The sequence below is a fragment of the Streptococcus sp. HMSC061D10 genome (assembly GCF_001808865.1).
In the GTDB taxonomy this organism is placed as follows: domain Bacteria; phylum Bacillota; class Bacilli; order Lactobacillales; family Streptococcaceae; genus Streptococcus.
The window spans coordinates 25,280-70,763 of sequence record NZ_KV795030.1; the positions used below are offsets into that span (position 1 = coordinate 25,280).

41 protein-coding genes are annotated in these 45,484 nt (G+C 41.1%); 36 read left to right on the forward strand and 5 right to left on the reverse strand.

Annotated elements, in window-relative coordinates; translation table 11 throughout:
- The coding region (locus tag HMPREF2728_RS09670; RefSeq protein ID WP_186822208.1) for a ZmpA/ZmpB/ZmpC family metallo-endopeptidase at positions 1 to 3,061 on the forward strand (3,061 nt) is incomplete at its 5' end.
- 130 nt (positions 3,062 to 3,191) lie between these two features.
- Here the strand turns inward: HMPREF2728_RS09670 and HMPREF2728_RS09675 are convergent.
- On the reverse strand, positions 3,192 to 4,166 hold the full coding sequence (locus tag HMPREF2728_RS09675; RefSeq protein ID WP_075227794.1) for an aromatic acid exporter family protein: 975 nt from the start codon (positions 4,164 to 4,166) through the stop codon (positions 3,192 to 3,194).
- Positions 4,167 to 4,230: 64 nt separating this feature from the next.
- Positions 4,231 to 5,436, reverse strand: a complete 1,206-nt coding sequence (gene sstT / locus HMPREF2728_RS09680; RefSeq protein WP_075227795.1) for a serine/threonine transporter SstT — start codon at positions 5,434 to 5,436, stop codon at positions 4,231 to 4,233.
- 150 nt (positions 5,437 to 5,586) lie between these two features.
- Here sstT and HMPREF2728_RS09685 point away from each other — a divergent pair, with 150 nt between their 5' ends.
- From HMPREF2728_RS09685 to HMPREF2728_RS09795, 23 genes are all read left to right on the forward strand, one after another.
- The gene (locus HMPREF2728_RS09685; RefSeq protein ID WP_049529950.1) at positions 5,587 to 6,153 is read left to right on the forward strand and encodes a mechanosensitive ion channel family protein; all 567 of its coding nucleotides are present in this window, start codon (positions 5,587 to 5,589) and stop codon (positions 6,151 to 6,153) included.
- 51 nt (positions 6,154 to 6,204) lie between these two features.
- On the forward strand, positions 6,205 to 7,110 hold the full coding sequence (locus tag HMPREF2728_RS09690) for a magnesium transporter CorA family protein (protein WP_049508908.1): 906 nt from the start codon (positions 6,205 to 6,207) through the stop codon (positions 7,108 to 7,110).
- A gap of 24 nt (positions 7,111 to 7,134) precedes the next feature.
- Positions 7,135 to 7,662, forward strand: coding sequence for a YqeG family HAD IIIA-type phosphatase (locus HMPREF2728_RS09695; RefSeq protein ID WP_075227796.1), 528 nt, complete (start codon positions 7,135 to 7,137; stop codon positions 7,660 to 7,662).
- A gap of 2 nt (positions 7,663 to 7,664) precedes the next feature.
- Entirely contained in the window at positions 7,665 to 8,771 is a 1,107-nt protein-coding gene (gene yqeH, locus HMPREF2728_RS09700; RefSeq protein ID WP_075227797.1) for a ribosome biogenesis GTPase YqeH, read from the forward strand.
- Between the two features lie 211 nt (positions 8,772 to 8,982).
- The gene (gene yhbY / locus HMPREF2728_RS09705) at positions 8,983 to 9,294 is read left to right on the forward strand and encodes a ribosome assembly RNA-binding protein YhbY (protein ID WP_000060171.1); all 312 of its coding nucleotides are present in this window, start codon (positions 8,983 to 8,985) and stop codon (positions 9,292 to 9,294) included.
- Between the two features lie 52 nt (positions 9,295 to 9,346).
- Positions 9,347 to 9,976, forward strand: coding sequence for a nicotinate-nucleotide adenylyltransferase (locus HMPREF2728_RS09710; RefSeq protein ID WP_075227798.1), 630 nt, complete (start codon positions 9,347 to 9,349; stop codon positions 9,974 to 9,976).
- The gene (gene yqeK / locus HMPREF2728_RS09715; protein WP_075227799.1) at positions 9,976 to 10,569 is read left to right on the forward strand and encodes a bis(5'-nucleosyl)-tetraphosphatase (symmetrical) YqeK; all 594 of its coding nucleotides are present in this window, start codon (positions 9,976 to 9,978) and stop codon (positions 10,567 to 10,569) included. Before HMPREF2728_RS09710 ends, yqeK begins: the two co-directional genes overlap by 1 nt.
- Positions 10,570 to 11,070 carry a cysteine hydrolase family protein gene (locus HMPREF2728_RS09720; RefSeq protein ID WP_075227800.1) on the forward strand — a complete coding sequence of 167 codons (501 nt, stop codon included), beginning with the start codon at positions 10,570 to 10,572 and terminating at the stop codon, positions 11,068 to 11,070.
- A 12-nt stretch (positions 11,071 to 11,082) separates the two neighbouring features.
- Complete coding sequence (gene rsfS, locus HMPREF2728_RS09725) at positions 11,083 to 11,436, forward strand: ribosome silencing factor (RefSeq protein ID WP_075227801.1); 354 nt, start codon at positions 11,083 to 11,085, stop codon at positions 11,434 to 11,436.
- Between the two features lie 110 nt (positions 11,437 to 11,546).
- On the forward strand, positions 11,547 to 12,287 hold the full coding sequence (locus HMPREF2728_RS09730; protein WP_075227829.1) for a class I SAM-dependent DNA methyltransferase: 741 nt from the start codon (positions 11,547 to 11,549) through the stop codon (positions 12,285 to 12,287).
- A gap of 9 nt (positions 12,288 to 12,296) precedes the next feature.
- Positions 12,297 to 13,394, forward strand: coding sequence for a nucleotidyltransferase (locus HMPREF2728_RS09735; RefSeq protein ID WP_075227802.1), 1,098 nt, complete (start codon positions 12,297 to 12,299; stop codon positions 13,392 to 13,394).
- A gap of 216 nt (positions 13,395 to 13,610) precedes the next feature.
- A complete protein-coding gene (locus tag HMPREF2728_RS09740; protein WP_075227803.1) occupies positions 13,611 to 15,224 on the forward strand; it encodes a ribonuclease Y in 1,614 nt (537 codons plus the stop codon).
- 136 nt (positions 15,225 to 15,360) lie between these two features.
- Entirely contained in the window at positions 15,361 to 15,987 is a 627-nt protein-coding gene (gmk, locus tag HMPREF2728_RS09745; RefSeq protein WP_000775049.1) for a guanylate kinase, read from the forward strand.
- 24 nt (positions 15,988 to 16,011) lie between these two features.
- Positions 16,012 to 16,326: a DNA-directed RNA polymerase subunit omega gene (gene rpoZ, locus HMPREF2728_RS09750; protein WP_006146546.1), complete on the forward strand. Its 315-nt coding sequence runs from the start codon at positions 16,012 to 16,014 to the stop codon at positions 16,324 to 16,326.
- Positions 16,327 to 16,410: 84 nt separating this feature from the next.
- Positions 16,411 to 18,807 carry a primosomal protein N' gene (locus HMPREF2728_RS09755; protein WP_075227804.1) on the forward strand — a complete coding sequence of 799 codons (2,397 nt, stop codon included), beginning with the start codon at positions 16,411 to 16,413 and terminating at the stop codon, positions 18,805 to 18,807.
- A 12-nt stretch (positions 18,808 to 18,819) separates the two neighbouring features.
- Positions 18,820 to 19,755 carry a methionyl-tRNA formyltransferase gene (gene fmt, locus HMPREF2728_RS09760; protein ID WP_075227805.1) on the forward strand — a complete coding sequence of 312 codons (936 nt, stop codon included), beginning with the start codon at positions 18,820 to 18,822 and terminating at the stop codon, positions 19,753 to 19,755.
- Positions 19,748 to 21,061, forward strand: coding sequence for a 16S rRNA (cytosine(967)-C(5))-methyltransferase RsmB (rsmB, locus tag HMPREF2728_RS09765; protein ID WP_075227830.1), 1,314 nt, complete (start codon positions 19,748 to 19,750; stop codon positions 21,059 to 21,061). The genes fmt and rsmB overlap by 8 nt, the downstream gene beginning before the upstream one ends.
- 15 nt (positions 21,062 to 21,076) lie before the next feature.
- Positions 21,077 to 21,817 (forward strand): Stp1/IreP family PP2C-type Ser/Thr phosphatase, encoded by a 741-nt coding sequence (locus HMPREF2728_RS09770; RefSeq protein WP_045763175.1) that lies wholly within the window; start codon positions 21,077 to 21,079, stop codon positions 21,815 to 21,817.
- Complete coding sequence (pknB, locus tag HMPREF2728_RS09775; RefSeq protein WP_075227806.1) at positions 21,814 to 23,691, forward strand: Stk1 family PASTA domain-containing Ser/Thr kinase; 1,878 nt, start codon at positions 21,814 to 21,816, stop codon at positions 23,689 to 23,691. The genes HMPREF2728_RS09770 and pknB overlap by 4 nt, the downstream gene beginning before the upstream one ends.
- Before the next feature lie 104 nt (positions 23,692 to 23,795).
- Complete coding sequence (locus tag HMPREF2728_RS09780; protein WP_075227807.1) at positions 23,796 to 24,554, forward strand: threonine/serine exporter family protein; 759 nt, start codon at positions 23,796 to 23,798, stop codon at positions 24,552 to 24,554.
- A gap of 1 nt (position 24,555) precedes the next feature.
- The gene (locus tag HMPREF2728_RS09785) at positions 24,556 to 25,005 is read left to right on the forward strand and encodes a threonine/serine exporter family protein (RefSeq protein WP_045763178.1); all 450 of its coding nucleotides are present in this window, start codon (positions 24,556 to 24,558) and stop codon (positions 25,003 to 25,005) included.
- 177 nt (positions 25,006 to 25,182) lie between these two features.
- Entirely contained in the window at positions 25,183 to 26,355 is a 1,173-nt protein-coding gene (locus tag HMPREF2728_RS09790) for a hydroxymethylglutaryl-CoA synthase (protein WP_075227808.1), read from the forward strand.
- Positions 26,355 to 27,629 carry a hydroxymethylglutaryl-CoA reductase, degradative gene (locus HMPREF2728_RS09795; protein ID WP_075227809.1) on the forward strand — a complete coding sequence of 425 codons (1,275 nt, stop codon included), beginning with the start codon at positions 26,355 to 26,357 and terminating at the stop codon, positions 27,627 to 27,629. The genes HMPREF2728_RS09790 and HMPREF2728_RS09795 overlap by 1 nt, the downstream gene beginning before the upstream one ends.
- 39 nt (positions 27,630 to 27,668) lie before the next feature.
- Here the strand turns inward: HMPREF2728_RS09795 and HMPREF2728_RS09800 are convergent, their stop codons facing one another.
- Both HMPREF2728_RS09800 and HMPREF2728_RS09805 read right to left on the reverse strand, forming a co-directional pair.
- Positions 27,669 to 28,634: a LacI family DNA-binding transcriptional regulator gene (locus HMPREF2728_RS09800; RefSeq protein ID WP_075227810.1), complete on the reverse strand. Its 966-nt coding sequence runs from the start codon at positions 28,632 to 28,634 to the stop codon at positions 27,669 to 27,671.
- Complete coding sequence (locus HMPREF2728_RS09805) at positions 28,615 to 30,069, reverse strand: sucrose-6-phosphate hydrolase (RefSeq protein ID WP_075227811.1); 1,455 nt, start codon at positions 30,067 to 30,069, stop codon at positions 28,615 to 28,617. The genes HMPREF2728_RS09800 and HMPREF2728_RS09805 overlap by 20 nt, the downstream gene beginning before the upstream one ends.
- A 124-nt stretch (positions 30,070 to 30,193) precedes the next feature.
- On the opposite strand from HMPREF2728_RS09805, the gene HMPREF2728_RS10865 reads away from it, so the two are divergent.
- From HMPREF2728_RS10865 to scrK, 3 genes are all read left to right on the forward strand, one after another.
- Positions 30,194 to 30,340 carry a hypothetical protein gene (locus HMPREF2728_RS10865; protein ID WP_186822209.1) on the forward strand — a complete coding sequence of 49 codons (147 nt, stop codon included), beginning with the start codon at positions 30,194 to 30,196 and terminating at the stop codon, positions 30,338 to 30,340.
- A gap of 89 nt (positions 30,341 to 30,429) precedes the next feature.
- Positions 30,430 to 32,313, forward strand: coding sequence for a sucrose-specific PTS transporter subunit IIBC (locus tag HMPREF2728_RS09810; protein WP_060956077.1), 1,884 nt, complete (start codon positions 30,430 to 30,432; stop codon positions 32,311 to 32,313).
- 260 nt (positions 32,314 to 32,573) lie between these two features.
- Complete coding sequence (scrK, locus tag HMPREF2728_RS09815) at positions 32,574 to 33,461, forward strand: fructokinase ScrK (protein ID WP_075227812.1); 888 nt, start codon at positions 32,574 to 32,576, stop codon at positions 33,459 to 33,461.
- 43 nt (positions 33,462 to 33,504) lie between these two features.
- Here the strand turns inward: scrK and HMPREF2728_RS09820 are convergent, their stop codons facing one another.
- A complete protein-coding gene (locus tag HMPREF2728_RS09820) occupies positions 33,505 to 34,695 on the reverse strand; it encodes a cation diffusion facilitator family transporter (protein ID WP_075227813.1) in 1,191 nt (396 codons plus the stop codon).
- A 156-nt stretch (positions 34,696 to 34,851) separates the two neighbouring features.
- Here HMPREF2728_RS09820 and HMPREF2728_RS09825 point away from each other — a divergent pair, with 156 nt between their 5' ends.
- The 9 genes from HMPREF2728_RS09825 (at position 34,852) to thrB (ending at position 45,270) form a co-directional block, all read left to right on the forward strand.
- The gene (locus HMPREF2728_RS09825) at positions 34,852 to 36,462 is read left to right on the forward strand and encodes a hypothetical protein (protein WP_075227814.1); all 1,611 of its coding nucleotides are present in this window, start codon (positions 34,852 to 34,854) and stop codon (positions 36,460 to 36,462) included.
- Position 36,463: 1 nt separating this feature from the next.
- Positions 36,464 to 37,495, forward strand: coding sequence for an acyltransferase family protein (locus HMPREF2728_RS09830; protein ID WP_075227815.1), 1,032 nt, complete (start codon positions 36,464 to 36,466; stop codon positions 37,493 to 37,495).
- Positions 37,488 to 38,456 (forward strand): glycosyltransferase family 2 protein, encoded by a 969-nt coding sequence (locus HMPREF2728_RS09835; protein ID WP_075227816.1) that lies wholly within the window; start codon positions 37,488 to 37,490, stop codon positions 38,454 to 38,456. The genes HMPREF2728_RS09830 and HMPREF2728_RS09835 overlap by 8 nt, the downstream gene beginning before the upstream one ends.
- A 192-nt stretch (positions 38,457 to 38,648) precedes the next feature.
- The gene (locus tag HMPREF2728_RS09840) at positions 38,649 to 41,333 is read left to right on the forward strand and encodes a cation-translocating P-type ATPase (RefSeq protein ID WP_075227817.1); all 2,685 of its coding nucleotides are present in this window, start codon (positions 38,649 to 38,651) and stop codon (positions 41,331 to 41,333) included.
- Between the two features lie 103 nt (positions 41,334 to 41,436).
- Positions 41,437 to 41,847 carry a peptide deformylase gene (locus HMPREF2728_RS09845; protein WP_075227818.1) on the forward strand — a complete coding sequence of 137 codons (411 nt, stop codon included), beginning with the start codon at positions 41,437 to 41,439 and terminating at the stop codon, positions 41,845 to 41,847.
- Positions 41,848 to 42,005: 158 nt separating this feature from the next.
- Positions 42,006 to 42,170, forward strand: a complete 165-nt coding sequence (locus tag HMPREF2728_RS09850) for a DUF3953 domain-containing protein (protein WP_075227819.1) — start codon at positions 42,006 to 42,008, stop codon at positions 42,168 to 42,170.
- A gap of 79 nt (positions 42,171 to 42,249) precedes the next feature.
- The gene (gene yaaA / locus HMPREF2728_RS09855) at positions 42,250 to 42,972 is read left to right on the forward strand and encodes a peroxide stress protein YaaA (RefSeq protein WP_075227820.1); all 723 of its coding nucleotides are present in this window, start codon (positions 42,250 to 42,252) and stop codon (positions 42,970 to 42,972) included.
- Between the two features lie 140 nt (positions 42,973 to 43,112).
- Positions 43,113 to 44,399, forward strand: a complete 1,287-nt coding sequence (locus tag HMPREF2728_RS09860) for a homoserine dehydrogenase (protein ID WP_075227821.1) — start codon at positions 43,113 to 43,115, stop codon at positions 44,397 to 44,399.
- A gap of 1 nt (position 44,400) precedes the next feature.
- Positions 44,401 to 45,270, forward strand: a complete 870-nt coding sequence (gene thrB, locus HMPREF2728_RS09865) for a homoserine kinase (RefSeq protein WP_075227822.1) — start codon at positions 44,401 to 44,403, stop codon at positions 45,268 to 45,270.
- The last annotated feature ends 214 nt before the right edge of the window (positions 45,271 to 45,484 follow it).

Below are 45,484 nucleotides of genomic sequence, written 5' to 3' on the forward strand. Positions count from 1 at the left end.
CGAAATTATCGCAGTAGGCACTAAGGTAGAGTCGGCCCCAGTTCCAGAACCTAAGATTGAAACCCAAACAATCCCATATAAAACAATCTATCAAGCAGATGACAGCCAAGAAGTCGGTTCTAGAAAAACGAAAACACATGGGGTCAATGGACAAGTAGAAACCACTACCCGATATACAAGAGATCAAACCAGTGGTCAGATTACAGAGTCTAGTACATCAAAAACTCTGGTAGAAAAGGTAGATGAGGTTGTTCTAGTTGGGACCAAACCAAGTGTAGAAACAAAGGTCATCGCAAATAATACGATATATGAAGCGGACCCGACACTTCCTTATCAAACAGAAAAAGTTGCTGTTCCTGGTAAGGAAGGAAGCGAAAAAACGACTACCACCTATCAAGTAGATGCTCAGACAGGTCAGGTTACAGAAAGAGAACACCAAAAAGAAGTAACAGCTCCGATTGATAAGGTAGTGAAGGTCGGAAATGTCCAAACCATTGTGACCCCAATTCCAATCAAGGAGGAACGCCGTCAGGATCCAACACTTGAGAAGGACCTTGAAAAAGTAGAAAGCCAGGGCGAGCCTGGCGAGACCACCACTACCAGAGTTTATGAAGTGAATCCTCAAACAGGTGAAATGCTATCACACACGGAAACAAGTGCTGTGACAAAAGCAATGAAGCCAAAGATCATCTTGGTGGGAAGCAAAGAAAACAAACCTCATCTTCTTCCGGTGAATACGGAGTTGGAAAATGCCATTGATGTAAGACCGGCTAGCCAAGGAATGAAGGCTGTAGATTTACTTTCCAATGCTTATGTGACAAATGCCCTCAGACCAAATATTCTGGGGCGGGATGTAATTAGTAAGAAGATTGAACTCAAAAAGACAAATCCTACTATTTCAGATGAAGAGGTTCAAGAAGTCCTTCGCAAAGAATATCTAGAGAGATTATCTATTAAAGACACACTTGAAGAAACGAAAAAGACCCTAGATACAGACCTTAAAAAAGTTGTAGCCCATACCTTGAGTGTGCTCGGAAATACAGCGGAAAGCAGGGCTAAGGTTCAGGCAGATTTAGAAGCTAATAAGGAAAAGATTCTCCTAGGTTTAACCTATATCAATCGTTTCTATAACATTGATTTTGGTAAGACCAACATCCGTGATATTCTTGCCTACAATCCAAGCTCTTTTGGCAAGAAGGTTACGTCATTAGAATGGCTAACATCTCTAGGTTCAATGAGCTATGATGAGATGAAGCTGGTCAATAGCCCACGAACATTTGAAACATACTTTGGAAAGGTAACCGATAAGTCAACTCTATTAGACTTTCTTGACTATAACCGAACTACCTTTACAAACATGGATGGTGATACTTGGTTGAAGGATGCTACAAAAGCCATCGTTGTTGAGAAAAAATCTAAAGAAAAAACAGATGAAAATGTCAGTCTCTACACGAAGTTGACCTCTGATCCTGCCAAGTACGGGGCAGAACCTCAACAGATTGATAATCGCAAACAATATAACATGGCTACTCTTCTAGGCCTAGTAAACATCAAGGAACCGAGCATCTATGCCATTACTAATATGGCAACTGTTTCCTACGGAAATATCGGAACTTATATGGATACCTCACTGGCTCAAAGCAATCCTGCTCAATATAAGGCTGAATTGGAAAAAGTGAAGGCTTTGGTTGAATTGACAGCTGAGCGTCAGGCTGCTTATGTTGATACGCTTTATAGAATCACTAAAAAAGACAATCAATCAAAACTAGTAACCAACCGTTTGATTGTGGATACTATGAAAAAGTATACTAGCAAGCAAAATGCAGGCATCAAGGAAACCTGGTCTAAGGAGTTTGGTTCAGAGGCGGATAAGGGAGTCAAGGACTTCATGTCTCCTCTAGGCATGTATTCTCCGTCCCAATCAGTTGGTGCTGAGGCAAATGGTGCAGGTGTGCGTTACTTTATTGATAGGGTCTTGGATGATCGAGGGTCAGCGACCTATTCTCATGAAATGACTCACTTGTTGGATCGCACAGTCCTCTTTAATAATTATGGTCGACGAGATGGTACAGGGGCAGAATTCTATGCACGTGGAATCTTTGAAAACTCCTACACTCCAGAAACAGATAGCTACTTTAACTTGAACTTTGTCTATGACGAGAGTGACAAAGACAGCTTCTACAACAAGACGCCAGAGCGCTTTAAATCAGCCGCAGATTTGAAAGAATATATGCACGGAAGTTTCGATGTTCTCTATACTTTAGATTATCTAGAAGCTGAGGCAAGTCGAGGATTGTCAGCTGCGGATAAGGCAGTCTACTTCAAGCAACTCTTGCCGAGTGCGACAAGTGGTTCAAGAACTCCTGTTTCTTATCCAAATCCATCTGTCAAACCAAGCCACCAGAGCGAAGAAATCAAGGCTTTAACCGAGGCAGATGCTAGCAAGCTAGGCGATGTTCATAGTTTGATTGACAATCACATCGTGGTAAATCGCTATATCATTAAAGGATTCACGGCTACAGGGAAAGTAGAAGCCAATGGCTATTATACCGTTGATATGTTTGATACGATTTATGGTGTCAACGAAAATGATAAGGGAATGAGTGGTGATATCAGCTTTAGAAAACAAGCCTTTGAACTCATGGCAGCTCTTGGCTATTACGAAGGTTTCGTTCCTTATGTCTCTAATCAGTACAAGCAAGATGCAGAAAACGAGAATCGTCCCTTGTCAGACCAATACATCTTTGAAAAGATCTTAGCTGGTAAGACCTATGCTCAATTCAAGAAGGAACAAATGGATGAACGGATTGCGAATATCAGCAAGTTAAAACCGATTACCATTGACTACAAAGGTAAGCAGGAAGTGATTTCTAGTCCTGAACGAATGAAGCAATTGATGGAAGAAGCGGTAAAAGAAGAACTTGCTCAGATTAAAGCAGGAAATATCAGTCAAAAACAATACCGTTTCATTGAAACTCCTGTTCAGAAGTTGAAAAAAGCTATATACAAAGCATATCTCAAGGAATCAGATGAGTTTAGAAATTCTATTTATTCTGCTTAAGAGCAAGATCAGTCTATCATTAGGAGTTCATAGCAATTTTGCTACTTAGTAAGATTCACTAGTTAGCTAGGTTCGAGACAGAAAAACACCTTTTGAATTGCAAGTTTTCGCAGTTCAAAAGGTGTTTTGTTTATGATGATAGATTGCTTTTTTCTTCAGAATAGCGTTGATAGAAGTCAACTTTCAGTTGAATAAAGTTTTCCAATTCGCGCAGGAGTTGAAGTAAGGTTGCGCGCGTTTCAAATTCTTCCCTTGTTTTAGGGAGATTGCGATTGCGAAATACCTGTAGGTAGCTTTCAATATCATTTAATAAATCATTGGCAGGATTGGTCTGACTGAGTTGATCCGCAATTTTAGCGAATAGCTGGGCAAGGATTAGACTTTCGCTTGCGGCTAGATTACAGGTATTGATTTGTTGAGCCATATTACGAAGAATGCGACTCTGTCTCTGTCTCATTTCGAAATAGTGGATATGATAGTCGGTCTGATGAAAGAGGTGGTCAGAGTGATCAAGATAGACCAGTTTGAGAGCTTCTTCAAGAAGCTGATCCAGTTCTTCAACGAGTTGGGCACGGTTACGACCATCGCCCTTTCCAAGATAATATTCAAAACGTTGTAGGATGTGTTTGAGTTTTTCTTCTACCTTGAGATGATAGAGATGGATTTCTTCTTGCCGAGAAGGCATGTAAAGATTGACAGTCAAGGCAAATCCCGTACCGATCAGAAATAGGAGGAGTTCATTCACTAGCAAATCAGGTGATGTGGACTTCTGAACCAAGAGATGACTGACCAGGACACTACTCGGGGTAATGCCAATTTCCCAGCCCAGTTTATAGGCCAGAGGAACATAGAGAGCCAAATAGAGACCAAAACTCCAGATGTGATAGCCAGTCAGGTAAAAGGAAAGGACGCCAATGAAAAGAGCAAGAAGGGTTGAAAATAAACGATTGCGAGCCAGATTAATGGTGCTTCGACGGGTATCCGATAAGCTCAATAGGGCAATGATACCAGCGGACACTGCTGAAGATAAATCCAGAAAGTAGGCTAGAACACAGGCTAAACAGGTTGCCAGAACGAGTTTAAAAGTACGTTGGGTGATAGACATGAGACATTTCCTAAAGTAATTGATAGAAACCAGACAAAACAAGCCCTAAATAGGCTTGCCTTGATTATTTATTGCGAGCAGAGGGAAATTCAGCTACTGCTGTAAAGAGGACATCTGTTGAAGAGTTGAGGGCAGTTTCACAAGAGTCTTGGATAACACCGATGACGAAACCTACACCTACAACCTGTATAGCGATATCATTGGTAATCCCAAAAAGACTGCAAGCAACCGGGATAAGTAGGAGTGAACCTCCAGCAATTCCTGAAGCACCGCAGGCAGAGATGGCTGCAACGATACTGAGTACAAAGGCTGTTGCAAAATCAACTGAGATTCCAAGGGTATTGACAGCTGCTAGGGTTAAGATATTGATAGTGACAGCAGCTCCAGCCATATTGATAGTTGATCCAAGTGGGATAGAGACAGAATAGGTATCTGGATTAAGCCCTAGATCCTCACAGAGTTTCATATTAACAGGGATATTTGCAGCTGAGCTTCGAGTGAAAAAGGCTGTGACTCCGCTGATACGCAAACATTTCCAAACAAGTGGATAAGGATTTTTCTTGATAAAGAGAAAAGCAATCAGAGGATTGATCACTAGGGCAACGAAAACCATAGTGGCAATCAAAAGTCCGAGTAGGATTCCGTAATTTGCTAAACTAGCGATACCTTGGTCAGAGATGGTTTCAAAAACTAACCCGAGGATACCAAATGGCGCAAGGTTGATGATCCATTCGACAATTTTTGAAGTCACACTGGCCATTGTTTTGAGTAGCTCCTTGCTATTTTTGCTAGCTTCTCGCATGGCAATCCCAAAGACGATAGCCCAAGACAAAATTCCGATATAGTTAGCTTCGATGATGGCATTGACAGGATTATCTACTATTTTTAGCAGAAGATTGCTGAGTACTTGTCCGATACCGTCTGGAGGAGTAACTTCTGTGCTAGCGCTACTCAAGACCATCTGAACAGGGAAGAGAAAACTAGCCAAAACTGCTACAAGAGCCGCAGCAAAAGTCCCCAGCAAATAGAGGAAAATAACTTTTTTCATATTGCTATCTTGGCCTTTTTGGTGTTGGGAAAGGGCATTAGCGACTAAAGCAAAAACCAGGATAGGAGCGATGGCCTTTAGTCCTCCTACAAATAAATCTCCCAATAAACCGATGCCAGTAAGATTAGGAACGAGAAGACCTAGAATAGCTCCCAAGGTCATTCCGATCCCGATCCGTTTGATTAGATTTGTTTTGTTCCAAGCACGAATAATTCTTTTCATAGAGGTCTCCTTTTTGTGTATTGTTTATGATTATAGTATAAATATGCTTGAAAAGCAAGTGAGTTATAAGTTTTATTGGAATAAATGAATATTTATGAAAAGGATGGCGAGGAAGGATTTATGGTATAATGAATAGAAAAGGAGTTTTATATGCAAGAATTTTTTCAACGTTATTTGGATAAATTAGATCTAACAACTGTATTAGAAAATCTCTTGACCAAGGTGATTTCTCTTCTACTTCTTATCCTTCTATTTTATATAGCTAAAAAGTTCCTCCATGTTGCTGTAGGAAAGATTGTTAAACCGTCACTTAAGTTTTCAAATCGAGATGCAGGTAGACAGAAGACCATTTCTCGTTTGCTTGAGAATATTTTCAACTACACACTTTATTTCTTCTTGATTTACTGTATCTTGTCTATCTTAGGGTTGCCTGTTTCTAGCTTGCTTGCAGGTGCGGGGATTGCTGGAGTGGCTATCGGCATGGGGGCACAAGGCTTCCTTTCAGACGTCATCAACGGCTTCTTTATTCTCTTTGAACGTCAGTTGGATGTAGGAGATGAAGTTATTTTGACCAATGGGCCTATTACTGTATCAGGAAAAGTAGTTAGTGTCGGAATTCGAACGACTCAACTGAGAAGTGACGACCAAGCCCTTCACTTTGTTCCTAACCGTAATATTACTGTGGTTAGCAATTTTTCAAGAAAAGAAGAGAACTGAAATTTTACTTGATTTATGGTACAATAGAAAGAGTTTGGTAAAGGAGAAACGATGTTTTTAGATAAGCAGTTAGGGAATGGTTGCACCTGGATTAATCTAGATGTGGAAATCATTAAAAATCTCGAAGACCTATCAGAAATCTATGGATTGGATAAAGAAACCATCGAATATGCGCTGGATAGAAACGAACGGGCCCACATGGATTATAACCGTGAGAATGGGACAGTGACCTTTATCTACAACGTTCTTGACTTAGAAAGGGACAAGGAATACTATGAAGCCATTCCTATGACCTTTATCGTGGAAAAACAACGAATGATTACCATCAGCAATCATAAGAACGCCTATGTCATTGATCAGATGCTAGGCTATCTTGAAAATCATGAAATCATTTCAATCTACAAGTTTCTATTTGCCGGTTTAGAGCTTATCAGCAATGCTTATTATCCTGTCATTGAACAGATGGATAAAAGTAAGGATGAAATCAGTGCCTTGTTGCGTCAAACAACAACTAAAAAAAATCTCTTTGCCCTCTCTGACTTGGAAACTGGTATGGTTTACTTGACAGCTGCGGCTAAACAAAATCGCCTCCTCTTGGAGCATATCCAGGGACATGCGCTTTATCGGAACTTTAACGAAGTGGAAAGAGAGCAGTTTGATGATGCTATGATTGAAGCACATCAGTTAGTGTCCATGACAGATTTGATTTCCCAGGTTTTACAACAACTCTCAGGATCTTACAATAATATCCTAAACAACAATCTGAATGATAATTTGACAACCTTGACCATTATCTCAGTTTTGCTAGCCATTCTTGCAGTCATTACAGGATTTTTCGGAATGAATGTCCCTCTGCCATTTACAGAAGAGCCTAATGCCTGGATATATATTTTGATTGCTAGTTTAATTTTATGGGCAATCTTGGCTCAGTATCTAAAGAAAATTGCTAGAAACTAAAAAATAGAAAGAAAAGGAGCCAGAATGGCGATTGAAAATTACATGCCAGATTTTGCTGTGGAAGCAGTTTATGATCTGACAGTTCAAAGCTTGCAAAAACAGGGAATCAAAGCTGTTTTGGTGGATTTGGACAATACCCTGATTGCTTGGAATAATCCAGATGGAACAGTAGAGATGAAGCAATGGTTGCATGATCTGCGCGATGCTGGGATACGTATCATTGTGGTATCTAACAATACTCCCAAACGTGTCAAACGAGCAGTTGAAAAATTTGACATTGACTATATTTACTGGGCACTGAAGCCCTTTACTTTAGGAATTAACCGTGCCATGAAACATTTCCACTATGAAAAAGACCAAGTGGTCATGGTAGGCGACCAGCTGATGACGGATATTCGAGCAGCCCATCGAGCAGGTATTCGTTCGATTTTGGTTAAACCCTTGGTCCAGCACGACTCTATTAAGACTCAGATTAACCGAGCGCGTGAGCGTCGTGTCATGAGAAAAATCGCTGAAAAGTACGGACCAATTACATATAAAAAAGGAATCTAATTATGGAAGAAATTCTCTGTATTGGTTGCGGAGCAACCATTCAGACGGAAGATAAGATTGGTTTAGGTTTTACACCTCAGTCAGCACTTGAAAAAGGTTTGGAAACTGGAGAAGTTTATTGCCAGCGTTGTTTCCGTCTTCGTCACTACAATGAAATCACTGATGTTCAGTTGACAGATGATGATTTCCTCAAACTCTTGCACGAGGTTGGAGATAGCGATGCCTTGGTGGTCAATGTGATTGATATCTTTGATTTCAATGGCTCTGTTATCCCAGGATTGCCACGCTTTGTGTCAGGTAATGATGTGCTCTTGGTTGGAAATAAAAAAGACATCCTTCCTAAGTCTGTTAAGCCTGGTAAAATTAGCCAATGGCTCATGGAACGTGCCCATGAGGAGGGTCTTCGTCCAGTCGATGTCGTCCTAACTTCTGCACAAAATAAGCATGCCATTAAGGAAGTCATTGACAAGATCGAGCACTACCGTAAGGGACGTGATGTTTACGTAGTTGGTGTGACCAACGTTGGGAAATCAACTCTTATCAATGCTATTATCCAGGAAATTACGGGTGACCAGAACGTCATCACAACTTCACGCTTCCCAGGGACAACTCTAGATAAGATTGAAATTCCGCTCGATGATGGTTCTTATATCTACGATACGCCTGGAATTATCCATCGTCACCAGATGGCTCACTACTTGACGGCCAAAAATCTCAAGTATATCAGCCCTAAAAAGGAAATCAAGCCAAAAACCTATCAGCTAAACCCTGAACAAACCCTATTTTTAGGTGGCTTGGGACGCTTTGATTTCATTGCAGGAGAAAAGCAAGGATTTACAGCTTTCTTTGACAATGAACTCAAACTTCACCGTACCAAGCTTGAAGGAGCGAGTGACTTTTACGATAAGCACCTTGGAACTCTCCTCACGCCACCAAATACCAAGGAAAAAGAAGACTTTCCAAAACTAGTCCAACATGTATTTACTATCAAGGACAAGACTGACCTAGTCATCTCAGGCCTAGGCTGGATCCGAGTAACAGACACCGCCAAAGTCGCCGTCTGGGCACCCGAAGGCGTCGCCGTCGTCACAAGAAAAGCAATTATTTAAAATAAAATCACCGAGCGAACAAAGTGAGCTCATAAAAAGATAGTTATTGCCGTGGTGTGATTGCCAATCTTTAGATTGGCAAGGGGCACAATTGAGACCTAGGCTCAATTGTGAGGTCAGGAAATCCATTTTTCAAAGATGAAATCATTGAAAAATTAGTTCCGACCGTCCCTCATCACCTAAAATAACTATCAAAAAAGGAAGAAAGAATATGTCATTAACATCGAAACAACGTGCCTTCCTCAACAGCCAGGCACACACCCTCAAACCCATCATCCAAATCGGGAAAAATGGACTCAACGATCAAATCAAAACCAGCGTTCGTCAGGCACTTGATGCTCGTGAATTGATTAAGGTTACACTCTTGCAAAATACAGATGAAAATATCCATGAAGTAGCTGAAATCTTGGAAGAAGAAATCGGCGTGGATACAGTCCAAAAAATCGGACGTATCTTGATTTTGTATAAACAATCAAGCAAGAAAGAAAATCGTAAGATTTCTAAAAAAGTTAAAGAAATCTAAGCACGATACTCCCAAAAACTGTATTTTACAGAAGACTAAAGGAGATTAGCCTATGGCAATCGAACTGTTAACTCCCTTTACAAAAGTGGAGTTAGAGCCAGAAATCAAGGATAAAAAACGTAAGCAAGTTGGAATCTTGGGGGGAAATTTTAACCCTGTTCACAATGCCCACCTGATCGTGGCAGACCAAGTGCGCCAGCAGTTGGGATTGGATCAAGTACTGCTTATGCCTGAATACCAACCACCTCACGTAGACAAAAAGGAAACCATTTCTGAACACCACCGCCTCAAGATGCTTGAATTGGCTATCGATGGAATCGAAGGTTTAGCTATTGAGACCATCGAGCTGGAGCGCAAGGGTATTTCCTACACCTACGACACCATGAAGATTTTGACAGAGAAGAATCCAGATACAGATTATTATTTCATTATCGGAGCCGATATGGTGGACTATCTGCCTAAGTGGTATCGAATTGATGAGCTGGTCGACCTTGTTCAGTTTGTAGGAGTTCAGCGTCCACGCTACAAGGCTGGGACTTCTTATCCAGTCATCTGGGTGGATGTGCCTCTCATGGATATTTCATCCAGTATGGTACGTGATTTCATCGCCCAAGGTCGCACACCTAACTTTCTCTTGCCAAAATCAGTGCTAGACTATATTGAGAAAGAAGGGCTTTACTGATGACATACCAAGACTATATCAACTGTTCGCGTGAAGAATTGTTGGAAAAAATGGCAGAGCTCCTACCTGAGAAACGTTTGACCCATTGTTTGGGTGTAGAGCGCGCAGCTATTGAATTAGCTCAACGTTTCGGTGTGGATGTTGAAAAAGCAGGTCTAGCAGGGCTACTTCATGATTATGCTAAAAAGCTATCAGATCAAGAGTTTCTAGACTTGATTGATCGATATCAACTTGACTCTGACCTTAAAAACTGGGGTAATAATGTCTGGCATGGGATGGTCGGCATTTACAAGATTCAGGAAGATTTGAACTTGCAAGATCCTGAAATTTTACGGGCTATCGAAATTCATACAGTCGGAGCAAGTCAGATGACAGACCTTGATAAGGTTATCTACGTCGCAGACTATATCGAGCACAATCGTGCCTTTCCAGGTGTGGACCAGGCACGTGAGATTGCTGAGCAATCGCTCAATAAGGTTGTGGCCTACGAAACAGCTCGTACTGTGGAGCATTTAGCTCACCAGGGATTTCCCATCTATCCCCAAACCCTTGGAACCTATAACGCCTATGTGCACTATTTAAAAGAGGATTAAATGAAGACGGCTTTTATCATTATTGATGTACAAAATATTTTAGTGGAAACGGGGTTTCAGACAAAAGGTCTATTGGAAAAAATTTCTTATTTACAAAACCAAGCTAGAAGTAAGAATATCGAAATTATCTATGTTCAACATATTGAGAACCCTGAAGCCCAAACATCAGAAGATTGGCAGTTATCTGCGCTTTTAAATCGAAAACCTGATGAAAAGGTCTTTCAGAAGAAGTATAATAGTATTTTCAAAGAAACTGGTTTAAAAGAATACTTGGATAAACAGGGGATTGAAAAATTAGTTTTATGTGGTATGCAGACAGAATATTGTGTGGATACCTCTGTCAAGGTTGCCTTTGAATATGGCTATCAGCTTATTATTCCAGAAGGTGCTGTCACAACCTTTGATGGGGATGACATTCCAGCTGAAACGATAAATGAATTTTATGAGGACATTTGGGAGGGGCGCTTTGCAGATGTCCTAGATTACAAACATATTTTCTAGAAAGAGGATTAAATGAACGAAAAAGAATTACTAGAACTAGTCGTGAAAGCGGCTGATGAGAAACGTGCAGAGGATATCCTCGCACTTGATGTACAAGATTTGACTAGCGTGACAGACTACTTTGTTATCACTAGCTCAATGAACAGCCGTCAGTTGGATGCTATCGCTGACAATATCCGTGAAAAAGTAGCTGAAGCTGGCTTTAAAGGTAGCCATGTTGAAGGCGATGCAGCTGGAGGCTGGGTCCTATTAGATCTCGGTAGTGTCGTAGTGCATATCTTCTCAGAAGAAATGCGTGCCCACTATAACCTCGAAAAACTATGGCATGAGGCAAATTCTGTAGACATTTTAGAAGCCTTAGCATAGAAGATGAACTCAGTTGTAATCAACTGGGTTTTATTTGCTTATGTTAGAAGAAAATTGTTAGAAAGGTAAGGGCTAGTGGTGTTTACCATGGGGCTCTTGGTATCATGATTATGGCAACTTATGAAACTTTTGCGGCGGTCTATGATGCGGTTATGGATGATAGTTTATACGACAAATGGACGGACTTTTCTCTGCGTCATTTACCTAAAACCAAGGACAGAAAGAAACTATTGGAATTGGCTTGTGGGACAGGCATCCAGTCTGTGCACTTTTCTCAAGCTGGTTTTGATGTGACTGGACTTGACTTGAGCGTGGATATGCTGAAGATTGCTGAAAAGAGAGCTACTTCAGCCAAGCAAAAGATTGAGTTTATTGAAGGCAACATGCTGGATTTGTCCAAGGCTGGTCAATACGACTTTGTGACCTGCTATTCCGATTCAATCTGTTACATGCAGGATGAGGTGGAAGTTGGGGACGTTTTTAAAGAAGTATATAATGCCCTCAATGAAGATGGTGTTTTTATCTTTGATGTGCATTCGACTTACCAGACAGATGAGGTCTTCCCAGGCTATTCCTACCATGAAAACGCCGAAGACTTTGCCATGCTTTGGGATACCTATGAGGACGATGCTCCTCACTCCATCGTGCATGAACTGACCTTCTTTGTCAAGGAGGCAGATGGTTCCTTTAGCCGTCATGATGAGGTACATGAGGAACGGACTTACGAGGTCTTGACCTATGATATCTTGCTGGAACAGGCTGGTTTCAAATCCTTCAAACTCTTTGCGGACTTTGAAGACAAGGAGCCAACAGAAACCAGTACCCGTTGGTTTTTCGTCGCTCAGAAGTAGGAGATTTCCATGACCATTACAGGTATTATCGCGGAGTTCAATCCCTTTCATAATGGCCACAAATACCTGCTGGACCAGGCGGAGGGACTGAAAATTGTTGCCATGTCTGGGAATTTCATGCAGAGAGGCGAGCCTGCTATTGTAGATAAGTGGACACGAGCCCAGATGGCGCTGGGAAATGGGGCGGACTTAGTGGTAGAATTGCCCTTTTTAGTCAGTGTCCAAGCAGCAGATTTCTTTGGACAAGGAGCAGTAGATATCTTGGCACGGTTGGGGATTAACACCCTTGCTTTCGGGACAGAGGAAGTTCTAGATTACCAGAAAATTGCAGACCTATATTCAGAACGTGGTCAAGAGATGGAGCAATTTGTGGGCAATCTACCTGATTCCCTCTCCTATCCTCAGAAAACGCAAGCTATGTGGAAGGAATTTGCAGGTCTTGATTTTTCAGGCAATACGCCCAATCATGTCCTTGCTCTGGCCTATGCCAAGGCAGTTGCAGGACGAAATATCAGACTTCATCCGATTCAGCGTCAGGGGGCGGGTTTCCATTCTGTGGACAAGGATGTGGACTTTGCCTCTGCGACAGCTCTGCGTCAGCACCAGTCAGACCAAGACTTCTTAGAACGCTTTATGCCATCTGTTTCTCTCTTTGAGCAGGCTAATAAGGTGAGTTGGGACGACTATTTTCCTTTGATACGCTATCAAATCTTGTCAAATTCCGACCTAACCACCATCTATCAGGTCAATCAAGAAATGGCTGTGCGCATTAATGAAGCTATTAAAACAGCTCAGTCTGTGGAAGAATTGGTCGAGTTAGTGACTACCAAACGTTACACCAAGGCGCGTGTCAGACGGCTCTTGACCTATATCTTGGTACAGGTCAGAGAAAACGACTTACCAGAATCCATTCATGTCCTTGGCTTTACCGAAAAAGGCAGACAACACCTTAAGTCTCTGAAAGGGCAGGTCAATCTAGTCAGCCGAATTGGCAAGGAACCTTGGGACGCTATGACCCAAAAGGCAGACCAGATTTACCAACTGGGGAATCCTAGTATAGAAGAGCAGAATTTTGGAAGAGTACCGATTAGAATAGAAAGAAACTAAGTCTACTGAGAGGTAGGCTTTTTAACTTATTTTTTTCTAAAAAAATCTTTAAAATTTTATTAGGGAGAATAGCCTATTTTATTAGGAAAAATAAGGATTTTTAGCCTTGAAATGACCAAAACAACTTCAAATTAAGGTTTGTTAAAAATGATTTTTTATGGTAGAATGTATAAGAATGCATATCATTCGGATAAACAAATAAATTGAGGTAAAAACATGGAAATTATGGCGATTGTTATCGTTGTTTTTGCCGTCATCATTGGTTTAGTCATTGGATATGTCAGCATCTCAGTCAAGATGAAATCATCACAAGAGGCTGCAGAGCTGATGCTTTTAAATGCTGAACAAGAAGCAACTAATTTACGAGGACAAGCTGAGCGCGAAGCTGATTTATTACTCAATGAAGCTAAGAGTGAAAGCAAGTCTCTTAAAAAAGAAGCACTATTGGAGGCCAAAGAAGAAGCCAGAAAATACCGTGAAGAAGTGGACGCTGAATTTAAATCAGAACGTCAAGAACTCAAGCAAATCGAAAGTCGTTTGACCGAACGTGCTAGCAGTCTTGATCGTAAAGATGACAATTTGACGAACAAAGAAAAAACACTTGAACAAAAAGAACAAAGTATTTCTGATAGAGCAAAAAACCTTGATGTACGTGAAGAACAACTAGAAGAAATTGAGAAACAAAAGCAAGCTGAACTAGAGCGTATCGGAAGTCTGACACAGTCGGAAGCAAAAGACATTATCTTGGCCCAGACAGAGGAAAACTTGACTAAGGAAATTGCTAGTCGCATTCGTGAGGCTGAGCAAGAAGTCAAGGAACGTTCAGACAAATTGGCTAAGGATATCTTGTCCCAAGCTATGCAGAGAATTGCTGGTGAGTATGTGGCTGAGTCTACCAACTCTACGGTTCATCTGCCTGATGATACGATGAAAGGCCGTATCATTGGTCGTGAAGGACGTAATATCCGTACTTTTGAAAGTTTGACAGGGGTTGATGTTATCATTGATGATACGCCCGAAGTGGTAACCTTGTCAGGTTTTGATCCTATCCGTCGCGAGATTGCCCGTATGACGATGGAAACCTTGCTTAAGGATGGTCGTATTCACCCGGCTCGTATCGAAGAGTTGGTTGAGAAAAATCGTCAAGAGATTGATAACAAGATTCGTGAATATGGTGAAGCTGCAGCCTATGAAATTGGTGCACCGAACCTTCACCCTGACTTGATGAAGATCATGGGTCGCTTGCAGTTCCGTACGTCATACGGACAAAATGTCTTGCGCCACTCGATTGAAGTGGCTAAGTTGGCTGGTATCATGGCTAGCGAACTTGGTGAAAATGCTACCCTTGCTCGTCGCGCGGGATTCCTTCACGATATTGGGAAAGCCATTGACCGTGAGGTAGAAGGCAGCCACGTTGAGATTGGTACTGAATTGGCGCGCAAGTACAAGGAACACCCAGTTGTAGTGAATACTATTGCCAGTCACCACGGTGATGTAGAACCTGAAAGTGTAATCGCAGTTATCGTTGCTGCGGCGGATGCATTGAGTGCAGCCCGTCCAGGAGCTCGTAGCGAATCGCTTGAAAGTTACATCAAACGTCTCCATGATTTAGAGGAAATTGCTAATAGCTTTGAAGGTGTTCAAAATAGCTTTGCCCTTCAAGCAGGTCGCGAAATCCGTATCATGGTAAATCCAGGTCAAATCAAAGATGACAAAGTCACAATCTTGGCTCATAAAGTTCGTGAGAAAATCGAAAACAATCTCGATTACCCAGGAAATATCAAGGTAACCGTGATTCGTGAACTTCGTGCAGTTGATTATGCAAAATAAATAAGAAAGAGCAGTTGAAAAATTACTGCTTTTTTGTTACACTAGATAGAAAGATTGTAGTGTACAGAAATGGCTTTAGATATATAGTCTTACAGAAATTTTCAAGTCATTTCACAAACTATCTAAAGGAGACATAATGGCAGACCGAGGCTTACTAATCGTTTTTTCAGGCCCTTCTGGAGTTGGAAAAGGAACGGTTAGACGAGAAATTTTTGAGAGTTCTGAAAATCAATTTCAATATTCTGTATCGATGACAACGCGGGCACAACGTCCAGGTGAAGTAGATGGTGTTGATTATTTCTTCCGTACACGGGAGGAATTTGAAGAGTTGATCCGTCAAGGGCAAATGTTAGAGTATGCAGAGTATGTGGGTAACTATTATGGAACTCCTCTGACTTATGTTAATGAAACGCTTGATAAGGGAATCGATGTCTTTCTTGAAATTGAAGTGCAGGGAGCTCTCCAGGTTAAGAAAAAAGTTCCAGATGCGGTCTTTATCTTTTTAACACCACCAGATTTGGAAGAATTGCAAGACCGTCTCGTAGGCCGTGGTACAGATAGTGCAGAAGTGATTGCTCAGCGTATCGAAAAAGCCAAGGAAGAAATTGCTTTGATGCGTGAGTATGACTACGCTATTGTAAATGACCATGTTCCTTTAGCTGCCGAGCGTGTGAAACGTGTCATTGAAGCTGAACATTTCCGTGTAGACCGCGTGATTGGTCATTATCAGGATATGCTACCAAAGTCTCCGACTATTCGATAAAATTTAGAAAACAGGTACAAACAAATGATGCTTAAACCCTCTATTGATACCTTACTTGACAAGGTACCATCAAAATATTCACTCGTCATCTTGGAAGCAAAGCGTGCTCACGAATTAGAAGCTGGAGCACCTGCTACTCAAGAATTTAAATCTGAAAAATCTACTCTTCGTGCCTTGGAAGAAATTGAATCAGGGAATGTAACTATCCACCCAGATCCAGAAGGAAAACGCGAAGCGGTTCGTCGTCGTATCGAAGAAGAAAGACGATTGAAAGAAGAAGAAGAAAAGAAAATCAAAGAGCAAATCGCGAAAGAAAAAGAAGAAGGTGAAAAAATTTAAGGTTGGGGGGACTCAATCTTATTTTTTCTATTGCAAGAATACTCAATCAATTTGAACGATTTAAGAAGAGAAGGAGGTGAGGATATGGCTATTGCAAAAATCATTGTGGATGTTCCTTTGATGCAGACGGACCAACCCTACAGTTATAAGGTTCCTGAGGAATTTGAAGGGATGCTGGAAGTTGGCATGCGGGTTCATGTACCTTTTGGGAAGGCCAATCGCTTGATTCAGGGTATTGTTCTTGGAATTGAACAAGAAGTTGCTGCAGATGTGGCGGATGAAGGTTTGAAAGAGATTGCCGAGGTTCTTGACTTTTCTCCAGTTTTAACGGAGGAACAACTCTGGTTGGCAGAAGAACTACGTAAGTCAGTTTTTTCATACAAGATTTCTATTCTAAAAGCTATGCTTCCGGGATTTTTGAATTCTAGCTATGATAAAATCCTCTATCCTCTGGAAGGCTTGAGTCAGGAGGACAAGGAGCGTTTATTCGGTTCGCAAGAGTCCTTAGCATTTTCATCACTTGATTTGAAAAAGCAGGCGGAGATGATGCGATTGACTCGCAAAGGGCTTTTGAAACTCGAGTATCAGGCTATAGACCAGAAGAGGGTTAAAACACAGTCTTGGGTTGAAGTTCATCTTGAACAGTTAGAAAAGCTAGAAATCTCAAATCGTGCCAAGAAGAAATTGGAACTGCGAGATTATTTATTAGCACATCCTGAAAGCACTCCTTTGTCAGCCTTATTAGAAAATTACTCACGGGAACAAGTCAATTACTTTGTGGAACAAGGTGCTGTGACGATTCTTCAAAAGGAAGTTCAACGCTCAGCTGCTTACTTTGAAGGAATCGAGTCGAATCAAGCCTTAGAGTTAAATCAAGAGCAAAAAGTAGCCTGTGAGGCGGTTGTTGGAGCGATTGGGAAGCAATATCCTCCCTTTCTGCTTCAAGGAATTACAGGAAGTGGTAAAACCGAGGTTTACCTGCAGATTATCCAAGGTGCCTTGGATATGGGAAAAACAGCGATTGTTCTAGTTCCGGAAATCTCTCTGACACCTCAAATGACGGAGCGCTTTATTGCTCGTTTTGGTGAGCAAGTTGCCATCCTCCACTCAGGCTTGTCCAATGGTGAAAAGTACGATGAATGGCGCAAGGTGGAGCGTGGAGAAGCGCAGGTAGTTGTTGGGGCCAGGTCTGCTATTTTTGCACCTTTAAAAAATCTAGGTGTTATCATTATCGATGAAGAGCATGAGGCTAGCTATAAGCAAGATAGCAATCCACGTTATCATGCTAGGGATGTGGCTCTTTTACGAGCACAGTACAATCAAGCAGCATTAGTCCTTGGTTCTGCAACGCCGAGTTTAGAAAGTCGTGCGCGTGCTGGTAAGGGTGTTTATCAGCATCTACGCCTGACTCAACGGGCCAATCCTTTAGCAAGTATACCTGAAGTTCAACTGATTGACTTCCGTGACTATATCGGGCAGAATGAAACATCAAACTTTACACCACCACTGATTGAGGCCATTCAAGATCGACTGGATAAAAAAGAGCAGGTTGTTCTCATGCTCAATCGTCGTGGTTATTCTAGCTTTGTCATGTGCCGAGAATGTGGGACTGTTGATACCTGTCCAAACTGCGATATTTCCTTGACGCTACACATGGATACTAAAACCATGAACTGCCATTATTGTGGATTTTCTAAGGAAATTCCTCATGTCTGTCCAAACTGTCAGAGTCGCAGTATTCGTTACTATGGAACAGGAACTCAGAAAGCCTACGATGAGCTAGCTGAACTCTTTCCAGAGGTACGCATTCTACGCATGGATGTGGATACCACTCGTAAAAAGGGTAGTCACCAAGCTTTACTTGAGCAGTTTGGCAAGGGTGAAGCGGATATTCTTCTGGGAACCCAGATGATTGCCAAGGGCTTGGACTTTCCAAATGTAACCTTGGTTGGTGTTCTCAATGCGGACACAGCCTTGAACCTGCCTGATTTCCGTTCTTCTGAGAGAACTTTCCAACTCTTGACCCAGGTGGCAGGACGAGCAGGAAGAGCTGAAAAAGCTGGGCAGGTCTTGATCCAGTCTTACAATCCTCAGCACTATGCTATTCGCTTTGCCAAGGATCAGGATTACGAAGGATTTTATGCCTATGAAATGGGCATCAGACGTCAGTTGGGTTATCCACCTTATTATTTCACAATTGGAATTACCTTGTCTCATAAGAAAGAAGAAGAGGTTCTTAGAAGAGCTTATGAAGTCATGGAAATATTGCGGTCAGGTTTGTCGGATGCTAGTATCATCCTTGGACCAACGCCAAAACCTATTGCTCGTACTCATAACCTCTATCATTATCAGATTTTAATTAAATACCGTTTAGAAGATGAGCTGGGTCCAACCCTTAACCAGGTTTTGGCCTTGACACAAGAACGGGAAAATAGCGAACTTCGTCTCAGTATTGACCACGAACCGCAACAATTTTTATAAGAAGGAGAAGATATGACAAAACTAATATTTATGGGAACACCTGACTTTTCAGCGACCGTTTTGAAGGGACTTTTGTCAGATAATCGCTATGAGATTCTAGCAGTTGTAACTCAGCCAGACCGTGCGGTTGGACGTAAAAAAGTCATCCAAGAAACCCCAGTCAAACAAGCAGCCAAAGAGGCAGGCTTACCTATCTACCAACCTGAAAAATTATCGGGTAGTCCAGAAATGGAAGCTATCATGAATTTGGGAGCTGATGGGATTGTAACAGCAGCTTTTGGACAATTCCTCCCAAGTAAACTCCTTGATAGCATGAATTTTGCAGTCAATGTTCATGCTTCGCTCCTTCCTAAACACCGTGGTGGTGCTCCTATCCATTATGCCTTGATTCAGGGTGATGAGGAGGCAGGAGTAACCATTATGGAAATGGTCAAGGAAATGGATGCAGGAGATATGATTTCTTGTCGTAGTATTCCGATTACCGATGAGGACAATGTCGGAACCTTGTTTGAGAAATTGGCGATTGTTGGTCGTGATTTGCTTTTGGATACTTTGCCTGCATACATTGCTGGCGAGATTCAGCCTCAACCACAGGACCCAAGCCAGGTTACATTTTCGCCTAATATCAAACCTGAAGAAGAAAAGTTGGACTGGAACAAGACCAATCGTCAACTCTTTAACCAAATTCGTGGGATGAATCCTTGGCCAGTTGCTCATACTTTTCTAAAGGGCGAACGCTTCAAAATCTATGAAGCTCTGCCTGTAGAAGGTGAGGGGAATCCAGGTGAGATTATCTCGATTGGTAAGAAAGAATTGATTGTCGCAACAGCAGAAGGAGCCCTGTCTTTCAAACAGGTTCAACCAGCAGGAAAACCTAAGATGGACATTGCTTCCTTCCTCAACGGTGTGGGACGAACTTTGGCAGTAGGAGAACGATTTGGTGACTAAAGTAGAAACGGCTAGAAGTTTAGCCCTAGAGGTATTGGAGGATGTCTTTATCCAACAAGCTTACTCCAACATCGCCTTAAATAAACATCTTAAGGGAAGTCAACTGTCAGCGGCAGATAAAGGCTTGGTGACAGAGCTTGTTTACGGAACCGTAGCTCGAAAACTCACTCTGGAATGGTACTTGTCTCATTTTATCCAAGACAGAGAGAAGCTAGATAGTTGGCTCTATGTTCTTCTTCTCATGAGTGTCTATCAACTCCAATATCTAGATAAGCTACCTGACCATGCAGTGGTCAATGAAGCAGTTGAAATTGCTAAATTTCGAAAAAAGGGGAGCGAAAAACTGATCAATGCAGTCCTTCGCCGTATCCTGCGAGAAGGTTTGCCAGATATTGCCTCTATCAAGCGTAAAAATAAGCGTGATTCTATCGCCTACTCTTTGCCAGTGTGGTTGGTTTCTAAGCTCAAGGAAGAGTATGGAGAAGAGCGAGCGCAAGCGATTTTTGAGAGTCTATTGAAGCGTAATAAAGCCAGTATCCGTGTGACAGATTTGAGCCGAAAAGAGGAAATTAAAGCTCTGCTTGGTGCAAGTGATTCTCATTTATCTCCTGCTGGTCTGGTTAAGGAACAGGGGCATTTTGCTAGTCATGACTTGTTTTCAGAAGGACTTATTACTATCCAAGATGAGTCAAGTCAACTGGTTGCACCGACACTAGAGCTACAAGGTGACGAGCAGGTTTTAGATGCCTGTGCAGCCCCAGGTGGGAAAACAGCCCATATGGCATCCTATCTGACGACAGGTCAGGTAACGGCTCTAGATCTCTATGACCACAAACTCACTTTGATTCAAGAGAATGCTCAGCGTTTAGGTGTAGCGGACCGTGTCCAAACGCAAAAACTGGACGCTCGAAAGGTCCACGAGTTTTTTGGTAAGGATCAATTTGATAAAATTCTAGTCGACGCCCCTTGCTCAGGGATTGGTCTATTGCGTCGGAAACCAGATATCAAATACAACAAAGACACTGCTGATTTCGCGTCATTACAGGAAATTCAGTTGGAAATATTAGGTAGTGTTTGTCAAACGCTACGTAAAGGTGGTATAATAACGTATAGTACCTGTACTATTGTCTCGGAAGAGAACTTTCAAGTGGTTCAAGCTTTTTTAGAAAGTCATCCCGAGTTTGAGCAGGTTAAACTAGAACATGAATGTAAGGATATCCTAAAAGATGGCTGTATCCTCATTACTCCGGAATTATACGGAAGTGATGGATTCTTTATCAGCCAATTTCGCAAGATATCCAATTAGGAAGGAACTGACACAATGGAGATTTCATTATTAACAGATGTGGGTCAGAAACGTACAAATAATCAAGACTATGTCAATCTTTTTGTCAACCGTGCCGGTCGTACAATGATCATCTTGGCTGATGGGATGGGAGGACACCGTGCAGGTAATATTGCCAGCGAGATGGCAGTAACTGATTTAGGTGTTGCCTGGGTTGATACGCAGATTGACACCGTTAATGAAGTTCGTGAATGGTTTGCCCACCATCTAGAAGTTGAAAATCAAAAGATTTATCAAATGGGGCGTGATGAAGCCTACAAGGGAATGGGGACAACTCTAGAAGCCCTTGCAATCATTGATCATCAAGCTATTTACGCTCATATTGGAGATTCTCGTATCGGTCTCATTCGAGGAGAAGAGTACCGTCAACTGACAAGCGATCATTCCTTGGTTAACGAATTGCTCAAGGCGGGTCAATTGACACCTGAAGAAGCTGAGGCACATCCACAAAAGAATATCATCACACAGTCTATTGGGCAAAAAGATGAAATTCAACCTGACTTAGGAATTGTCAGCTTGGAAGCAGGTGACTATCTGGTCATGAATAGTGACGGTCTAACCAATATGATTTCAGGTAGTGAGATCTATGATATTGTGACTAGCGATATCTCTCTAGATGATAAGGCAGCCACTTTGGTACGCTTTGCCAACAATGCCGGAGGGCTTGATAATATTACAGTTGCCCTTGTTTCGATTGAGGAGGAGGCGGCACTATGATCCAGATCGGCAAGATTTTTGCCGGGCGGTATCGGATTATCAAACAAATTGGCCGTGGAGGTATGGCAGATGTCTACCTGGCCAAGGATTTGATTTTAGACGGGGAAGAGGTAGCTGTAAAGGTCCTGAGGACTAACTACCAGACTGACCCGATTGCTGTTGCGCGTTTTCAGCGTGAAGCGCGTGCAATGGCTGACTTAGATCATCCCCATATCGTTCGGATAACGGATATCGGCGAAGAGGACGGCCAACAGTACCTGGCTATGGAATATGTAGCTGGTCTTGATCTCAAGCGCTATATCAAAGAACACTATCCCCTCTCAAATGAAGAGGCTGTCCGTATCATGGGTCAGATTCTCTTAGCGATGCGCTTGGCACATACTAAAGGTATTGTCCATCGTGACTTAAAACCTCAAAACATTCTTTTAACTCCGGATGGGACGGCTAAGGTAACGGACTTTGGGATTGCCGTAGCCTTTGCAGAGACCAGTCTGACTCAGACCAACTCTATGTTGGGTTCTGTTCACTATTTGTCACCTGAGCAGGCTCGTGGTTCTAAAGCAACGTTCCAAAGTGACATCTATGCCATGGGGATTATTTTCTATGAAATGCTGACAGGGCATATCCCTTATGATGGCGATAGTGCAGTAACCATCGCTCTCCAGCATTTTCAAAAACCTCTTCCTTCGGTCATAGCTGAAAATCCATCTGTTCCCCAAGCTTTGGAGAATGTGGTCATCAAAGCAACTGCTAAAAAGCTAACAGATCGATACCAGTCGGTTTCAGAGATGTATGTTGATTTATCTAGCAGTCTATCTTATAACCGCAGAAATGAACCTAAACTTGTTTTTGATGATGCTAGTAAGGCGGACACAAAGACATTGCCAAAGGTTTCTCAAACAACCTTGACCTCTATTCCTAAGGTTCAACCACAGGCAGATGTCCATCAGGCAACTAAAGCTAGCCCAGAAGTAAGCGCTAAAAAATCTGTGGAAAAACCAGTGAAAAAACGTCGTTTTAAAGCACGCTATCTGGTTCTACTAGCAAGTTTCGTACTGGTTGTGGCTTCTCTGGTATGGATTTTATCCAGAACACCAGCTACCATCGATATTCCAAATGTAGCAGGTCAAACAGTTGCTGAAGCTAAGGAAACCTTGAAAAAAGCCAACTTTGAAGTTGGTGATGAGAAAACGGAAGCTAGTGAAACAGTCGAGGAAGGGCGAGTGATTCGGACAGACCCTGAGGCGGGTAGTAGCCGTAAAGAGGGAAGTAAGATTAATCTGATTATTTCAACTGGTAAGCAATCCTTTAAGATTGGTAATTACATTGGTAAGAAGTCTACAGATGTCATTGCTGAGTTGAAGGAGAAAAAAGTTCCCGAAAATCTCATTAAAGTTGTAGAAGAGGAATCAAGTGAAACAGAGGAAGGCCTTGTTATGAAACAGAGTCTGTCAGAAGGTACTACTTATGATCTTAGTAAGGCGACAGAGATTACCTTGACAGTTGCTAAAAAGAAAAAGGTAACGACGATAAATATGCCAAACTACATTGGCTCGAGTCTTGAATTTGCTAGAAATAATCTTAAAAGTATAGGTATTAGTGAAGATAGAATTGAAATTAAAGAAGTGGAGATAGCACAAGAAGGAATTAAAGAAGGAGAGATTGCGAAACAAAGTCCGGCACCGGATGAAAAACTAGATTTAAGCAATCCGATAGTTAAACTATATATTTATAAACCTAAAAAAACTTCACCTTCAAGTAGTCTACCTTCGTCAGAACATAATTCTGGTCAAACTGATACTACAAGTCCAACACAAGGTAACCATCCAACAACTCCTACACAAGATGGAACTGGAAGTCAACGGAATCAATAGACTCTATATATATAAACCAATCTTTGTCACAGTTTTTGTGGCAAAGATTTTTTTTCCTCCGAAATTATGATAAAATAAAATGGAGTTTGAAAAAGGAGGGAAATATGGAAGAATCAAAAAAACTGAATGCAGTTATTGATGTCATCATGCTAGCTGGAACAATTCTGCTTCGCAATGGTTCTGAGATTTATCGTGTTGAAGATACCATGATTCGGATTGCTCATTCACAGGGTATTATGGATTGTAATGTTTTGGCCATGCCTGCCGCCATTTTTTTCTCCATTGAAAATACAAATATCTCTCGTATGAAGCGAGTGACATCCTCCTCTTATAATATTGAGAAGGTATGTGATGTTAACCAGATTTCACGACAACTTGTATCAGGACAGCTTGATCTGGATACAGCCTTTATCCAACTAAAGGAATTGAATGCTAAGGCGTCTCCCTATACCAATGTTCAACTAACTGCTGCAGCGACTCTCAGTGCTCCCTTCTTTTCAATCATGTTCGGTGGGAATGTCTACGATGCAATCGGAGCAGGAGTAGCGACCTTGTTTGCTTTTACTTGCTCTCTCTATGTAGAAAAGTTTATTCGTATTCCTTTTATGACAGCTTTTGCAGGTGCTCTTGTCTTTGGTTTGATTGCACAATTTTGGGCGCGCTATTCTGGTTTACCATCGACGGCGGATTTAGTGATTGCAGGTGCGGTTATGCCTTTTGTACCTGGAATTGCCCTGACCAATGCTGTTCGAGATATTATGACCAATCACATTAACTCTGGTATGAGCAAGATGTTTGAATCCTTGCTAATTACCCTTGCCTTAGGGGCTGGAACATCAGTCGCCCTCATACTAATGAACTAATATGACACTAACAACATTTTTATTGCAAGCTCTGGCAAGTTTGCTTGCCATTATCACGTTTTTAATCGTTTTAAATGTCCAGCGTTCCATGCTCATCCCCGGTGGAGTTTTAGGGATGTCTATCTGGCTACTCTATTTGATACTTAAGGAACCAACCAATGTCATTTTGGCAACCTTTATTGCTGCTGTGATTGGTTCTTGTGTCAGCCAAATTATGAGTATCCTCTATAAGACACCAGCAGTTGTTTTTGCTCTGGCTATATTGGCACCACTAGTACCAGGTTATCTGTCCTATCGAACCACTTCCTTCTTCGTTACAGGTGACTACAGTCATGCCATTTCTAGTGCCATGTTAGTCATGATGTTGGCTCTCGTTATCTCCATTGGAATGGCCAGTGGAACAGTTTTGTTGAAATTGTATCATTATCTCAAAAAGAATCGAGCTAGCTAAGACTCGATTTTTTTGTAGCCCTAAAGTTCTGTTTGTTGGACTAGCCTAAAAATGAGATAAGATTTTGAAAATGAACTTGATTTGGTGAATCAAGTCTTTTTTCTCTCATTTGATCTCAATTGTGATAAAATAGAGGTGAACGATTTTTTACAATGAATGATAAAAATAGAGGTAAATATGACAATCGGTATTGATAAGATTGGTTTTGCGACCAGTCAATACGTTTTGAAATTACAAGATTTAGCAGAAACCCGAGGAATTGATCCTGAAAAATTGAGTAAAGGGCTCCTTTTAAAAGAATTGAGTATTGCTCCTTTGACAGAGGATATTGTTACCTTGGCTGCCAGTGCAGGAAATTCTATCCTGACTGAAGAAGATAAGCAAGAGATTGATATGGTTATCGTAGCGACAGAGTCTGGGATTGACCAGAGTAAAGCTGCAGCTGTCTTTGTACACGGTTTGCTTGGGATTCAACCATTTGCTCGTAGTTTTGAAATCAAGGAGGCTTGCTATGGTGCAACTGCGGCCCTTCACTATGCTAAGTTACACGTAGAAAATTCTCCAAAATCAAAAGTTTTGGTACTAGCCAGTGATATTGCAAGGTATGGTGTTGAAACTCCTGGAGAACCAACTCAAGGTGCAGGCTGTGTTGCCATGTTGATTAGCCAAAATCCACGCGTTATGGTCTTCAACAATGATAACGTTGCGCAGACTCGTGATATTATGGACTTCTGGCGTCCAAACTATTCGACAACACCATTTGTAAATGGCGTTTACTCAACACAGCAGTATCTTGATAGCTTGAAAACGACTTGGGAAGAGTACCAAAAGCGTTATGACTGTACTTTGGATGATTTTAAAGCTGTCTGTTTCCACTTGCCATATCCAAAGCTAGCTCTCAAGGGATTGAAAAAAATTCTTGATAAATCTCTACCTCAAGAGAAAAAGGATTTACTTCAAAAGCACTTTGATGAATCCATTATTTATAGTCAAAAAGTTGGAAATATCTATACGGGTTCACTCTTTTTAGGGCTCTTGTCTCTTCTTGAAAATTCTGATAGTCTGAAAGCTGGGGATAAGATTGCTCTCTACAGCTATGGTAGTGGTGCTGTATCTGAGTTCTTTAGTGTAGAATTGGTTGAAGGCTATGAAAAACAATTGCAGAATAATCGCTTAGACTTGCTAGACCAACGTCAAGCTTTGAGTGTTGCCGACTATGAACGAATCTTCTTTGAAGAAGCGAACTTAGATGAGTCTGGTTCTGCAACCATGTCAGGCTATGAGGGACAAGACTATGCTCTGGTTGAGATTGTAGACCACCAACGTCGCTACAGCAAGGTTGAAAAATAATGAAAAAAAATTGGAATGGATTTGCTAAAAAATCAATTCAAGAGCGCCTAGAGCTAGTTAAGTCTCAGGCGCTTACTACTATTGAATCCCAAGAAAGTCTTGAGCAAAATGAGAATCTCATTCTAGCAGTTGCGGACCAACTGAGTGAAAATGTGGTGGGGACCTTCTCGCTTCCATACTCAATAGTTCCAGAAGTACTGGTAAACGGTCAAGAGTACACCGTTCCTTATGTGACCGAAGAGCCATCTGTTGTTGCTGCAGCTAGTTTTGCTAGTAAGATTATCAAGCGTGTGGGTGGTTTTACTGCTCAGGTTCATCAACGCCAAATGATTGGTCAGGTAGCTCTTTATCAGGTTCCAGATAGGGATAAAGCATGTCAGGCTATTTTGAGTCAGAAAGCAGAGCTACTCGAACAAGCAAACCAAGCCTATCCATCTATTGTCAAACGTGGTGGTGGAGCCAGAGAGCTAACAGTTGAGAAAATTTCTGGTGAGGCTGACTTTTTAGTGGTTTATCTCCATGTGGATACTCAGGAAGCCATGGGAGCTAATATGCTCAATACCATGCTTGAAGCTTTAAAACCTAGCTTAGAAGCTCTAAGTCAAGGGCAAAGTTTAATGGGCATTTTATCCAACTATGCAACAGATTCTCTAGTAACTGCAACTTGTCGGATTGCCTTTCGTTATTTGAGTCGCCAGAAGGATGAAGCGCGTGAGTTGGCAGAAAAAATGGTTTTAGCCAGCCAGTTTGCTCAAGCAGATCCTTATCGAGCAGCTACTCACAATAAGGGGATATTTAATGGAATCGATGCTCTCTTGATTGCGACAGGAAATGATTGGCGTGCCATCGAAGCGGGAGCACATGCCTATGCTAGTCATGATGGTTCCTATCGAGGCCTTAGTCGTTGGACGATGGATTTGGAAACAGAAGAGTTAATAGGAGAGTTGACTATGCCGATGCCAGTTGCTACCAAGGGTGGATCAATTGGTCTTAATCCTCGTGTCGTTCTCAGCCATGAGTTGCTAGGTCATCCATCAGCTAAGGAATTGGCTCAAATTATCGTGTCAATTGGTCTCGCACAAAACTTTGCAGCTCTTAAAGCTCTTGTCAGCACAGGAATTCAGCATGGACACATGAAACTTCAAGCGAAGTCACTAGCCCTCCTTGCAGGAGCCACAGAGGCTGAAGTGCCTAAGCTGGTAGAAAGCTTGATTGCTGAAAAAACATTTAATTTAGAAAAAGCCCAAACACTCTTGAATAAATTTAGATCATAAGAAAAAACTCAGACTGATTCAGTCCGAGTTTTTTTGTGCTTAAATACTTTTACCTGGTAAAAGGGAGACTGGCAAGAAATAACCAGTAGTAGTAACCTCTTTACCTTCAATTTTTTGTAAGAGTAACTCAACTGTCAGGCGAGCAATTTCTTCCAAGGGTTGTTTTATGGTAGTGAGGTGAGGGTAGAAATTCTCAATGAAATAAGTCCCGTCATATCCGATAACTTTAAGTTGTTCAGGAACAGAGATACCAAGCTCCTGGGCAATCTTCATAACCAAGATGGCTGTTAAATCGTCTGATGCGAAAATAGCATCTGGTTTTTGCTTAGTCAAGATATTTTTGATTTCCATTTCTTTTCGAAGGGGTGAAAAGTCACTGGAAACATTGATAATAGGAGCCTTGGGTAAGATTGAAGCAAAACCAGCATGACGAAGTCCAGTTGGAGAATTGGAGTTGTCATTACCTGTAATCATGATGATAGCCTTGGCTCCAGTTTTAGCCAAGGTCTGAGCGGCTAGGACTCCGCCAGCATAGTTATCAGAAGAAACGACAGGGATATCTGGTGACAAGTTTCGGTCAAAGGAGATGATAGGAGCCGTCACGCGATTGTAGTCTTCAATCCCTAAGTTATGGCTACCAGAGATAATACCGTCCACTTGGTTGGCCTCTAGCATTTCAAGATATTCACGTTCTTTTTCCGAATCGTGCTCACTGTTACAGATGATTGTCTTGTAGCCTTTTTTGAAGAGCTCGTGCTCCAATTTGTCAATCAATTCAGCATAGAAAACATGGCTGATTTTTGGGAAAATTAGCCCAATTAACTTGGCGGATTTACCTTGAAGACTGCGAGCCAGATTGTTAGGTTTATAGCCTAGCTCACGCATAGCATCTTTAACCTTTTGAATAGTTTTTTCTGACAGGTAGCCTTTTTTATTAATAACACGTGAGACAGTAGTTGGGCTGACGCCTGCTAGTTCTGCGACATCAGTTAGTTTTGCGACCATATTCTAATTCGTAGTATGTTCCAGTTGGGTTTCCAGATTTAATGAGGATTCCATTTTGATCTTCGTGAGGGAAGACTCGACCAGAAAATACTTTTTCTCCTTTATTGATAAAGATTTCAAAGACTGAGTTATCGATGAAGATATTGACAGTAGTTGCTTGATTGGTAACTGAGCAAGAGCGAGTAGTTCCAAATTCTTGAGCATATTGCTCACCTGCTTGACTACGATCAACGGTTACTTGACCATTGATAAGGTCAAAGCTGATAGAGAGTCCTTTGCCATCTTTATCAGCAAGAAGAACGATTTCATTTTGACTATCAGCTTCTAAGTTAAGCTCGATCTCGTAGGTGTTTTTGGTTTCAGAACGATTTGAAAATTCCTCTTCTGAAGCACGAAGATCCTTGATAGCTGCTACAGGGTATTGATAGAGTTTGCCGTCTTTAATGGTAAGTTCTTTTACCAATGAGAAAGTTCCTTGGTGATCAAAACGATCAGATGGATAAGACACATCTGGTAAACCAAGCCAACTAACAGCAAGGGCACGTTCATCAGGGGCATTGAAGGCTTGAGTGGCATAGGCTTCAAAACCATAATCGAGGTTGTGTAGTTCAGACACATCTACCATACGAGCATTTTCTGGGTCAAAGGAAGCGCCGATTTTATACATGTTTGGATAGATATTGTCATAGTCAAGGACCTTTTTATCCAAACCTTGTGGGCAGTAAAGAAGGACAGGCTGTTCTCCGACAAAGACTAGGTTTGGGCACTCCATCATATAAGCAGTGCGGTCATTGTTGAAGTCAAGGTCTCCGACTTCTTGCCAGTTTGTATAATCATTTTCGATAGCCTTATAGAGACGGACAAATCCTTTTTTGTCCAAATCTTGACCACCGACGATAGCGTAGTATTGCCCCTTAAAGTTAAAAATCTGTGGATCGCGGAAGTGGTCAGTAGCCTCAGCAGGCTGATCAATTAAGATTTTATCAATCTTTTTAATATTTCCATCCTTATCCATCAAGGCACCGATCTGATAAGGGTGGCGTACCCAATTTTCATCACGGACATTTCCAGTATAAAAGAGGAATAATTGATCACCAAACTGCATAGCAGAACCAGAGTAAGCACCGTGGCTATCAAGTGGAGTATCAGGTAAGATTTTTACACCTGTTTCAGTAAAGTGCACCAAATCGTCGCTTTCAAGTTGAACCCAAGATTTTAACCCATGAGCTGCACCAAAGGGGAAGTTTTGGTAAAAGACAATCCACTTACCATCAAAATAAGAAAAGCCGTTTGGGTCGTTGAGGAGACCTTCCTTTGGCTCAATGTGATAGCTGACGTGCCATGGGGATTGTGCCATCTTTTCTTGGATTTCTTTTCTTTCTTCTTGTGTCCAATCTTCATAACGTCTGTAACGACGTTCAGTAGTCCATTCCATTTCTATTTCCTCCAAAAATTCTACTATCTTAATAGTAAACGTTTCCTTATAAAAAAGCAAGTCTTTCACACTAAATTTAAGAAAAAAATGTCAAACGATTGACAGAGTTTGGAAACAAAATTTTATGAAAACCGATGAAAATATGAAAGTTTTTGAAATTTTCAAAGTAAAAACCTTAAATTCAGAGGATGTTTACTGCTATGTTAATGAAAAAATAGCAAAAACAATCAAAATTGGAGAATTGACAAAATTTTTTCTGCAAAACGCTTGACATATTTTTTAAACGTGATAGAATAATATTCGTAGGGCGGATAAAATCGCTTTCAAACAAGAAAAAATTTTATAAGGAGATTTTTGCAAATGACGAATACAGAAATTGCAAAAAAAGTCATCGAAGCCTTGGGCGGACGTGAGAATGTTAACAGTGTAGCTCACTGTGCTACTCGCCTTCGTGTTATGGTTAAAGATGAAGCGAAGATTAACAAAGATGCTATTGAGAACTTGGAAAAAGTTCAAGGTGCTTTCTTTAACTCAGGTCAATACCAAATCATCTTTGGTACAGGTACAGTTAACAAGATGTACGATGAAGTCGTAGCTCTTGGTTTGCCAACGACATCTAAGGATGAGATGAAGGCAGAAGCTGCTAAACAAGGAAATTGGTTCCAACGTGCCATCCGTACTTTCGGTGATGTTTTTGTACCAATCATTCCAGTTATCGTAGCAACTGGTCTCTTCATGGGTGTTCGTGGACTCTTGAATGCTCTTGGAATGACACTTCCAGAAGATGTTACAACTTACACTCAAATCTTGACTGACACAGCCTTCATTATCTTGCCAGGTTTGGTTGTTTGGTCAACCTTCCGTGTATTTGGTGGTAACCCAGCTGTTGGTATCGTTCTTGGTATGATGCTCGTTTCAGGTTCACTTCCAAATGCCTGGGCTGTTGCTTCTGGTGGAGAAGTAACTGCTATGAACTTCTTCGGATTTATCCCAGTTGTTGGTTTGCAAGGTTCAGTTCTTCCAGCCTTCATCATCGGGGTTGTCGGAGCTAAGTTTGAAAAAGCTGTTCGTAAAGTTGTTCCAGATGTTCTTGACCTCTTGGTAACACCATTCGTAACACTCCTCGTAATGTCAATTCTTGGTTTGTTTGTTATCGGACCAGTCTTCCACGTTGTTGAAAACTATATCCTTCTTGGAACAAAAGCTATCCTTAACTTGCCATTTGGTCTTGGTGGTTTCTTGATTGGTGGAGTTCACCAAGTTATCGTCGTATCAGGTGTTCACCACATCTTTAACTTGCTTGAAGTTCAATTGCTTGCTGCTGACCATGTTAACCCATTCAACGCTATCATCACAGCTGCCATGACTGCTCAAGGTGCTGCAACAGTAGCCGTTGGTGTGAAAACTAAAAATCCTAAACTTAAAACACTTGCTTTCCCAGCTGCTCTTTCTGCCTTCCTAGGTATTACTGAGCCTGCTATCTTCGGGGTTAACTTGCGTTTCCGTAAACCATTCTTCCTTTCATTGATCGCTGGTGCAGTCGGTGGTGGACTTGCTTCAATCCTTGGTCTTGCTGGTACTGGTAATGGTATCACAATCATCCCTGGTACAATGCTTTACATTGGTAACGGACAACTTCCACAATACCTTCTTATGGTAGCTGTATCATTCGCTCTTGGTTTTGCTCTTACTTACATGTTTGGTTATGAAGATGAAGCAGAAGTGGCTTCAGAAGCTACAACTGAACGTTTAGCTGACGAAGCAGTAACTGGTACTGTTGTTGCACCTAGCGAAGGTGTCATCCAAACACCAATCGTTGGTGACGTAGTTGCCCTTTCAGACGTTAATGACCCAGTCTTCTCAAGTGGAGCTATGGGACAAGGTATTGCTGTAAAACCTAGTCAAGATGTTGTTTATGCACCAGCTGATGCTGAAGTGACAATCGTCTTCCCAACAGGACATGCTTATGGTTTGAAAACTGCAAACGGAGCTGAAATCTTGATCCACGTGGGTATCGACACTGTTTCAATGAACGGTGAAGGTTTCGACCAAAAAGTTGCCCAAGGTGACAAGGTTAAAGCTGGAGATGTTCTTGGAACATTTGACTCAGCTAAGATTGCTGCTGCAGGACTTGATAACACTACTATGGTTATCGTGACAAACACTGCAGACTTTGCTTCAGTAAATCCAGTTGCTTCTGGATCAGTTGCTAAGGGTGATGCAATCATCGAAGTTAAAGCTTAATACTCTTCGAAAATCAAATTCAAACTGCGTCATACTCGCTTTGCCGTACTCAAGTACTGCCTGCAGCTCGATTCCTAGTTTGTTCTTTGATTTTCATTGAGTACACTACTTTCGATTTAATAGATCAAAAAACGAACAAATGTCATGTTTGTTCGTTTTTGATTGAATCTTAAAATTTACAGAGGAAAAACTAAAATATAGAGCAACTTTTCCTCCTGGAAATATGCTATAATAGAGAAAATAAAAACTAGAGGTTTATCATGACAAAATTATATGGAAGCTTGGAAGCGGGCGGTACAAAATTTGTCTGTGCTGTCGGTGATGAAAACTTTAACATTGTAGAAAAAACACAATTCCCAACAACAACTCCTATCGAGACAATCGATAAAACTATCGAGTTCTTTTCAAAATTTGATAATCTTGCAGGTCTTGCAATTGGTTCATTTGGTCCAATTGATATCGACAAAAATTCAAAAACTTACGGTTTTATCACAACTACACCAAAACCTCACTGGGCAAATGTGGACTTGCTTGGTGCCCTTCGTCGCGCTCTAAATGTACCAATGTACTTCACAACAGACGTAAACAGTTCTGCTTACGGCGAAGTGGTTGCCCGTAACAATGCTGGTGGCCGTATCGAAAACTTGGTTTACTACACAATCGGTACAGGTATCGGTGCAGGTGTTATCCAACGTGGCGAGTTTATTGGCGGTGTTGGTCACCCTGAGATGGGTCATTATTATGTGGCTAGACACCCAATGGATATTGAAAAAGAATTTAAAGGTGTTTGTCCTTTCCATAAGGGATGTTTGGAAGGTTATGCAGCTGGTCCAAGTTTGGAAGCTCGTACAGGTGTTCGTGGGGAAAATATTGAACTCAACAACTCTGTCTGGGATGTTCAAGCCTACTACATTGCTCAAGCTGCAGTGAATGCGACTGTAACTTTCCGTCCAGATGTCATCGTCTTTGGTGGTGGGGTTATGGCTCAACAACACATGCTTGACCGTGTACGTGAGAAATTCACAGCCCTACTCAATGGCTACCTACCAGTTCCAGATGTACGTGACTATATCGTGACTCCAGCTGTTGCTGGTAATGGTTCAGCTACACTAGGAAACTTCGTTCTTGCTAAGAGCGTTGCAAAATAAGACTAAAGCAAAACTCCCAACTTTCTCAGTTGGGAGTTTTGCTTTAGTCTTTTTCAATTTTCGTTTCCTGATGGAATATATTTTGCCAAGTTTCGTGGCGACGCCAGATGCTGGTATGAATGGTATCACCGACTTGGTAGCGGATGAGTTTAGTCTTTTGGCTGATAGAGGTTAAATGAAGCTCCTTGATAGCAGAGGTTAATTCTTTTTCAGCCTTATAGGCTCCCTTGTCCAGTTCTTGTCCGTCCTGGCGGATATAAATGAAATCTTCTGCAAGTAACTCTTCCAGTTGATTTCCTTGGTCGATTAGTTGCTCTCTCATAAGCAATTTTTTATAGACATTATCTAGAATTTCATCCTCAGGGATTGGTGCTGGTTCGATATGAATGTCTGTATCAAAGACACCAAAGCGTTCTGATAACATGGATTCGACCTGATCCGCGATTTCATGACTTTCAAAAACAGAGAGGTCTGGGTTCATCTCAAGTGTGATGTCCAGATAGATATTACTTCCGTAGGTACGACCGCGTTGTGATTTGACCTTGCTAATCTTAGGAATTTCCATGATAGCTTTTTGATAATCTTCTAGCAAGTGTTCATCAAAACCATCAGAAAGGCTGAAGGATGACTCGATAAAGATGTCATAGGCTGTTTTGAGGATAAAGAAGGTGATGATAATAGCGACCAACTTATCCACGATTGGATAGTTGAAGCTACTAGCCAGGATAGCAATAGAAGTTCCAAGAGATGTTACGGCATCTGACAGATTGTCCTTAGCTGCAGCCTTGAGGGCCTTTGATTTAGCTTGCTTACTCAGATGGGTATTGTAGAGATAAACGGCGAACATGATGATGGCAGAGATGACTCCCAGAGTCGCACCAAGTGGGTCAATGACCGTTTGTTCTCGGCTGAGTATCTTTTGGATGGTGTCACGTAGAACATCAAAGCCAACGTAAAACATGATGATGGAAGTGATGAGACTTGCCAAATCCTCGATTTTCCAGTGGCCGAAGCGATGATCTCTATCAGCCGGTTGGCGAGCCAAACGAATCCCGATGAGAAGGGCTACATTTCCAACAATATCTGAAACGTTATTAAAACCATCTGCTACCAAACTGGATGAATGGAGCAAATGTCCGGTCGCTAGCTTAGCTGCAGACAAGAATAGATAGGTCAAAATGCTGATAATGGCACCACGCTCAGCTAATTTTAAGTTTGAAACCGATTGATTCATCTAACTCCCCTTCTAGCATTTTAGTATTCTTTCATTATACTGGTTTTCCAAGGAAAATTCAAATGGCTATTAGGGTATTTATTCAGAAATCAACAGATTTTTATTTTGAAATATGATAGAATGATAAGGTAATATTTATTTTGGAAAGAGTTTTTTATGAACCATAAACAAATCATAGATAGAGTGATTCGAATTGGTTTGCTGTTGCTACCATTTCTTATTTTTTATGGCTATAGAGTAGTTAAGGGATTTGATTATCCAGTGGTTGATGATATCATGGTTAATCAAACCATATTATCTGGTGATAATATGTTGCTTCCCTATATTGGGATTTTGTTATCATCTGCTTTAGTATTTCTTCAGCAATTATTTACAAATTGGAATATTTATTTTATTTTCTTAGCTCTCAGTTTTTGCTTGAGTTTTAGCATCTATTTGGAGTTCTTTTTTAGAAAGAAGTATTATTTCTTGCTTCCCTTAGTAATGTTACTTCAAATGGTTTTAATGAAGTATTTCTCGTTTTCAGTAATTGCTTACTTGTTATCGACAGCAGCTATACTATTATTGTTTGATAAAAAATACGTAACAGGAATGCTTTTGTCTGTAATAGGTTTATCGATTAGGCCGCAAATTATTGCCAGTTTATTATTGCTTTTACTCCCCTTCCTAGCTTTTGAAGTAATCAAAGGAAAAAAGAAAAAAGAATTATTTTTGTTATCTGCTGTCATTTTACTTATCTTTGCTTCCAATAAAATTTATACCTTAATGAGACCAGATGTTCAAGAATACCTAAATTGGAATACTCTAAGTACCAATTTGAGAGATTTCCCTGCGATTGAGTATGAGAAGCATGCCAAGGAATTTCAGGAATTGGGGGTCAGTGAAAACGACTTATCTGCTTCAACCTACTGGTTGTTTGCAGAAAAAGATGCTCTGAACAATGAGTTGTTAACAAAAATTCAATCCGTACGTTCTTTCTCTGAGAAGTACTCCTTTAATGTATTTCAAATGGTGAAAGATTATTTCCAAAATATCATTTTGACAACCTTTCTTCTTGTTATGGTTGGCTGGTTTTTGTTCTTCAAGCCTAAGAAAGTCTATGGCTGGTTACTCCCCCTTGTTCCATTTGCACTAATCGGTGCACTATTTGTTAGGCAGAGAGTGGTAGAACGTGTTTATATCCCGATTATCATTAGCTTTTTAATCTTTTTCGTCTACTATGCGCCCTTATTTTACAATAAGCGGAAACTGTTGAAAAAAAGAGAAATTTTTTATAGTCTACAACTTGTAGGAATGCTGGCGAGTATGGCCTGGGTAAATAGTGTGGGACAAGAACTTTACTGGTTCCCAATCATTCAATCATCCATGGTATCAGAGTATCATGATGTAGTGGAAAAACATTCTGATAAATTGCTTGTTTTTGGCGGTTATGGAACACTTGTCAATTCTCAACCGAGCTTGGCTACGATTACAAGAAAGCCTGATCAGTTGATTGAAAATACAACAACCTTAGGTAACTGGCAAACTTTTTCGCCACACTATTATCAATTAATGAAAAAGTATAATGTTGAGGAGCCTAGTAATCTTCTTTCTTCTGCTATTGATAAGGAGAATATCCTATTCTTTTGGTCACCTTCTTCAGGAAAGATGGATCAAGTCAAGGAAATAATGAAAGAACATTACCAAAAAGATGTTTATTTTGAAGAAGTTGAGGTGGTCAGTTCTGATATGAATCTTTATCGACTAAGAACAGGAGAAGGGAGATAGGATGAAAAAGCGCATAGGTTACCTAGATATGGCTAAGGGGCTAGCGATTATACTTGTTATTATAGGGCATAGCAGTTTTGTGCCTCTTCGTGCAAAAATACTCCTCTATGTTTTTCATATCCCCTTATTTTTCTTCTTGTCAGGTTTTACTTTAAATGTTACTAAATACAAATCATTTAAGGAATATTTTCTTAGCAAGGCGAAAAGTTTGGTCGTTCCCTTTTTTTGCCTGAATATTTTTGTTTTTCTCTTTCAACTCTTTGTCATGTATCCTGAACAAGTGTTTAGTTTTAATCTTATTCATTTTACTAAACAATTGTTGTTGTCAGATCGCTTGCATGTTTATTTTCAGTTATGGTTTCTGAATGTCATGTTTTTAGCACATGTTTTTAGTTACTTTATTCTCAGAAGAAAATGGTCGATTGGTCAATGGCTATTGATTCTTGTATCACTCTTGCTTCTAGTCTTTTTAGGACAAAAAATCTATACTTGGAATTTTTATCTAATCTGGAATCTTGATTTGGTCCCTGTAGCCATTATCTTTACACTCTTAGGTGTTGGAGTGAGAAAATATTTACCTCAGCTGGAGAAGTTTTTTGCAATATACTATCTGCCAGTTGCCTTATCTCTAACTATATTTGTAGGCAGATTGAACTATCATTGGAGTGGAAGACAAATTGTCGATCTCTACTATCAGCAGATAGGGAACCATCTCTTATTTTACATTGCTGCAATTTCAGGTATATGGTCCACCCTCATATTTTTTAAATCAATCCCTGAACTGACTCTCTTGAAATCAATCGGACAAAGAACCTTGATTTACTATGGAGTACATGCTCCAATTGTTTTAGTACTGGTTGAAAAATTAGTTTTACAATTATCTACTAGATACACCGGTATTTTTGTGAATGGCTACGTTACAACAAGTGTTGTGACAATATTGACTTTGGTAGGGTGTGAATTGATTGTCAGAGTATTTAGAGGGACAAACTTTCCCTTTGGGATTAAAAGGTTAGGAGTCAAAAATGAGTAGAAATAATCCGATTTTATATATCGTGATTCCATGTTATAACGAAGAGCAAGTGTTGCCTCATACCAATCCGATGTTTGTTGGGAAGATCGAGGAATTGGTGAAAAATCAAGAGGTTCATCCCAATAGTAAGGTCATGTATGTGAATGATGGCAGTAAGGATCGAACTTGGGAACTTATCCAAAAATATGCTTCATCGAATCCATATGTTGTAGGTATTTCTCAAAGTCGAAACCGTGGTCATCAAAGTAGTGTTCTTGCTGGGATGTACGAAGCTGCAGAATTTGCGGATATCGTGATTACCATTGATGCAGATGGTCAAGATGATATTGATTGTATGAATCAGATGATTGCTGAATATAAGTCAGGTTCAGAGATTGTCTACGGCGTTCGAGACAACCGAGAGACAGATTCGGCTTTTAAACGTATTACAGCAGAGGGATTCTATAAGGTGATGTATTTATTTGGAGCAGATGTCGTTTTTAATCATGCTGACTATCGTTTAGTCTCCAAACGATTTATTCATGAACTTGCTAAATTTAAAGAAGTAAACTTATTTCTTCGAGGCATTATGCCTCTTGTAGGATTTAAGTATTCCTACGTGACTTATAAACGTCACGAACGAATTGCTGGAGAAAGTCACTATCCACTTTCTAAAATGCTTGGTCTAGCAATGGATGGTATTACTAGCCTATCTATTAAACCTATTCGCTTGATTACTAGCTTGGGAGTTATGACTTCACTTTTTAGTTTTTTGTTGATCATCTGGGTTTTGTGGAGCAAATTTGCTGGTAATGTAGTAGCTGGATGGGCCAGTACCTACGCCATTGTAAGCTTACTTGGCGGGGTTCAACTCATTAGTCTTGGTGTAATTGGTGAATATATTGGGAAAATCTATCTAGAAACCAAGCAACGTCCAAGATATATTATCAGTGATCGCACCTATGATGAGAATAATGACTAACTCCACCCCAGCACTTGAAAACTTTTGAAAATCTGTTATAATAGAACTACTCAAGGGAGTAGCTGGCGGTTAACCGCGATAGTGTCGTCATTCCGAATTATTTCCGGCACTATATTAAACAGCGAGACTTGTTTTTTTTAAAAAAACAGGTCTCTTTTTTTGTAAAAAGAGGCCAAAAAGGAGGAGACTGTTTTGTCAAAAGAACAAAATAAAGACTTGTTTTACACGCAATCTTCTGAGGAAGTCCTAAAGAATTTGGACTCATCTGTTGAAGGTTTGTCAACTGCTCAAGCTCAAGAACGCTTAGCGACTTATGGTCGAAATGAGTTAGAAGAGGGCGAAAAACGTAGCCTACTAGCTAAATTCCTTGATCAATTTAAGGATTTGATGATTATCATCTTGCTAGCAGCAGCCGCACTTTCTGTAATTACAGAAGGGATGGATGGTTTAACAGATGCCATTATCATCTTGGCCGTTGTTGTCTTGAATGCTGCCTTTGGGGTTTACCAAGAAGGGCAAGCAGAAGCAGCCATTGAAGCTCTGAAAAATATGTCTAGCCCGATGGCCCGCGTTCGTCGTGATGGTCATGTTATTGAGATTGACTCGAAAGAATTGGTACCTGGGGACATCGTCTTGCTTGAAGCAGGAGATGTCGTGCCTGCGGATATGCGCTTGTTTGAAGCAGCTTCTCTTAAAATAGAAGAAGCAGCTCTTACAGGGGAGTCTGTCCCAGTTGAAAAAGATGTGACAGGACTTGTTGAAGCAGATGCTGGTATCGGGGACCGTGTTAATATGGGTTATCAAAACTCAAACGTAACTTACGGTCGTGGGATTGGTGTCGTGACCAACACTGGTATGTATACAGAAGTTGGTAAGATTGCAGATATGTTAGCCAACGCAGACGAAACAGAAACACCGTTGAAGCAAAGCTTGGAACAATTATCTAAGGCCTTGACTTACTTAATCATTGTGATTGCAGTGATTACCTTCTTGGTTGGTGTATTCGTTCGTGGTGAACATCCGTTGGAAGGCTTGATGGTTGCGGTTGCTCTTGCGGTTGCTGCGATTCCAGAAGGTCTCCCTGCCATTGTAACCATCGTTCTATCTTTGGGAACAACAACCCTTGCCAAACGTAATTCGATTGTTCGTAAATTACCAGCGGTTGAAACTCTTGGTTCAACAGAAATCATCGCGTCTGATAAAACAGGTACCTTGACTATGAACCAAATGACTGTTGAAAAAGTTTATACCAACGGTCAATTGCAAAGCTCTGCAACAGAAATTGCTGCTAGCAACAATACGCTACGTATCATGAACTTTGCCAATGACACCAAGGTGGACCCATCTGGCAAGCTGATTGGGGATCCAACGGAGACAGCTCTTGTACAGTTTGGTTTGGACCACAACTTTGATGTTCGTGAAGTCTTGAAGGATGAGCCACGTGTGGCTGAATTGCCATTTGACTCAGACCGTAAGCTCATGTCTACCATTCATAAGGAAGCTGACGGTTCTTACTTTATCGCTGTCAAGGGTGCCCCTGACCAATTGCTCAAGCGCGTGACTCGTATTGAAGTCAATGGGGAAGTTCGCCCAATCACAGAAGAAGATAAAAATGCTATCCTTGCAACCAACAAAGAATTGGCCAAACAAGCTCTTCGTGTCTTGATGATGGCTTATAAGACAAGTCATGAAATTCCAACCTTGGAATCTGAAATTGTTGAGTCTGACCTCATTTTCTCTGGTTTGGTCGGCATGATTGACCCTGAGCGCCCAGAAGCTGCAGAAGCTGTACGTGTCGCTAAAGAAGCAGGTATCCGTCCAATCATGATCACAGGTGACCACCAAGATACAGCGGAAGCTATCGCTAAACGTCTCGGAATCATCGATCCAAATGATACAGAAGACCATGTCTTCACGGGTGCTGAGTTGAATGAACTCACTGATGAAGAATTCCAAAAAGTCTTCAAGCAATACTCTGTATATGCCCGTGTATCACCTGAGCACAAAGTTCGTATCGTGAAAGCATGGCAAAAAGAAGGTAAAGTTGTTGCCATGACAGGTGATGGAGTCAACGATGCGCCATCACTTAAGACAGCTGACATCGGTATCGGCATGGGGATTACTGGTACAGAGGTTTCTAAGGGAGCTTCTGACATGGTCCTTGCCGATGATAACTTTGCAACCATTATCGTAGCGGTTGAAGAAGGACGTAAGGTCTTCTCCAATATCCAAAAATCTATCCAATACCTCTTGTCTGCCAATATGGCTGAAGTCTTCACCATCTTCTTTGCAACATTGTTAGGTTGGGATGTGCTTCAACCAGTGCATTTGCTATGGATTAACCTGGTAACAGATACGCTACCAGCCATCGCCCTTGGTGTGGAACCAGCTGAACCAGGTGTCATGACCCACAAACCACGTGGCCGTAAGTCTAACTTCTTTGATGGTGGTGTCTTCGGAGCAATCATTTATCAAGGGATCTTCCAAACGATGCTAGTTTTAGGTGTTTATGGTTGGGCTCTCCTCTTCCCAGAGCACCAAAGTCATACTGAAATCCATGCGGATGCCCTTACCATGGCTTTTGCAACTCTCGGTTTGATCCAATTGCTCCATGCCTTTAACGTTAAGTCGGTTTACCAATCAATCTTTAAAGTGGGACTCTTTACGAACAAGACCTTTAACTGGTCTATCCCAGTTGCCTTTGTCCTCTTTGTGGTGACAATTTTGGTTCCTGGATTTAATAATCTCTTCCACGTTTCAAACTTGAGCTTGACTCAATGGATGGTTGTTGCCGTAGGAGCACTTATGATTGTAGTCCTTGTTGAGATTGTAAAAGCAGTCCAACGTGCACTTGGAAAAGATAAAAATGCTATTTAAGCATTGAAAAGTCATCTTCGGATGGCTTTTTGCTTTTATATATGATAAACAGAGATAGATTTTATGCTATAATCAAGTTGAGAAAAAGATGGAGGAATAGTAGTTGGAAAAGAAAATTGTCAAAGATATCTTGTTTTTGTCGCAGGTATCCCAGCCTGCTAGTCAGGAAGATTTACCCCTAGCAAAGGATTTGCAGGATACCCTATTGGTTAACAGAGAAACCTGTGTTGGACTAGCGGCCAATATGATTGGGGTGCAAAAGCGCGTCATTATTTTTAATATCGGCATGATTCCCATGGTTATGTTTAATCCAGTTCTCAAATCTTTTGAAGGGGCATACGAGACAGAGGAAGGTTGTTTGTCTTTGACAGGTGTAAGACCGACAACTAGGTATGAGAAGATTACAGTAAGCTACAGAGATATCCATTGGCAAGAGCAAACCATTAGCCTGACAGGATTTCCTGCTCAGATCTGTCAGCATGAATTGGATCATTTGGAAGGGATTATCATATAGTCTTGTTTTCCAAGAGAATGGTCAATCTTTTGAAGGTTAAGTTGGTAAAGATAACTATCTCAAAACCTTCAAGTTTAAGGAAACAACCTCGTTTTTCTTGTAATCTTGTTTAAAATTTGTAATAATGGATGAAAGAATAATAAATGGAGGACGGTCAAATGGGATTTTATCTGATGATTGGTTCGATGTTGCTTGGTCTTTTCGCTTTGAAGATAGGATTTTCTCATCTAAAGGAGAAAAAGGTTAATCTGTCATCTATCTTGGCAAGCTGCCTTGGGACAGCACTAGTTCTCTTTGCAATCTGGTTAGGATTGCCAAAATAAGCAAAGAAACCTCGGTAGTCACCGAGGTTTTTAGGTGCAAATCCTTGGTAGTCTTAAAAAAATATGCTACACTAACACTATGAAAATTCTAATCCCAACTGCAAAAGAAATGAATACAAATATTCCTAGTTTTGAAGCAAATCCTTTGCGTCTTGAAAGTCAGGCTGTAGTGGATGCATTAGCGACATATTCTGCCCAAGAGCTGGAAAGTTTTTACAAAATTTCCGCCGAAAAAGCGCAAGAGGAATATGACCATATCCAGGCCTTGAAAAATGAAACTGCGACAAACTATCCAGCCTTGCACCTCTTTGATGGACTCATGTATCGCAACATCAAACGGGAAGGTCTCACCAAGGAGGAGCAAATCTATCTGGAGAAACACCTCATGATAACGTCAGCTCTCTATGGTGTGATTCCAGCCTTTGAACCGATTGCGCCTCACAGACTGGACTTTTTGATGAAGCTTAAAGTTGCTGGGAAAAGCCTAAAAAATCACTGGCAATCAGCTTATGAAGAGTCGATGAAGGGTGAAGAACTAATCTTTTCTCTCTTGTCTTCGGAGTTTGAAACTGTCTTTCCTAAAGAAATCCGTAAGAAAATGGTGACCTTTAAGTTTATGGAAGAGCGAGATGGAAAACTAAAAAACCACTCAACCATTTCTAAAAAAGCCCGAGGATCCTTCTTAACAGCCTTGATGGAAGGTCATGTAACTTCGGTTGAAGAGATTAAAAAGCTCAGCTTTGCGGGTTTCAATTATCGAGAAGACTTGTCGAGTGACAAGGAATTGGCTTTTGTGAAATAGATAGAAAATAGAGTCTGTCCTAGGTTGTATCAGGGCAGGCTTTTTTATGATTTGACGCTCCTATTTTTAGTTCAGAATGGTAGGAATTTTCTCACAATTTTGGTATAATAGGACTATTAGAAAATTTCAAGGAGACAAACATGTCAGTTAAAATTGCTTTACTTGGATTTGGTACAGTAGCTAGTGGTGTACCATTCTTGCTAAAGGAAAATAGAGAAAAAATTGTTCAAGCAGCACATTCAGAAATTGAAGTATCCAAAGTTTTGGTCAAAGACGATCAAGAGAAAGCACGCTTGCTTGAAGCAGGAAATGATTTTAATTTTGTAACAAATATTGACGAAATTTTGTCAGATAAAGACATCGCGATTGTTGTTGAGTTGATGGGACGTATCGAACCGGCAAAAACATTTATCACTCGTGCCTTAGAAGCAGGGAAACATGTCGTGACAGCCAACAAGGACCTTTTGGCTGTTCATGGTACAGAATTGCTTGAGATTGCCAAAGCTCATAATGTTGCTCTTTATTATGAAGCAGCTGTTGCGGGAGGAATTCCAATCCTTCGTACCTTGGTTAACTCACTAGCATCAGACAAAATCACTCGTGTTCTTGGTGTTGTCAATGGAACATCTAACTTCATGATGACCAAAATGGTAGAAGAAGGCTGGTCTTATGAAGATGCTTTGGCAGAAGCTCAACGACTTGGCTTTGCTGAAAGCGATCCTACAAATGATGTTGATGGGATTGATGCAGCCTACAAGATGGTCATCCTTAGCCAGTTTGCATTTGGGATGAATGTCAAATTTGAAGATGTTGCCCATCAAGGAATCCGCAATATCACTCCAGAAGATGTGGCAGTTGCCCAAGATCTTGGGTACGTGGTTAAATTAGTAGGTTCTATCGAAGAAACACCTTCTGGAATCGCTGCCGAGGTTACTCCAACCTTCCTTCCTAAAGCTCATCCACTCGCAAGTGTTAACGGTGTTATGAATGCGGTCTTTGTGGAATCTATCGGTATCGGCGAGTCTATGTACTATGGACCAGGTGCAGGTCAAAAACCAACTGCAACAAGCGTTGTAGCTGATATTGCCCGTATCGTTCGTCGTTTGAATGACGGCACCATTGGCAAAGCCTTTAACGAATACCATCGTGACCTTGTTTTAGCTCAACCAGAAGATGTCAAAGCCAACTACTATTTCTCAATCCTGGCTCCAGATTCAAAAGGGCAAGTCTTGAAATTGGCAGAGCTCTTTAATGCGGAAGATATTTCCTTCAAGCAAATCCTTCAAGATGGTAAGCAAGAAGGCAAGGCTCGTATTGTCATCATTACCCATAAGATTAACAAGGCACAGCTTGAAAATATTACAGCAGCTTTGAAGGGTGTAGCTGAATTTGAACTTCTCAACACCTTCAAGGTTTTAGGAGACTAAGATGAAGATTATTGTACCTGCTACAAGTGCCAATGTGGGTCCTGGCTTTGACTCTGTTGGTGTAGCTGTAACTAAGTATCTAGAAATTCAGGTTTGTGAGGAACGTGAAGAATGGATGATCGAGCACCAATTAGGCAAATGGATTCCACGTGATGAACGTAATCTTTTGCTGAAGATTGCTTTACAAATTGTTCCAGACCTACAACCAAGACGTCTGAAAATGATTAGTGATATTCCACTTGCGCGTGGACTTGGTTCTTCTAGTTCAGTCATCGTTGCAGGAATTGAGCTGGCAAATCAATTAGGGAACCTAAAATTAACGGATCACGATAAGTTGCAATTGGCGACTAAGATTGAAGGGCATCCTGATAATGTTGCACCTGCTATCTATGGAAATCTGGTCATTGCCAGCTCAGTCGAGGGTCAGGTTTCAGCAGTTGTAGCGCCTTTTCCAGAGTGTGCCTTTCTAGCCTACATTCCAAATTATGAATTGCGTACCCGAGATAGTCGTGGTGTCTTGCCCAAGAAACTTTCTTATAAAGAAGCTGTTGCAGCAAGTTCTATCGCCAATGTAGCGATTGCAGCCTTGCTGACTGGAGACATGGTCAAAGCAGGACAAGCTATTGAGAGTGATCTTTTCCATGAGCGTTACCGCCAAGATTTGGTGCGAGAATTTGCGACCATAAAAAAAGTTGCTAAGAGAAATGGTGCTTATGCGACCTACCTCTCTGGTGCTGGGCCTACTGTTATGGTTCTAGCTGAGCATGATAAGATGCCTAAAATTAAGGCAGAGCTTGAAAAACAACCGTTCAAAGGCAAGCTTCATGATTTGCAAGTAGATACACAAGGCGTTCGCGTCGAAGAAAAATAAACAGAACAATAGGATGGGGAAACTCTCTATTAGAGGGCTTCCTGTCCTTTTTTTGAAAATGAAACGTGGGAACTGATACTCAATGAAAATCAAAGAGCAAACTAGGAAAAGCTGCAGGTTGCTCAAAGCACCGCTTTGAGGTTGTAGATAAGACTGACGATGTCAGTTACATATATCTACGGCGAGGCGAAGCTGACGTGGTTTGAAGAGATTT

Excerpts from the sequence above, each read along its gene's own strand:
- HMPREF2728_RS09675 (WP_075227794.1), bottom strand. The coding sequence starts at position 4,166 with ATGTCTATCACCCAACGTACTTTTAAACTCGTTCTGGCAACCTGTTTA.
- sstT (WP_075227795.1), bottom strand. The coding sequence starts at position 5,436 with ATGAAAAGAATTATTCGTGCTTGGAACAAAACAAATCTAATCAAACGG.
- HMPREF2728_RS09685 (WP_049529950.1), top strand. The coding sequence starts at position 5,587 with ATGCAAGAATTTTTTCAACGTTATTTGGATAAATTAGATCTAACAACT.
- HMPREF2728_RS09690 (WP_049508908.1), top strand. The coding sequence starts at position 6,205 with ATGTTTTTAGATAAGCAGTTAGGGAATGGTTGCACCTGGATTAATCTA.
- HMPREF2728_RS09695 (WP_075227796.1), top strand. The coding sequence starts at position 7,135 with ATGGCGATTGAAAATTACATGCCAGATTTTGCTGTGGAAGCAGTTTAT.
- yqeH (WP_075227797.1), top strand. The coding sequence starts at position 7,665 with ATGGAAGAAATTCTCTGTATTGGTTGCGGAGCAACCATTCAGACGGAA.
- yhbY (WP_000060171.1), top strand. The coding sequence starts at position 8,983 with ATGTCATTAACATCGAAACAACGTGCCTTCCTCAACAGCCAGGCACAC.
- HMPREF2728_RS09710 (WP_075227798.1), top strand. The coding sequence starts at position 9,347 with ATGGCAATCGAACTGTTAACTCCCTTTACAAAAGTGGAGTTAGAGCCA.
- yqeK (WP_075227799.1), top strand. The coding sequence starts at position 9,976 with ATGACATACCAAGACTATATCAACTGTTCGCGTGAAGAATTGTTGGAA.
- HMPREF2728_RS09720 (WP_075227800.1), top strand. The coding sequence starts at position 10,570 with ATGAAGACGGCTTTTATCATTATTGATGTACAAAATATTTTAGTGGAA.
- rsfS (WP_075227801.1), top strand. The coding sequence starts at position 11,083 with ATGAACGAAAAAGAATTACTAGAACTAGTCGTGAAAGCGGCTGATGAG.
- HMPREF2728_RS09730 (WP_075227829.1), top strand. The coding sequence starts at position 11,547 with ATGGCAACTTATGAAACTTTTGCGGCGGTCTATGATGCGGTTATGGAT.
- HMPREF2728_RS09735 (WP_075227802.1), top strand. The coding sequence starts at position 12,297 with ATGACCATTACAGGTATTATCGCGGAGTTCAATCCCTTTCATAATGGC.
- HMPREF2728_RS09740 (WP_075227803.1), top strand. The coding sequence starts at position 13,611 with ATGGAAATTATGGCGATTGTTATCGTTGTTTTTGCCGTCATCATTGGT.
- gmk (WP_000775049.1), top strand. The coding sequence starts at position 15,361 with ATGGCAGACCGAGGCTTACTAATCGTTTTTTCAGGCCCTTCTGGAGTT.
- rpoZ (WP_006146546.1), top strand. The coding sequence starts at position 16,012 with ATGATGCTTAAACCCTCTATTGATACCTTACTTGACAAGGTACCATCA.
- HMPREF2728_RS09755 (WP_075227804.1), top strand. The coding sequence starts at position 16,411 with ATGGCTATTGCAAAAATCATTGTGGATGTTCCTTTGATGCAGACGGAC.
- fmt (WP_075227805.1), top strand. The coding sequence starts at position 18,820 with ATGACAAAACTAATATTTATGGGAACACCTGACTTTTCAGCGACCGTT.
- HMPREF2728_RS09770 (WP_045763175.1), top strand. The coding sequence starts at position 21,077 with ATGGAGATTTCATTATTAACAGATGTGGGTCAGAAACGTACAAATAAT.
- pknB (WP_075227806.1), top strand. The coding sequence starts at position 21,814 with ATGATCCAGATCGGCAAGATTTTTGCCGGGCGGTATCGGATTATCAAA.
- HMPREF2728_RS09780 (WP_075227807.1), top strand. The coding sequence starts at position 23,796 with ATGGAAGAATCAAAAAAACTGAATGCAGTTATTGATGTCATCATGCTA.
- HMPREF2728_RS09785 (WP_045763178.1), top strand. The coding sequence starts at position 24,556 with ATGACACTAACAACATTTTTATTGCAAGCTCTGGCAAGTTTGCTTGCC.
- HMPREF2728_RS09790 (WP_075227808.1), top strand. The coding sequence starts at position 25,183 with ATGACAATCGGTATTGATAAGATTGGTTTTGCGACCAGTCAATACGTT.
- HMPREF2728_RS09795 (WP_075227809.1), top strand. The coding sequence starts at position 26,355 with ATGAAAAAAAATTGGAATGGATTTGCTAAAAAATCAATTCAAGAGCGC.
- HMPREF2728_RS09800 (WP_075227810.1), bottom strand. The coding sequence starts at position 28,634 with ATGGTCGCAAAACTAACTGATGTCGCAGAACTAGCAGGCGTCAGCCCA.
- HMPREF2728_RS09805 (WP_075227811.1), bottom strand. The coding sequence starts at position 30,069 with ATGGAATGGACTACTGAACGTCGTTACAGACGTTATGAAGATTGGACA.
- HMPREF2728_RS10865 (WP_186822209.1), top strand. The coding sequence starts at position 30,194 with ATGAAAACCGATGAAAATATGAAAGTTTTTGAAATTTTCAAAGTAAAA.
- HMPREF2728_RS09810 (WP_060956077.1), top strand. The coding sequence starts at position 30,430 with ATGACGAATACAGAAATTGCAAAAAAAGTCATCGAAGCCTTGGGCGGA.
- scrK (WP_075227812.1), top strand. The coding sequence starts at position 32,574 with ATGACAAAATTATATGGAAGCTTGGAAGCGGGCGGTACAAAATTTGTC.
- HMPREF2728_RS09820 (WP_075227813.1), bottom strand. The coding sequence starts at position 34,695 with ATGAATCAATCGGTTTCAAACTTAAAATTAGCTGAGCGTGGTGCCATT.
- HMPREF2728_RS09825 (WP_075227814.1), top strand. The coding sequence starts at position 34,852 with ATGAACCATAAACAAATCATAGATAGAGTGATTCGAATTGGTTTGCTG.
- HMPREF2728_RS09830 (WP_075227815.1), top strand. The coding sequence starts at position 36,464 with ATGAAAAAGCGCATAGGTTACCTAGATATGGCTAAGGGGCTAGCGATT.
- HMPREF2728_RS09835 (WP_075227816.1), top strand. The coding sequence starts at position 37,488 with ATGAGTAGAAATAATCCGATTTTATATATCGTGATTCCATGTTATAAC.
- HMPREF2728_RS09850 (WP_075227819.1), top strand. The coding sequence starts at position 42,006 with ATGGGATTTTATCTGATGATTGGTTCGATGTTGCTTGGTCTTTTCGCT.
- yaaA (WP_075227820.1), top strand. The coding sequence starts at position 42,250 with ATGAAAATTCTAATCCCAACTGCAAAAGAAATGAATACAAATATTCCT.
- HMPREF2728_RS09860 (WP_075227821.1), top strand. The coding sequence starts at position 43,113 with ATGTCAGTTAAAATTGCTTTACTTGGATTTGGTACAGTAGCTAGTGGT.
- thrB (WP_075227822.1), top strand. The coding sequence starts at position 44,401 with ATGAAGATTATTGTACCTGCTACAAGTGCCAATGTGGGTCCTGGCTTT.